The 57,671-nt window shown below is 47.2% G+C and carries 32 protein-coding genes (2 of these 32 running past the window's edge); 19 read left to right on the top strand and 13 right to left on the bottom strand.

The features are described 5' to 3' along the window. Positions 1 to 657, bottom strand: partial view of a glycoside hydrolase 43 family protein gene (locus ABDW16_RS07705; RefSeq protein ID WP_343668838.1) — the start only. 930 nt of this gene lie to the left of the window's left edge; 657 of the gene's 1,587 nt are visible here — the first part of the coding sequence; the start codon lies at positions 655 to 657; its stop codon lies off the left edge, out of view. 112 nt (positions 658 to 769) lie between these two features. Here ABDW16_RS07705 and ABDW16_RS07700 point away from each other — a divergent pair, with 112 nt between their 5' ends. After that, a complete protein-coding gene (locus ABDW16_RS07700) occupies positions 770 to 1,792 on the top strand; it encodes a LacI family DNA-binding transcriptional regulator (protein ID WP_343668837.1) in 1,023 nt (340 codons plus the stop codon). A 36-nt stretch (positions 1,793 to 1,828) separates the two neighbouring features. Here the strand turns inward: ABDW16_RS07700 and gap are convergent, their stop codons facing one another. Both gap and ABDW16_RS07690 read right to left on the bottom strand, forming a co-directional pair. Continuing rightward, a complete protein-coding gene (gene gap / locus ABDW16_RS07695) occupies positions 1,829 to 2,833 on the bottom strand; it encodes a type I glyceraldehyde-3-phosphate dehydrogenase (protein ID WP_343668836.1) in 1,005 nt (334 codons plus the stop codon). 80 nt (positions 2,834 to 2,913) lie between these two features. Continuing rightward, entirely contained in the window at positions 2,914 to 3,906 is a 993-nt protein-coding gene (locus tag ABDW16_RS07690; protein WP_343668835.1) for a GlxA family transcriptional regulator, read from the bottom strand. Between the two features lie 213 nt (positions 3,907 to 4,119). Here ABDW16_RS07690 and ABDW16_RS07685 point away from each other — a divergent pair, with 213 nt between their 5' ends. Together ABDW16_RS07685 and ABDW16_RS07680 are read left to right on the top strand one after the other, a co-directional pair. Continuing rightward, positions 4,120 to 6,477: an ABC transporter permease gene (locus tag ABDW16_RS07685; RefSeq protein WP_343668834.1), complete on the top strand. Its 2,358-nt coding sequence runs from the start codon at positions 4,120 to 4,122 to the stop codon at positions 6,475 to 6,477. Between the two features lie 3 nt (positions 6,478 to 6,480). Beyond that, entirely contained in the window at positions 6,481 to 8,784 is a 2,304-nt protein-coding gene (locus ABDW16_RS07680; protein WP_343668832.1) for an ABC transporter permease, read from the top strand. A gap of 4 nt (positions 8,785 to 8,788) precedes the next feature. Here ABDW16_RS07680 and ABDW16_RS07675 read toward each other — a convergent pair whose 3' ends face one another. Next, a complete protein-coding gene (locus tag ABDW16_RS07675) occupies positions 8,789 to 11,278 on the bottom strand; it encodes a glycoside hydrolase family 95 protein (protein ID WP_343668831.1) in 2,490 nt (829 codons plus the stop codon). A gap of 480 nt (positions 11,279 to 11,758) precedes the next feature. Between ABDW16_RS07675 and ABDW16_RS07670 the strand changes: the two genes are divergently transcribed. The 8 genes from ABDW16_RS07670 (at position 11,759) to ABDW16_RS07635 (ending at position 27,172) form a co-directional block, all read left to right on the top strand. Then, a complete protein-coding gene (locus ABDW16_RS07670) occupies positions 11,759 to 15,778 on the top strand; it encodes a two-component regulator propeller domain-containing protein (RefSeq protein ID WP_343668830.1) in 4,020 nt (1,339 codons plus the stop codon). A gap of 134 nt (positions 15,779 to 15,912) precedes the next feature. Further along, positions 15,913 to 16,491 carry a YceI family protein gene (locus tag ABDW16_RS07665; protein WP_343668829.1) on the top strand — a complete coding sequence of 193 codons (579 nt, stop codon included), beginning with the start codon at positions 15,913 to 15,915 and terminating at the stop codon, positions 16,489 to 16,491. Positions 16,492 to 16,551: 60 nt separating this feature from the next. After that, positions 16,552 to 17,952 (top strand): hypothetical protein, encoded by a 1,401-nt coding sequence (locus ABDW16_RS07660; RefSeq protein ID WP_343668828.1) that lies wholly within the window; start codon positions 16,552 to 16,554, stop codon positions 17,950 to 17,952. An 84-nt stretch (positions 17,953 to 18,036) separates the two neighbouring features. Then, entirely contained in the window at positions 18,037 to 18,630 is a 594-nt protein-coding gene (locus tag ABDW16_RS07655) for a YceI family protein (RefSeq protein ID WP_343668826.1), read from the top strand. A 152-nt stretch (positions 18,631 to 18,782) separates the two neighbouring features. Continuing rightward, on the top strand, positions 18,783 to 21,617 hold the full coding sequence (locus ABDW16_RS07650) for a TIM-barrel domain-containing protein (RefSeq protein WP_343668825.1): 2,835 nt from the start codon (positions 18,783 to 18,785) through the stop codon (positions 21,615 to 21,617). Positions 21,618 to 21,704: 87 nt separating this feature from the next. Beyond that, complete coding sequence (locus tag ABDW16_RS07645; RefSeq protein ID WP_343668824.1) at positions 21,705 to 24,803, top strand: TonB-dependent receptor; 3,099 nt, start codon at positions 21,705 to 21,707, stop codon at positions 24,801 to 24,803. Between the two features lie 20 nt (positions 24,804 to 24,823). Beyond that, positions 24,824 to 26,380: a RagB/SusD family nutrient uptake outer membrane protein gene (locus ABDW16_RS07640; protein WP_343668823.1), complete on the top strand. Its 1,557-nt coding sequence runs from the start codon at positions 24,824 to 24,826 to the stop codon at positions 26,378 to 26,380. A 27-nt stretch (positions 26,381 to 26,407) separates the two neighbouring features. Then, positions 26,408 to 27,172: a hypothetical protein gene (locus tag ABDW16_RS07635; protein WP_343668822.1), complete on the top strand. Its 765-nt coding sequence runs from the start codon at positions 26,408 to 26,410 to the stop codon at positions 27,170 to 27,172. A gap of 43 nt (positions 27,173 to 27,215) precedes the next feature. Here the strand turns inward: ABDW16_RS07635 and ABDW16_RS07630 are convergent, their stop codons facing one another. From ABDW16_RS07630 to ABDW16_RS07615, 4 genes are all read right to left on the bottom strand, one after another. After that, positions 27,216 to 28,688: a RagB/SusD family nutrient uptake outer membrane protein gene (locus tag ABDW16_RS07630; protein WP_343668821.1), complete on the bottom strand. Its 1,473-nt coding sequence runs from the start codon at positions 28,686 to 28,688 to the stop codon at positions 27,216 to 27,218. A gap of 12 nt (positions 28,689 to 28,700) precedes the next feature. Next, the gene (locus ABDW16_RS07625; RefSeq protein WP_343668820.1) at positions 28,701 to 31,820 is read right to left on the bottom strand and encodes a TonB-dependent receptor; all 3,120 of its coding nucleotides are present in this window, start codon (positions 31,818 to 31,820) and stop codon (positions 28,701 to 28,703) included. Positions 31,821 to 32,056: 236 nt separating this feature from the next. Further along, positions 32,057 to 36,331 carry a sialate O-acetylesterase gene (locus tag ABDW16_RS07620; protein ID WP_343668819.1) on the bottom strand — a complete coding sequence of 1,425 codons (4,275 nt, stop codon included), beginning with the start codon at positions 36,329 to 36,331 and terminating at the stop codon, positions 32,057 to 32,059. A 1-nt stretch (position 36,332) separates the two neighbouring features. Beyond that, on the bottom strand, positions 36,333 to 38,654 hold the full coding sequence (locus ABDW16_RS07615) for a TIM-barrel domain-containing protein (RefSeq protein ID WP_343668817.1): 2,322 nt from the start codon (positions 38,652 to 38,654) through the stop codon (positions 36,333 to 36,335). Between the two features lie 241 nt (positions 38,655 to 38,895). Here ABDW16_RS07615 and ABDW16_RS07610 point away from each other — a divergent pair, with 241 nt between their 5' ends. Continuing rightward, positions 38,896 to 43,101, top strand: coding sequence for a two-component regulator propeller domain-containing protein (locus ABDW16_RS07610; protein WP_343668816.1), 4,206 nt, complete (start codon positions 38,896 to 38,898; stop codon positions 43,099 to 43,101). 123 nt (positions 43,102 to 43,224) lie between these two features. Here ABDW16_RS07610 and ABDW16_RS07605 read toward each other — a convergent pair whose 3' ends face one another. Together ABDW16_RS07605 and ABDW16_RS07600 are read right to left on the bottom strand one after the other, a co-directional pair. Continuing rightward, positions 43,225 to 43,599 carry a hypothetical protein gene (locus tag ABDW16_RS07605; RefSeq protein WP_343668815.1) on the bottom strand — a complete coding sequence of 125 codons (375 nt, stop codon included), beginning with the start codon at positions 43,597 to 43,599 and terminating at the stop codon, positions 43,225 to 43,227. 92 nt (positions 43,600 to 43,691) lie between these two features. After that, entirely contained in the window at positions 43,692 to 45,695 is a 2,004-nt protein-coding gene (locus ABDW16_RS07600; RefSeq protein WP_343668814.1) for a glycoside hydrolase family 19 protein, read from the bottom strand. A 290-nt stretch (positions 45,696 to 45,985) separates the two neighbouring features. On the opposite strand from ABDW16_RS07600, the gene ABDW16_RS07595 reads away from it, so the two are divergent. The 7 genes from ABDW16_RS07595 (at position 45,986) to ABDW16_RS07565 (ending at position 51,644) form a co-directional block, all read left to right on the top strand. Further along, entirely contained in the window at positions 45,986 to 46,831 is an 846-nt protein-coding gene (locus ABDW16_RS07595) for an alpha/beta hydrolase (RefSeq protein ID WP_343668813.1), read from the top strand. An 87-nt stretch (positions 46,832 to 46,918) separates the two neighbouring features. After that, positions 46,919 to 48,139: a PAS domain-containing sensor histidine kinase gene (locus ABDW16_RS07590; protein WP_343668811.1), complete on the top strand. Its 1,221-nt coding sequence runs from the start codon at positions 46,919 to 46,921 to the stop codon at positions 48,137 to 48,139. 13 nt (positions 48,140 to 48,152) lie between these two features. Then, entirely contained in the window at positions 48,153 to 49,214 is a 1,062-nt protein-coding gene (locus ABDW16_RS07585; RefSeq protein ID WP_343668810.1) for a response regulator, read from the top strand. A gap of 88 nt (positions 49,215 to 49,302) precedes the next feature. Further along, positions 49,303 to 49,713, top strand: a complete 411-nt coding sequence (locus ABDW16_RS07580; protein WP_343668809.1) for a hypothetical protein — start codon at positions 49,303 to 49,305, stop codon at positions 49,711 to 49,713. Between the two features lie 88 nt (positions 49,714 to 49,801). Beyond that, positions 49,802 to 50,215 carry a MauE/DoxX family redox-associated membrane protein gene (locus ABDW16_RS07575; RefSeq protein ID WP_343668808.1) on the top strand — a complete coding sequence of 138 codons (414 nt, stop codon included), beginning with the start codon at positions 49,802 to 49,804 and terminating at the stop codon, positions 50,213 to 50,215. Positions 50,216 to 50,289: 74 nt separating this feature from the next. Then, the gene (locus tag ABDW16_RS07570; protein WP_343668807.1) at positions 50,290 to 50,505 is read left to right on the top strand and encodes a hypothetical protein; all 216 of its coding nucleotides are present in this window, start codon (positions 50,290 to 50,292) and stop codon (positions 50,503 to 50,505) included. Positions 50,506 to 50,576: 71 nt separating this feature from the next. Next, entirely contained in the window at positions 50,577 to 51,644 is a 1,068-nt protein-coding gene (locus ABDW16_RS07565) for a hypothetical protein (RefSeq protein ID WP_343668806.1), read from the top strand. Here the strand turns inward: ABDW16_RS07565 and ABDW16_RS07560 are convergent. From ABDW16_RS07560 to ABDW16_RS07550, 3 genes are all read right to left on the bottom strand, one after another. Then, positions 51,613 to 52,956 carry a RagB/SusD family nutrient uptake outer membrane protein gene (locus ABDW16_RS07560; RefSeq protein ID WP_343668805.1) on the bottom strand — a complete coding sequence of 448 codons (1,344 nt, stop codon included), beginning with the start codon at positions 52,954 to 52,956 and terminating at the stop codon, positions 51,613 to 51,615. The two genes, ABDW16_RS07565 and ABDW16_RS07560, sit on opposite strands and share 32 nt — an antisense overlap. A gap of 3 nt (positions 52,957 to 52,959) precedes the next feature. After that, positions 52,960 to 56,109 carry a SusC/RagA family TonB-linked outer membrane protein gene (locus tag ABDW16_RS07555; RefSeq protein ID WP_343668804.1) on the bottom strand — a complete coding sequence of 1,050 codons (3,150 nt, stop codon included), beginning with the start codon at positions 56,107 to 56,109 and terminating at the stop codon, positions 52,960 to 52,962. 409 nt (positions 56,110 to 56,518) lie between these two features. Next, on the bottom strand, positions 56,519 to 57,671 hold the 3' portion of the coding sequence (locus tag ABDW16_RS07550; RefSeq protein ID WP_343668802.1) for a FecR domain-containing protein. The gene runs 230 nt beyond the window's last position; only the last 1,153 of its 1,383 coding nucleotides appear in the window; its start codon lies beyond the right edge, outside the window; the stop codon is at positions 56,519 to 56,521.

Raw genomic sequence — 57,671 nt, 5'->3', positions numbered from 1 at the left:
GAAAATGTAGTAGTAGCCATTGCGCTTGTAGAGCTTTGGCCCTTCTAAAGTAGGATTGGATGGATGCCCATCCACGACCAGGATACCCGCATCTGTGACGGTGGTGCCTGCAGCATTCATGTGATTGAGCGTCAGCACACTCTTGATGCCCGCACGACTACCCGCATATGCATGAATGAGGTATGCCTGGCCATCATCGTCCCAGAAAGGACAGGGATCGATGATGCCTTTACCTTCTTTCACGAGCACAGGATCAGACCAGGGGCCTTTTGCCGACCTGGCTTTGATCATGTAAATGCCAAAGTCAGGATCCGGGTAGTAGATATAAAATTCGTTTTTGTGGTAGCGGATAGATGGTGCCCATACCCCACCCCCATGCTGCACTTTGGAAAAGTGATCATAAGGCGGCTGGCGCAGGAGCGCATGACCAATAAGGGACCAGTTGACCAGGTCAGTGGAATGCAAAACCGGCAAACCAGGGATGCAGTTAAAGCTGGAAGCTACCATGTAGAAATCTGGCCCAGCAGCACAGGCATCAGGGTCAGAATAGTCGGCGTTAATAACAGGATTACGGTACGTACCGTTCCCGAGATCCTGTGCAGTGGCGTATGTGCAGAACAGGCACAGGATGAGCGTACAAAGCGTGGATGGTGTCATTGTTTTTCAAATACGTGTGAATGTGACACACTAAAGTAGGGGAATTTTTTCTATTGAATGTGATATACGGGTTTCAGGTAATGTTAAAATAAATTATATTTACGAAGCCGTTATGAAATTCGAAGCAGCCACTATAAAAGATATCGCGAACGCACTGGGCCTTTCCACCTCCACCGTTTCACGCGCATTGCGTGACAGTCATGAGATCAGTATAGCCACCAAACAGCTGGTACTGGAATATGCTACCCGTATCAATTACCATCCAAATCCTATTGCGCTGAGCCTGAAAGAAAAGCGGAGCCGGTCTATCGGGGTGATTGTAGCAGAGATTGCTAATAGCTTCTTTTCACAGGCGATTAATGGAATTGAGTCTGTGGCCAAGGATAAGGGGTATAATGTAATTATTTCCCAGACGCATGAATCGTTTGAGAAAGAACTGATGACGTTACAGTACCTGGCTTCCAGGTCGATAGACGGGTTACTGATTTCAGTAAGTAGCGGCACACAGAACCTGGAGCACCTGAAGGCGCTGCACGACAGGGGGTTTCCGATCGTGTTTTTTGACAGGATCGTGGAGGATTTGCAGACGCATAAGGTGATGGTAGATAATTTCAGGGGAGCGTATGATGCGACTTTGCACCTGGTGAATAAGGGGTATAAACATATTGCGGTGCTGGCGGGGTCGGAGAACCTGAGTATCAGCAGGGAGCGGGTGGCAGGGTACCTGGAAGCACTGGCGCAATCGAGAATGAAGCCTTCGAAATCGATGATCAGGTATAGCCAGTTTGCGGGATTGTATATTGACGAGGTAGAGCAATCCATGAACCAGTTGTTGAAGTTAAGACCCCGGCCGGATGCGATTTTTACAGCGTCAGATAAGTTGACGACGAATTGTATGCGGGTATTGAAGGCAAAGGGGATCAGGATACCGGAGGAGATGGCGCTGGTAGGATTCTCGAATTCGGATTTGATAGAGTTGCTGCATCCGCCGTTGACCGTGGTGAGACAGCCGGCATTTGAAATGGGGCAGATAGCGACAGGTATGTTGTTACAGTTAGTGGAGAGTAAGAAGCCGGTGAAAGAGTTTGAGCGAAAGATATTAGCGACGAACCTGATTGTGCAGGCGTCTACATAAAGAAGGGTTTGCCTTACGGCAAACCCTTTTGTTTTATCAGGCGGTTTGTAAATTCATTTTTGCTAAAGCGACTGTCATTTCAGCCAGGCGATTAGAGATCCCTACCTCATTATCATACCACGCCACTACTTTTACCAGGTTACCAATACTACGGGTCAGCGTACCATCCATGATGGAGGAATGCGTATTTCCCAGGATATCGGCAGATACCAATGGTTCTTCAGTATATTCAAGAACCCCTTTGAGACTGGTATTTGCATATGATTTGAAGAGGTCATTAATTTCCTGTGCAGTGGCTGGTTTAACCACGTTGACAGAAAGCTCTGCAATGGAGCCATCTATAACAGGTACACGATAAGAGAATCCATCCAGTTTACCTTTCAATCCCGGCAGCACATCACCAATAGCCTTCGCAGCGCCGGTGGTGGTAGGAATAATAGATTGGGTAGCAGCACGTGCTCTTCTGAAGTCTTTGTGCGGGCCATCCTGGAGCATCTGGTCCATAGTGAATGCATGGATGGTACTCATAAAACCGGAGGTAATACCATATTCTTTTTCAAGAATATACAATAATGGTGCGATACAGTTGGTAGTACAGGAGGCGGTAGAAAGTATTTCATCATCTTTGTCTATGATATCGTCATTCACGCCAACGACTACTGTTTTTACACCGCCGGTAGCGGGTGCGGTGATCAGTACTTTGGAGGCACCAGCTGTGATGTGCGCCTGTGCTGCTTCTTTTTGGGTAAAGCGGCCGGTAGATTCGATGACAACATCTACCTGCAGGGCACCCCATGGTAATTGCTGCGGATCTCTTTCACTGAGAAAAAGTATCTCCTGGTCGTTTACAATAATCTTATCATCATGCTGTACGATAGTGCCGGGAAATTTTCCATGAGAGGTATCGTACTTAAGGAGATGCGCCAGTAGTTTTACATCTGTAAGGTCGTTGACAGCTACAATTTGTACGTCTTTTTTACCCTGTAATGCTCTTAAGGTCATTCTGCCTATTCTGCCGAAACCATTGATGGCTACTCTCATAACTAATTTTTTTAAGTGATAAATGTCCACCTCATCACGCTCATCGTGATGCAGCAGGTATGTTTTTATAATTTTCGTTTTTAGTCAGCGAAAGACGTGCGGAAGGTGCGCCGGTAATCGCTGGGAGTGACATTCATATGTCTCAGAAACACCCTTCTCATCGAGACCACTCCTCCCAAACCACATCTGGCAGCAATTTGTTCCATACTGTAATCGCTGTCTTCCAGGTATTTTCTGGCTATTTCCACGCGGAGTTTCTCTACGAACTTGGCAGGTGTCATACCAGTTTCGCGGGTAAAAACGCGGGTGAAATTGCGAAGGCTCATGTTCAGATGATTCGCCAGTTCTTCAACACCGAGTTCTTTGTCAAGGTGATCCAGCATCCAGGGGCGAAGTTTTCCCGCAAGGGAGTTGGCTACGCTGTGGAGTTGGAGGAGGTTGGCAAATTGAGACTGGAAGCCGGGCCGCTTGAGGTATAATACCAGTTTACGGGCGACCTGGATGGCAACTTCACGGCCATAGTCTTCCTCAACAAGGGCCAGGGAGAGGTCCACGCCGGAAGACACGCCACCAGAGGTATAAACGTTGCCATCTTTGGTATAGAATGGATTGGTGTCTACGCGAATGGTGGGGTACTTTTCCTGGAAAGCACGGCTATGCTCCCAGTGGGTAGTGGCATTTTTGCCTTCGAGGATGCCGGCTTCGGCGAGGGCGTAGGTGCCAACGCAGATGGAGGCAACGCGATGGAGGCGTGGATAGTTAATTTTGAGCCAGTTGATGAGCCTGCGGTCTCCTGCATGCAGGAGGGCCATGGGGAAACCTGCCACGATAAGCGTATCGATGGGCTGGGTGATTTCCGCCAGGGTAACAGGGCAGGTCATGGAAATGCCACTTTTGGTCTGAACGGTTTTTTCGTCTCCATAAGCGGCCAGTAGCAATTCGTAGCCGGCACCTTCCTCGCCGAGTCCCTCGTGCAGGATACTGTCGGCAGCGGAGAAAACGTCGCAGGGGCCTGCAATGTCAAGCATGTAGGTACCTGGCATAGGTACGATAACTACTAGTTTTTTTGCCATGACGTAAAGGTAAGGGGTTTTGATGGTGGCGGAAAGGTCATAAATGATACAATTCCGGCCAATAAGACCATCTGATTGAGTTCGCTTTTGAAACAAATCCTGTACTGAAAACGGACAGTTTATATATTTTAAAATATGTATATTGCTGATAAGAGGCTCGTAAAAAGGTTGGCATTTGTTTCGTGCTGCAAACCTGACCGCTAAAACAACCATATGCTCAAAGGTATCTTTACTATTGCCTGGCGCAATCTTCGCAAAGACCGCCTGTTCACGCTGCTCAACCTGGTGGGGCTTTCCACTGGTTTAGCATGTGCCCTGCTGATCTTCTTATGGATCAGGGATGAAAAACAAATCAATCATTTTAATGCAAAAGATGATCGCCTCTACCAGGTACTCGTGAACATGGATGATAATGGCCATATCTCCACGATGGACCACACGCAGGGCCTGCTGGCACAGTCCCTGAAAAACGAAGTTTCAGGTATTGAATATGCCGCTTCCGTACTGCCGGCCTCCTGGTTCAATAACTCCGGCGTATTGAGCTACGGCGAAGATCATCTCAAAGCCGGCGGTCAGTTCATCAGCAAAGATTTCTTCAACATATTTACCTGCAATATCCTTCAGGGCAGTGTCTTCGCAGACAAGCATAGTATCATGATTTCGGACAGGATGGCGAAGAAATTATTCCCTCCTCAGCAAAGTGCCATCGGTAAAACCATCCATTGGGAGCAGGGTGAATTTAGCGGTGATTATGCCATTACCGGCATATTTCAGGCTCCTCCTGCCAATGCAACGGAACAATATGACCTGTTACTCGACTTTGATCTCTTTATAGAAAAAAGACCGAACATAACAAAATGGTACAACTTTGATCCCAGCACATATATCATAGTCAGCAAGGATGTAGACATTCCTGCATTACAAAATCGCATCAAAGATTTCGTCAAAACAAAAGATAAAGAAACCGTTGCCACATTACTGCTCACAAAGTATTCCGACTTTTATCTCTATAACAAATATGAAAATGGTAAACAAAGCGGTGGCAGAATTGCCTATATAAAACTCTTTTCTATCATTGCATTGTTCATCCTCATCATTGCCTGCATCAACTTCATGAACCTCAGTACGGCCAAAGCTGCCAGCAGGGTAAAAGAAGTCGGGGTTAAAAAAGTAGTAGGCGCCAGCAGGGGATCGTTGATCTTACAATACCTGGGCGAAAGCCTGTTACTCTCCCTGCTTGCATTGCTCATCGCCATCGGATTGATCATACTCCTGTTACCTATGTTCAATCATATCACGGGCAAACAACTGCAGATCTGGCCCAGTACTTCCCTTGTTTTTTCATTTTTAGGTATTACCATACTGACCGGATTAGTAGCAGGCAGTTATCCTGCATTGTATTTATCCGGCTTCAAACCCGCGGTGGCACTGAAAGGAAAACTGCGCACCGCATTTGGCGAAGTCATGACACGCAAAGGACTGGTGATATTCCAGTTTGTACTGTCTGTGAGCTTCATCATTGCCATCCTCGTCATTTACAAACAAATGGAATATATCCAAAACAGGAACCTGGGATATAACAGATCTCACCTTGTGCATTTTGAAGTACCTACCGGCCAGGAAGAAAACATGGCCACCTTTTTAGCATTAATCCGGAACCAACCAGGGGTACAGGATGCTTCGAGCTATAATCATAACTTCACCGGCAATCATGGTGGTATCGGTGGCCTCAGCTGGCCAGGCAAAATGGATAATAAGGACCTGAACTTCAGTAACCTCGAAGTAGGTTACGGTTTTCTCGAAGTCATGGGCGTACAGCTAAAAGCAGGCAGGTATTTCTCAAGAGATAGCCGTGCTACGAATGAGATTATCTTCAATGAAACTGCGATCCGTGATATGGGTATCAAAGATCCTCTTGGCAAAACTATCCGCTTCTGGGGCATGGAAAAAGTGATCATTGGCATTGCAAAAGATTTCAATTATGAATCCCTGTACGAAACGGTGAAACCCGCTTTCTTTCAATGCTATAAAGTAATGCCCAACTTTATTGTTAAGATAGCACCGGGCAGAGATGAAGCTACGATTCAGCAACTGAAACAATTATACGAACAAGAATTCCAGGGACTCACTTTCGACTATCGTTACGTAGATGAAGACTACCAGGCATTGTATGCATCAGAAAAAAGAGTGAGCGCCTTATCCCGTTATTTTGGTGGATTGACTATCTTGATATCCTGCCTGGGATTGTTTGGCCTTGCAGCTTTTACGGCACAAAGAAGGCAGAAGGAAATTGGTATTCGTAAAGCCATAGGCGCCTCTGCCGGAAACATCGTAACACTGCTATCGGCAGACTATCTTAAACTGATCGGTATTGCTATCATCATTGCTTTTCCACTGGCAGGCTGGTTAATGTACCAGTGGTTGCAGACCTTTGCCTACCAGATACAGGTAGGAGTAGATGTGTATTGCATAGCAGGTGTGGCAACTTTACTCATTACCCTTACAACTATCAGTTATCAAAGTATAAAAGCAGCGCTGACCAACCCGGTGAAGAGCCTGCAAACTGAATAAACTATGCTTAAAATGAGCCTGCGCCGGCTGACGAAAGACCGGCAATCGACTATTCTCAACCTCATTGGCCTCTCTACCGGACTGGCCTGCGCATTGTTGATCTGGTTATGGGTCCATGATGAATTAGAGACAGACCACTTTCATAAAAACGGTGACCGCATCTACCAGGTGATGATCACCCAGCAACAGGGCAACGCCCTCCAAACCGGCAGTGGTACTTCAGGCCCTTTAGGACAAGAGCTGGCACGCACTATTCCTGCCATTGAACAAACCGTGACAATGGCACCGCAAATATGGTTTGAGCCTTTTAGTGTCAGTTACGGGAATAATACACTCAGTGCGACGGGGAACTTTGTATCGAAAAATTTCTTTGCTGTTTTCTCTTTTGATTTATTGGAAGGGAATAAAAACACGGTGCTTGCTGATAAACATTCCATGGTGATTTCTAAATCACTGGCCCTGCGGTTATTCCACTCTACCGAAAATGCAGTTGGGAAAACACTGACATGGAAACTGTTCGACTTTACCCAACCAGTCACTATCGCAGGGATCTATAATGACATGCCTGCGAATAGCACTATCCACATGGATTTTGTTTTAAACTTCGATGCATGGGTAGATGAGATGCCGGTTTCGGGAGATCTGGGAAACGGGACAGGGCCATTTGAAACGTATTTATTGTTGAAGCGCGGTACTGATCTCACACATGTGCAGACACAGTTGAGCAAGTGGCCATTTAAAACGCAGCTCTCCATCAGGAGCTTTACAGATATTTATTTGCAGGAAGGCGGCAGAATGAACTATGTACGTATGTTTAGCCTGATTGCGATCTTCATTCTGATCATTGCATGTATCAATTTCATGAACCTGAGTACGGCCAATGCCGCAGGCAGAATGAAGGAAGTAGGGATCAGGAAAGCCATCGGCGCTTCGAGAGGAACACTGATCAGGCAGTTTCTCGGAGAATCTTTGCTGCTTAGTTTTATGGCATTACTACTCGCATTTGGAATTGTATTCCTTTTATTGCCTGCTTTTAATGCGATTACGGGGAAACAACTCTTCCTGCGACTGGATTATGTGATAGTGATAATTGCGCTCGTGACGGGCCTCCTGGCAGGTAGTTACCCTGCATTCTACCTGACCGGTTTTCACCCTGTAGTTACCCTCAAAGGAAAATTCCTGCAAACGGCTGGCAATGCATGGGCCAGAAAGGGGTTGGTTATCTTTCAGTTTGTAGTATCAGTCGTATTTATTATTGCTGTATTGGTCATCTATCAGCAGGTAAAATTTATCCGGCAGAAAAACCTTGGATTCAATAAAGAGAATGTCATTTATTTCCAGGCAGATGGTCCGGCAATGGTGCATAAAGATGCACTGATAGCAGGTATTAAGCAAATACCAGGTGTGGTGAACGCGTCCAGTATGATGCGTAATATCATCATGCCATTTGGTATACCGGATTCACATATAGAATGGGATGGCAAAAACAAAGATCAGCAAATCCGGTTTACACAGATGCTTGTGAACTATGACCTGCCTGAAACACTGGGCATGACGCTGTTACGAGGCCGGTCTTTTAGCCGGGAATACAGTAGTGACAAGCAGGGTGTGGTGCTGAATGAAACTGCCGTGAAAGCAATGGGACTCACTGATCCCATTGGCAAAACTATTTATACGGAGAATGTGCCGGTACAGGTTATTGGGGTAGTAAAGGATTTCCATTTCAATTCGCTGCACGATGCGATTCAGCCATACATCTTCCGGCTCTGGCCTGAATATTCCATCATCACCATGGTACGCATTAAAGATGTAAAAACCATTGAGCGCATTGCGGCTTATTATAAGCAGTTTAATCCAGGTTATAATTTCAATTACAAATTCCTGAACGAAGCCGTGCAGGGACAATATCATTCAGAGCAGGTAATTGGGAGCCTTTCACGATACTTTGCGGGACTGGCAATATTAATTTCCTGTTTGGGATTATTTGGACTGGTCGCATATACTGCGGAGAAAAGAAGGAAGGAAATAAGTATCAGGAAGGTACTGGGGGCCTCTGTGAACCAGCTGGCAATATTGTTATCCGGCGACTTTTTGCGGCTGGTGCTGATCGCTATTGTGATTGCGTTTCCGCTTGCCGCGTGGATGATGGAAAAGTGGTTGCAGGGGTTTGCTTATCGCATTCACCTGCAACCAGGTATGTTTGTGCTGGCGGCATTGGTTACTTTACTCATTACCGTTTGCACAATTAGTTTTCAGTCATTGAAGGCAGCGTTCTCAAATCCGGTGAAGGCTTTGAGCGCTGAGTAGCAGTTTAACGAATCACCCTGTACAATGTATATGATTGACCTGCTTTTGCCTGCAGGGCATAGACAAAACCGTGATCTGCATCTTTCGGTTTTGCAGGAGCCAATTGGGCAGTACCTTCCGCTTTTATGCGCTGTGGTACCCGCAGCATACAGGTACCATCTTTGGTAGCATGAATCGTTACACTCGTCAGCATCCCTTCTTTCCAGTTCATATCTACCGTATACCCACCCTGGGCTAATAATCCTTTTACTTCGCCGGTACTCCAGTTGTCAGGAAGTGCAGGCAATAAGTGGAGCGTACCCGTCTGGCTCTGCAACAGCATTTGGGCTATGCCCGATGTACCTCCAAAATTACCATCAATCTGGAAAGGCGGATGCGCACAGAACAGGTTTGCGTAAGTGCCCCCTGCATTATGCATATCTACTGACCCGGCGCCGGTGAGGTGTAATAATTCTTTCAGGAGTTTGTGGGCATGGTTGCCATCGAGCAATCTTGCCCAGGTATTGATCTTCCATGCCTTGCTCCAACCGGTACCCCCATCGCCGCGAATTTCAAGGCTTTTTTTGCAGGCAGCTGCCAGCTCAGGTGTAGTGATGGGGGAAATCTGATTGCCCGGAAAAAGGCCAAATAAATGAGAAATATGACGATGCTGAGGGTCTTCATCCTCCCAGTCTTTATACCATTCCTGCAGGTTACCTTTTTTACCGATCTGTAACGGGTATAGTTTTGCCAAAGCCTGTTTCAATGAATCGGCAAAAGCGGCGTCTTTGCCTAAAACATCGGTAGCGGCAATCACATTGGTAAATAAATCATGAATCACAGAAAGGTCCATAGTAGATGCGATAGATACAGCGCCATGTTCTCCCTTTTCGGTGATAAAGATATTTTCAGGTGAGGTAGCAGGGGCTGTAACCAGGCGGCCTTCTTTATCAGGGACCAGCCAGCCCAGGCTAAATTGTGCAGCGGCTTTCATCACCGGGTATGCAGTATCTTTCAGAAAGGCCTTGCTGCCACTATATTCATAATGTTGCCAGAGGAACTGGCAGAGCCAGTTGCCCCCCATCATCCAGTTGGCCCAGTTAGGATCACCTTTGCCAATATCACCCACGGGATTCGAAATTGCCCATATATCTGTATTATGGTGCGCTACCCAGCCATTCAGATTGTAAAAGTTCCGGGCAGTATGCCTGCCAGTCACTGCGAGTTCCATGAGCAGGTCATACAGCGGTTGCTGCATTTCCATCAGGTTACACTCCTCCGCCGGCCAGTAGTTCATTTCTGTATTGATATTAATGGTATAGTTGGAACTCCAGGGGGCGCGCAGCTCCCTGTTCCAGATTCCCTGCAGGTTAGCCGGGGCACCTTTGGTGCGGGAACTGGAGATGAGCAGGTAACGGCCGTACTGGAAATACAATGTTTCCAGCGAAGGGTCTTCGCCACCGGCGGTATAGCGGCGCAGCCGTTCATCTGTAGGCAGGGATGCTACGGCTTCGCCACCTGCTATCGCAAAGTGTACCCTGTTGAAAAACCGGGTATAATCCTTTATGTGACGGGTACGCAAATCGCTCAGGGTGCGGGCTGCGGCCTTTGCCAGTTGTTCGGCGGCTATCTTATCCTCATTCAGTCCATCCTTATCCGGGCATTTGTCATAGCCATTAAAACTGGTCGCACCGGAAACGATTACCGTAACGTCAGTTGCATTTCTGACCGTCATGCCGGCCGTGTCAATTTTAATTGTACCATCGACATTGATGGCTCTCAGCCGGACTTCGAAGCGCATGCCCTTGCAGCTACCTGCCTGTTCATATATAATAGGTTCTTTATTATAACCGACATAACTTGGGTCTGCCTGGGAAGGTGCTTTACCTTTGAGAACCAGGTCTTTGCCATTTACAACGTTCTGATAATGCAGCTGGCTGCTGGCGCTGAGCGTGAAGTTCAGCTGTCCTTTCTTACTGGCTTTCAGGTGGTAAACGATTACCTGGTCTGCGGCAGAGATAAACATTTCACGGGTATATTGCACCCCGTTGCTGGTAAAGCGGGTGTTTGACTGCGCGTTATTCAGGTCCAGGTCACGGTAGTAATCCTTTACGGAGTTATCATCTACCTGCTGGCGGAGGTGCAGGTCTGCCATAGGAAGAAAGGACTGTGAGTATACGCCCTGCATCTTACGGAGCAGACTATCAGCCTGGTGGTAGTTCTCATTGAAGAGCGCTGCCCTTACCTGGGGAAGGTATTTGGGCGCGTCCGGGTTCACGTTGTTGTCTACCGGGCCGCCCGACCATAGGGTTGCTTCATTGAGTTGAACCAGCTCATCGCTGACTTTTCCGAATACCATTGCGCCAAGACGACCATTGCCGAGGGGCAGGGCCTGGGACCACTCGTTAGCAGGAGCGTTGTACCAGAGCTTTAATGGGTTGGCTATCTGTTGAGACCTGACTGTTCCTGCCGTCAAAAGGAGTACGGATAACAGTCCTATTTTATTTTGTTTCATAACGTTTGTAAAATAAAACTATATTGATCTAAAAGCAAGGTAAATGTAATGGAAAGAAACAGGTCGCAAACGATTGCACAAAAAAGTTTGCTAAACACTTGGTTATCACTTTAGCCCTCGTTACATTTGTTGTATAATTAAAAATAGCCACCTAAGAGATAAGTGAACAAGATGTGGGGGTGGTGATTGATGAGAGATAAATTTACCTTATTACATATAGCGATAGCTAAAAGATTTTATGGACCTGAGTACCATAACGTGGAATTTTAGCACAAAGGTCGAATTCTTTCGACCTTTCTCTTTTTTAGGACCTTGAGGAATGGCCTGCGGCAGCAAGGAAGCGGCCATTTTTTTCTGGCTGGCGCCAGTTGGGCGGGCTTGTATCCGTTCTGATTGCAGGTCTAAAATCACATATAGAATTTAAAACTGTATTCCCGACATTTAATTATATTACACCCACGTTTATGAAAAATTCTTATAGTGACCATCCGAAGATCGTTTTTATTCATCCTGCTACTATTATCATTCACTATACTTTGGGCACAAACACCACAGTCCCAATACCAATTGACTCGCCTCGACATCACCCAGGGCCTCTCTGCCAACCAGGTCAACTGTATTTATAAAGACAGCCAGGGCTTCATGTGGTTCGGCACCATGTCCGGACTCAACCGCTATGATGGCTATAACTTCAAGATCTTCAGACAGGATATCAGAGACACCACCACCATCGCCGACAACTTCGTTACCAGCATCATGGAAGGCCCCGAAGGCCTCCTCTGGATCTCACATAGAAACGGCCAGAACGTCTACAATCCGCAAAAAGGCAACTTTCAGCGTGACCCACGCCCAGCCCTCAGCAGGTTCGGTGTTCCTGTAGACAGCATCAATAATATTCTAAAAGACCTGGATGGCAACTACTGGTTCGTCACACCCAAAGATGGCCTCTATCGCTACTCTCCTGCCAATAAAAAAACACTCCACCTCCTGCCAGGCACCCAAATATCGGATATGGCACAAGCCCCATCCGGCTTCTGCTGGATCATCCATACCAACGGCCTGCTGGAAAAAATGGATCCTCATACCCAACAAATCGTTTCCCGAGACCAGCTCCCTACCCCTGCTTCCGCCCCTTATCAGCTCATGGCAGACAAAGATGGTGACTGCTGGCTCTTCAGTAACAACGATATACAAGGCATCTACTGTTTCAACCAGCGAACAAAAGCATTCACCCACTACGATCAGAACAATGGCCTGAATAACAACATCGTTCGCGGTGTAGTGCAGGACAACCAGGGACTAATCTGGGTTGGCACCGACCACGGTGGCCTCAACATTATCGACAAGAAAAATCAGCGCTTCCGCTATCTCACTAACAATAGCGAAGATCCTAAAAGCCTTAGTCAAAATAGTATTACCACCCTCTATAAAGATAACGCCGGCATCATCTGGATTGGGACCTACAAAAAAGGCCTTTGCTATTACCATGAAAACATGGTAAAGTTTCCCCTCTACCAGCACCAGGCATTTGCGTCGAACACCCTCCCCTATGATGATGTAAACCGCTTTGCCGAAGACGCCAGCGGCAATATCTGGATCGGCACCAACGGTGGTGGCCTCATTTACTTTGACAGGATCAAAAATACATACAAACAGTACCTCCATAACCCATCCAATCCCAACTCGCCCAGCGGCAATGTCATCGTCAGTCTCTGGATCGATCACGAGCAAAAACTCTGGATAGGCTCGTACTTCGGTGGCCTGGACTGCTTTGACGGGCACCGTTTCATTCACTACCGCCACGATGCCAATGATCCCAACAGTCTTAGTAACAACAGCATCTGGGAAATATTTGAAGACAGCCGGCAAAGACTCTGGATCGGCACACTGGGCGGAGGATTAAACCAACTGGTCAATAACCAGTTCATTCACTACAATGATAAAATGCGGTCGCCCTACATCTCCGCATTTCTCGAAGATAAAAAAGGTAACCTCTGGATCGGCACAGCCGAAGGCGTAGATGTGATGGATGCCGATGGTCATTTCACACACTACGACGCAGACCCAAAACAACCCGGTAGCCTCAGTCACAAAAACATCCTCTGCATATTTGAAAACAGCCAGGGACAAATATGGATCGGTACCAGCGAAGGACTGAACCTGTTCAATTCCGCTACAAAGACATTTAAAATTTTCAGAAAAGAAGACGGCCTACCCGACAATACAGTACTGAATATTTTAGAAGATAATAACCATACACTCTGGATGAGTACCGCCAATGGCTTATCCAATATGCGTGCACCACATCAGTTCAAAAACTACGATCAGTCAGATGGCTTGCAAGGCAGGGAATTCAATGAAAACGCTGCTTTAAAAACACGCAAAGGAGAACTGCTTTTTGGCGGTGGCAACGGCTTCAATTTATTCTATCCGCATAATATCGCCGTCAATTCAATCATTCCACCAGTTGTGCTCACAGACTTCCAGGTCTTCAATAAAAGCATGCAGCCCGGTGAGTCGCTGAATGGCAGAACACTCTTATCAGAAGCGATCAGTCAGACAAGACATATCACCCTAAAATATAAAGAGAATGAATTCTCCATCAGCTTTGCTGCGCTGAACTTCTTTCATCCTGAAAAGAATCAGTATGCCTATATGCTGGAAGGCTTTAACCATGAGTGGCTCACCAGTGATGGTCTGCTACGCACCGCCACGTATACCAACCTCGATCCCGGTGAATATATCTTCAAAGTAAAAGCATCTAATAACGATGGTATCTGGACACCACAACCACTGGAATTACGTATCACCATCTTACCGCCTTTCTGGCGAACACCGCTGGCATTCATCATTTACACCCTACTCATCATAGGCGCCTTAATCGTTGGCAGACGTGTAATTCTTGAAAGAGAAAGATTCCGTGCCCGCATTGCACAGGAAAGACAGGAAGCACGTCGTATGCATGAACTGGATTCTTTGAAGATTCGCTTCTTCACGAACATCAGCCATGAATTCCGCACGCCACTGAGTTTAATTATTACCCCTTTAGAAAGGTTACTCAAAAAAGATATAGAAGGCAATGTACAGCAACAGCTCGTGCTAGTACAGCGCAATGCCCGCCGCTTACTCAACTTAGTCAATCAACTCCTCGACTTCCGTAAAATGGAAGTACAGGAAATAAAACTATACGCCACCGAAGGTGATATCATTGCATTCATCAAAGAGCTCACTACTTCTTTCTCGGACCTATCTGAAAAGAAACAGATCCATCTCGACTTTCACAGCAATGTACCGTCGCTAAGCATGCTCTATGACCCTGACAAGATTGAAAAGATCCTGTTCAATCTACTCAGCAATGCATTTAAATTCACCCCTGACCAGGGTAATATTTCTGTTGACTTACAACTGCAACAAAACGGTTTTCTTGCCATCATGGTAAAAGATACCGGTATTGGTATTCCCCCCGAACAACAGGACCGTATTTTCGAACGCTTTTTCCAACACGACATACCCGGTTCCCTCGTGAACCAGGGCAGTGGAATCGGCTTAAGCATCACCAAAGAATTTGTAAAACTCCATGGCGGTTCTATCAGTGTAGACAGTGCTCCCGGCATGGGTAGCACCTTTACAGTTTTACTCCCTGTAAATGGTATTCAAACAGCAACTAAAGGTGCCACTCAAACTCACCACACCTCCATTATGGCGCCACAAATACCTGACGCACCTGCTGCCTATACCGGTAAAAAGCCCGTCATCCTCCTGATCGAAGACAATGAAGATTTCCGATTTTATCTAAAAGATAATCTTGGTCAGTATTTTCACATCATCGACGCTCCTAACGGCCTCGCCGGCTGGAATATTTTGCAGCAAACCCTGCCCACCATCGTGGTCAGCGATGTAAGTATGCCGGAAATGGACGGTTTGGAGCTCTGCCGCAAGATCCGGCAACAACCCCGTACAGCACACCTGCCCGTGATTCTCCTCACCGCCCGTGCTGCGGAAGAAGACCAGCTGGAAGCCCTTGACAATGGCGCATCGGAGTACATTACCAAGCCTTTCAATTTCGAAATGCTGCTGTCACGTATAAGGAATATCATTACCCAGCAACAATCCCTCAAAAAGACTTTCCAGCAGCACATAGAAGCTCATCCGGAGGAGATCGCCATCTCCTCGCAGGACGAACAGTTTATTCAGCAGGCCTTACAGATAGTAGAGAAGAATATTTCCAACCCCGACTTCTCTGTAGAAGAGCTAAGTCGCGAGCTTTTTATGAGCAGAGTCTCCGTCTATAAAAAGATACTTACTTTAACAGGCAAGCCCCCAATTGAATTTATCAGATCCATAAGACTCAAGCGGGCAGCCCAATTGCTCGAGAAAAGCCAGTTAACCATCGCCGAAATAGCTTACGAAGTCGGCTTCAATAACCCCAAGTATTTTTCCCGCTACTTCAAGCTGGAATACGGCGTCCTGCCCTCAGCCTACAAGGGCCGGAACGAATAAGATAACCACAGTCAGCCCCCCTCCAACTCCTATCAGGCACCGGAATGATGTCCATCATTTCCCACCAACCCACTTATCACCATCTTGCACTCAGATCGGAACGATATCCGACTAACGCTTAAATCCAATTTACCATGTATCACTCAGCAATCATCAGAAAAGGAATCGCCACATTACTGTTCGTTCATTTTATTATAGCGGCAGCATTCGCACAAACTAAAACACTGGTAAGCGGCATTACGCTCAAAGTAAACGGTACTTCCACCCTTCACGACTGGGAAATGAAAGCTACTGGCGGAACCTGCGCAGCAGACCTTACCTTCAGCCCTGCCGGCCAGCTGACCGCTATTCCTGCACTCAGCTACACCGTAGCTGCAGAAACACTTAAAAGTGAACACAGTGGCATGGATAACAATGCATACAAAGCATTAAAAACTAAAAAGAATCCAAATATCACCTTTAAACTCACTACCGCAACTGTAGCTGCAGACGGATCTATCAAAGCCCAGGGTCAACTGACCATTGCTGGTGTAACCAAAGTTGTGGATCTGACAGCCAAAAGCACTACAACAGCCGGCAAATCAGTAGTTATCAAAGGAAGCAAGGTTATTAATATGACCGACTTCAGCGTGGAACCTCCATCCTTCATGATGGGTGCCATGAAAACCGGTAACGCTGTAACCATTAGCTACGAGTTTACTCTTCACCAATAAGTTACACTTCAATCAATAACAAAACCACTAACCACTACACATTATTTTAAATCGATTGCCATGAAAACAAAAATGCGTCTGCAACACATCGTGTTGCTTTGCGTCGGCCTCTTCCCAATTACCTTGATGGCGCAAGACCGGAAAATTCCAAACTGGAGACCATACGATAAAACTGGTATCAACGTTTTCGAAGGTGCAAAGGATACCTCCTCTTACTTCGACGGTATTAAACCTAGAATTGGTGCTGGTTTCACTATGCAGTTCCAGAATCTGAAACACGAGAATCCAACTGCCCTGAACAATACCGTAGGTTCTTATTCCAGCTCCACAGGTTCTGTGGCTGGTAACAGACTGAAAGATATCACCGCAGGGTTCCAGACAGCACAGGCAAACATGTACTTCGATGTACCCCTGGCTCCTGGTATCACCATGAACTTAACCTTATACCTGTCTTCCAAACACCACAACGAAACTTGGGTAAAAGGTGGATATATCCAGATCGATAAAATGCCTTTCAAATCCGCCATCCTCGATGAGGTGATGAAATATGCAACTATCAAGGTAGGTCACATGGAAGTTGATTATGGTGATGCTCACTACCGCAGAAGCGATGGTGGCCAGACCCTCTACAATCCTTTCATGGAAGGTAATATCATGGATGCTTATGCTACTGAAATCGGCGCTGAAGTTTACCTGAAACACAATGGTCTGTTCGGTATGGTTGGTATAACCAGCGGTCTGATTAAAGGTAACATTGACTCTCTGTACTACAAGAGCAATCCTGATGGCAACCTGCACAAATCTCCTTCCCTGTTAGCTAAAGTAGGCGTAGACAAACAACTGGCTGAAAAATTCCGTCTCCGTGCAAGTCTGAGCTACTATGGTAACCAGAGCAGTGCAAGTAACACACTGTATGGTGGCGACCGTTCCGGTTCTAACTACCAGTTCGTGATGGAAGAAGCTTCTGCAAACCCAAGCAGCACCAGTGGTGCAGGTACTCCGCTCGCTTTCTCCGGCCGTTTCAATCCCGGCTTCACCAAGAAAGTAAACGCAGGTATGTTCAACGTGTTTGCTAAATACAGCGGTTTTGAAGTATTCGGTACTTACGAAAAAGCAAGTGGCCGTACTGCTGCCGAAACTAAAACAAGAGATGCCAGCCAATATGCCGTTGATGCAGTTTACCGTTTCTTCCCTAAAGAAAATGTTTTCCTGGGTGTAAGATATAACGAAGTAACTGCCCGCCCTGCAAACAGCGCAAACGGTACCGGTGCAGGTGCAATCACCTACACCCAGGATGTGAAAGTGAATCGTATTGCTGCAGCTGCTGGTTGGTTCGTAACAAACAATATCCTTGTGAAAGGTGAATATGTGGTTCAGAAATACAAAGATTTCCCTACAGCAGATTATCGCTCCGGAGGTAAATTCGACGGTTGGGTACTTGAAGCAGTGGTTGGGTTCTAATCTTTCAATGTCAGATAGTGTATCAATTTGAAAAAGACCCTCCCCAACAGGAGGGTCTTTTTTACTTCTTTCTTCCTTGTAGTAATGCGCACACTTACCTTCATATTAACAATTTGCAGCCTCCTGGCTTTCAAAGCACCTGCTCCCCGGGGAGTAAAATGGGTGGTACTCAATAATATCCTCGTTCGGGTAAGCGGTAGCACCAATGTGAACAAATTCAGCTGCGAAATCAAAAACTACCCAAACCGGGATACCCTCGTCTGCTACCAGAACAATGGTTCCGAAGTAGTACGCCTCAGTGGCAGACTGGAAATGGCCGTCTTTGACTTCGACTGCCTGGATAAAATGATGACCCACGACCTGCGGGAAACCCTCAAAGCCCATCAACACCCTGCCCTCCGCATCGCTCTCTTATCCCTTCAGAAATACCCTGCCCTCAATGGCAATCCTGAACAATTGTGCGGAAATGTAGCGATCGAACTGGCAGGAGTAACCAAAGAAATGTCCCTCTACCTAACCACCACCACCGACGATCAGAAGATGATCCATATGACCGGTTCTAAAAATATCCGCTTCTCCGATTTTGGCCTGGTACCTCCCCGGAAGTTTGGCGGCATGATCCGCGCTAAAGACGACCTGGTCGTGACCTTTCAATTCAACTTCAAAGTAATTGATTGATAATCAGCACATGTTTATCAAATTAACCCCTTCTCTTTTTCTTTTTAGTTAACATTTTGACCCCTAATTGAAAACATTCGCCTACCCTCTCTCTGATAGCAGTAGGCTACATTTGTCCGCACTCGAAAAGTGTAAAGACAAATTCCACAGATATGAAGAAAATCAGATTCCTCCCGATTGTGATTATTTCCTGTTGCTTTCAATTTTGCCAGGCTCATCGCGTCGAAAAATTGAAAGACGGCTTACTGATCAGACTAGACGGCAAAGTGAAACAGTTAAAATTGCAAGTGATCAATGACAAAATTATCAGGGTCTCTGCCTCTCCCGAAGACCAAATTTCAAATACACCCAGCCTCATATCGGTGGTTAGCACAAACCCGGATGTAAAATGGACATCTGTTGAAGCAGGAAATATCGTGACGTTGAAAACCGCTGCTTTAACAGCTACCGTAGACCTGACCTCCGGGGCAGTGCAATTTAAAGACGCCCAGGGTAACACCATCATAAATGAAGGCGGGAAGGCTTTTACCCCTGTAACTATAGACGGTAAAAAGCTTTTCCGACTTCAACAACTCTTTGATTCTCCCGCAGACGAAGCTTTTTATGGTCTGGGCCAGCCACAAACTGGGCTCATGAACTATAAGAACCAGGACGTAGACCTCACTCAGTATAATAGCCAGGTAGCTGTACCCTTTGTTTTGTCCAGCCGCCACTATGGTATTCTGTGGGATAATTACTCCATTACCCGCTTTGGAGACGATCGCCCTTATGAAGAACTGGGCACCCTGGAACTAACCGATAAAAACGGCCGAAAAGGGGCTTTAACCGCTACTTATGGCATGCGCTATCAAAAAGACAGCGTATTCCTGCAAAGGGGGGAATCTAAAATTGACTACGCTTACCTGCCCGCCCTCAAAACCATTCCTGCCGGTTACCCAATGGCCAAAGGCATCGTAACCTGGGAAGGAAAGGTAAGCCCAAAAGAAGGCGGTGACCAGAAATTTTACGTTTCGGCTTCCGGTTACATCAGAATATGGATCGACGGAGTATTGATGCTAGACAAATGGCGGGAGGGCTGGAACCCCGGTCCTTCCGTCTTTAAAAAGGCGATGCAGACGGGCGAACAGCACGACCTGAAAATCGAATGGATCCCCGAATCTGATCAGGCTTTTATTTCCCTCAAGCACCTCTCTCCCACTCCGGAACGCCTGAAAGATAAAATGGCCTTTACCTCCGAAGCCGGTGAAAAAATCGACTACTATTTCATATATGGCGCGCATGCTGACGAAGTAATCGATGGCTACCGCACCGTAACCGGCAAAGCCGCTATCCTTCCCAAATGGGCTATGGGTTTCTGGCAAAGCCGCGAAAGATACAAAACCCAGAAAGAGGTGATCTCCACCGTACAGGAATTCAGGAAAAGACAAATACCCCTGGACAATATCGTGATGGACTGGTCTTACTGGGAAGAAAATGCATGGGGTAGCCAGGATTTCGATCCTGCCCGGTTCCCGGATGCGAAAGGCATGATCGATTCGCTCCATGACCTGTATCATACCCACTTCATGATTTCAGTATGGCCTAAGTTCTACAGGGATATTCCGAACTACAAACTGATGAATGACAAAGGTTATCTCTACACCAAAAGCATCAATGATACCATCCGCGACTGGATTGGCAAAGGCTATGTATCTACCTTTTACGACGCCTTCAATCCCGATGCCCGCAAGTTGTTCTGGTCCATGTTAAACAAACACCTGTTCAGCAAAGGGGTAGATGCCTGGTGGCTGGATGCGACCGAACCGGATATCTATTCCAATACAACGATCGATTATCGCAAACAACTGATGAACCCTACTGCTCTGGGGCCATCCACACAATACTTCAATCCTTTCGCCCTCATGAATGCAAAAGGCATCTATGAAGGACAGCGGGCAACAAAACCAGATCAGCGCGTCTTTATCCTTACCCGCTCTGCGTTTGCTGGTTTACAACGTTACAGCGCCGCAACATGGAGTGGTGATATTGCCGCCCGCTTTGATGAACTGGCCCGGCAAATTCCCGCTGGCCTGAACTTCTGTATGTCTGGCTTACCCTACTGGACCACAGATATCGGGGGCTTTTATGTAGAAGATAAATATGACAAGCCAGATCCCCAGGGAGACAACTTACAGGAATGGCGGGAACTGAACACACGCTGGTATCAATACGGGGCCTTTTGTCCATTGTTCCGTGCTCACGGACAGTATCCATACCGGGAAGTGTACAATATCGCACCTGAGAACAGCCAGGAATATCAATCTATCGTTTATTACGACCGGCTGCGCTACAGGTTGATGCCTTATATTTATTCCCTTGCCGGACAGACTTATCATAACGGCTATACACTGATGCGTGGGCTGATGATGGATTTCGACCAGGATACTGCCGTTCGTCATATAGGAGACCAGTTCATGTTCGGTCCTGCCTTCCTGGTTAATCCGGTATATGCTTACAAGGCGCGCACCCGCGAACTCTACCTGCCAGCAGGCCAGGGTTGGTACAACCTGTATGATGGTCAGTATACCGAGGGTGGACAGCACATTACAGCAGCTGCGCCATTGAACCGCATTCCGCTGTATGTAAAAGCAGGCAGCATTGTACCCTTCGGTCCTGCACTGCAATACACCGGCCAGCACCCTGCCGATACCATTTCCGTATATATCTATGGTGGTAACAATGGACAATTCAGCCTCTATGAGGATGAAGGGGTGAACTATAATTATGAAAAAGGAATGTTCAGCACAATCGCATTTACCTATAACGATGCTGACAATACGCTGCAGATTGGCAAACGGGCAGGTACATTTCCCGGCATGCTGCAACAGCGTACTTTTCGTATCGTAAAAATTGACAAGGCACACCCTGCAACATTTGACCTGGCTGCCAACAAAGGCCAGCTGGTACAGTACAATGGCAATGAACAAACGATCCATATAAATCTTTAAAACACATCAACATTTAACACGTTGTGAACAATACAAAACTTGTCGCTTTCAATTCTTACATCATCCAGAAACAAACATTCTAACATTATGAAAACTGCTTACAAAATCCACGATTTTGTGGCTGCATCCTGGGGGATCAGAAGCATACTGCTCATAGCAATGCTACTGACCGGTACTATGACTATTGCACAGACCAACTCTCACCTGCTGGAAGGGAGAATATCCACAGCTGGTAAAGATGAACCACTACCCGGCGCCAGCGTGCGCGTAAAAGGTACTAACAATGGTGCCATTTCTGACATCAACGGTCGCTTTCACCTGCAGGTGAAAGATGAAGACTCCCTGGAAGTTACCCTCATGGGGTTCGACAAACAGGTGGTAGCCGTAAAGGGACAAACCAGCATCAGGATTCAGTTGACCGAAGGCACAAAAACAATTGAGGAAATCGTTGTAGTAGGTTATGGTACTGAAAAGAAAAAACTCGTAACAGGTGCTATCGACCACGTGAACACAAAACAACTGGAAGAAAACCACTCCCTGCGCGTAGACCAGGCTTTACAGGGCCAGACACCCGGAGTGCAGATCGCCACTGTATCCGCACAACCCGGCGAAGCCATGAAAGTACGTATACGCGGTACTGGTACCGTGGGCAGTGCAGACCCTATCTACATTATAGATGGTGTGCCTATACAGGACATCTCCTACCTGAACCCTTCCGACATCGCTGGTGTAGACGTGTTGAAAGATGCTGCATCCTCCGCCATCTACGGTTCCCGCGCTGCGAATGGAGTAGTACTGATCACGACCACCAAAGGGAAAAACGCCAATACCAAACTGGCTTATGACGCCTATTATGGTGTGCAGAACCCTACCCATAAAACAGCGCTGCTGAATGCACACGACTATGGTGTGATCATGAATGAAATGGCCATCAACTCCGGCAACAGTCCTTACTTTACCACCCAGCAACTAAGTGCGCTGGGCAAAGGTACCGACTGGCAGGAAGCTATGTATAACAAGAAGGCACCAATGATGAACCATAGCGTATCACTGTCTGGTGGCAACGACCGCTCTGTATATTCTTCTTCCGTATCTTATACCAAACAGGATGGTATCATTGGTTTCAAAGGCCAGTCCAGGTATGAGCGCGTAAACTTCCGCCTCAATTCTGAACACAAAGCCTACAAGGACCTGCTGGTCTTTGGTGAAAACCTCACTTACTCCCGCTCTGCTAAAAGTGGTGTAGGTGTGAGCAACATCTATGACAATTCCATGCACGGCGTACTGAATGTAAGCCCGCTCTTCCCTGTGTACGATTCCACCGGCGCTTTCGGTAAGTCTACCTGGAATGTGGGTGAAACCAACCCCGTGGCAGCGATGTACTATAAATACCAGAACAAAAATACCTACGATCGTGTCATTGGTAATACCTACCTGCAGGCTACACCAATTAAAGGTCTGAATATTCGTACTGACTTTGGTATTAACCTGATGTATACAAATACCAATAGCTATAAACCGGTATATGACCTGTCTACTACTGAATATAATATTCACTCACAGGCCAACCAGGGTATGGAACGCGATGCGGTGTGGAACTGGGATAATACCATCAACTACCAGCGCCAGTTTGGTAAACACAATATCAATGCACTGGTGGGTATGAACTCAATGGAGAGTACTACCTTCTTTGTAAATGGTTACAAACAGGACCTGACTAAAACAGGACTGGACAACGCCATCATTAACAATGGTACTACAGACAGTACGCAAAAGGTGTATGGCTCCAAAGGTTCTTCTGCACTGTTGTCCTACTTTGGCCGTATTGGATACAACTATGCGGAAAAGTATATGTTCACGGCCATCTTCCGTATCGATGGCTCTACCGCATTTGGTGCAAATAACCGCTACGGTCACTTCCCTTCTTTCTCTGCAGGCTGGGTACCTACCAATGAGCCATTCCTGAAAAAGTACTGGCTGGATTTCCTGAAGATCCGCGCCGGCTGGGGCCAGAACGGCAACCTGCCATCTGCTCAGTACCAATACCTGTCTACCCTCTCCACCCAATACCTGGGTTACTACTTCGGCAGCGGCGATGTAGCCTATGTAGGTGCAGCGCCTACCAAGACCGCCAACCCTGACCTGAAATGGGAAACATCCGAACAGACCAACTTTGGTATCGATGCGGTGATCTTCAAAGATTTCAGTATCACCGTGGACGTGTATAACAAGATGACGAAAGACTGGCTGGTAAGTGTGAACACACCTGCTATCTCTGGTGCAAACACAGCCCTGGTAAATGGTGGCGATGTACGGAACAGGGGTATTGAAGCCGCCCTGGGATGGGATCATAAGTTCCATGAACTTTCTGTAGGCGTAAATGCGAACCTGACTGTCAATCGTAACAAGGTGACCGACATTCCTAACAAGGAAAAGATCATCAATGGATCTACAGGTGTTACCTATGCCAGCATGCCTGAGTTCTACCGTGCCCAGAAGGGTTTCCCAATGGGTTACTTCTATGGTTACAAAACCGACGGCATCTTCCAGAACACGGCCGAAATAGCTGCTTACAAAGGTAAAGATGGCACGCCTATTCAGCCGAATGCACAACCCGGCGATGTACGCTTCCAGGACCTGAATGGCGATGGCGTCATCAATGCGAGCGATGAAACCATGATCGGTAATCCATTCCCTAAATTTACCTACGGCTTCAATGTAAACCTGGGTTACAAGGGTTTTGACCTGACAGTGGCCATCTATGGCAGCCAGGGTAGTAAAATCTGGGATGGTACCCACGACTTCTCCAGCCCACTCAGCAACTACTCTACCGAGATCCTGGGTCGCTGGACAGGCGAAGGTACTTCTAACAAAATTCCCCGCATTACAGATGGCGCTGAGTTGAACCAGAACTGGATCCGCTCTTCTGACCTGTATGTTAAAGACGGTTCCTTCCTCCGCATTAAGAGTGTGAACCTGGGTTATGACTTCAAGAAGTTGTTCCCGCAGATGCCTATCCAACAATTGAGATTATACGTTTCCGGTACTAACCTGTTTACGTTCACTAAGTACAAAGGCATAGATCCTGAAATTGGTTATGGTCCTTCCAGCTGGGCTTCCGGCATTGACGTAGGTACCTACCCACAGCCAAAGACACTGTTAGTGGGTCTGAACGTTAAATTTTAATCACCGGCAAAACATTCCACATGAAAAAGATATTCTTAGCAGCTATAGCAATCGCGTTCTTTGCCGCTTGTAGCAAGAGCTTCCTGGAACGCTCCCCCGTTGATGAACAGACGGAAGAATCTTTCTATAAAACGCCGGAACAGGCATTGCAGGCATTGGTAGCCGTATACAATGAACTGGAGATCGGTGACTATGATAATATCCACCTGGTATCCGAAATAGCCAGTGACGACTGTTTTGGCGGCGGTGGTACCTCTGACCTGACCTGGAAACAATGGGACCGCTTCCAGCCAGCATCCAATATAAACCTGAGCCTCTGGCAGAAATATTATACCGGTATCTACAGGGCCAATATCCTCCTGTCAAAAATAGATGGAGTGAACTGGGGCAGCGATACCACACTGAAAGTTCAGTATACTGCAGAAGCCCGTTTCCTGAGAGCTTACTTCTACTTTGACCTGGTAAGGCTGTTTGGCAATATTCCAATGACCACTTCACCCCTCACACCAAGTGAACTGGATCTGCCACAATCCGATCCGGCCGAAGTGTATGCACAGATCGCCAAAGACCTGAAGTATGCTGCTGATAACCTGGCTGCTACACCGTATGCCAGCATCTCTTCTGCCAATTATGGCAGGGTGAACAAATGGGCGGCTGCATCCCTGATAGGCCGTGTATTCTTATACTATACCGGCTATTATAGCCAGGCCGATCTGGCAGGCGTGATTACAAAAGCAGATGCCATCACTTACCTGGACAATGTGATCAATGCTGGTGGTTATGGCCTGGTAGATACCTTTGCAAACCTCTGGCAGTCATCCCTCACCCGCTTTGTAGGAGAGGATAATAAAGAAACCGTATGGTCTATTAAATTCACTTACAAAGGTCTGGGCAACTGGGATCAGCACAATGGTAACCGTATGCAGGTCGACATCGCGATCCGTAACCAGGTGCTGGATCCTTATTATAAAGGATGGGGTGCGGGTACAGTGAGCACCAGCCTTTGGAATGCATATGATAATAATGATACCCGTCGCGGCGCTTCTATTGTCTCTATTGAAAATGAAAATCTCACTGCCTACTCACTGGGCGACCAGTCACAATACACCGGTTACTTCTGGAAGAAATACACTCCTATGAATGCCGGCAATGCCGTGGAGATGGGCGGCGACTTCCAGATTGACAACTACTATGACGACGTAGTCATTCGATATTCTGATGTATTGCTGATGGCTGCTGAGCTGAACCTGGAAGGCAACCTGTCAAAAGCGCAGGATTACTATAACCAGGTACGCGACCGGGCCTACTTAAGCACCAGCTATCGCAAGACGCTCACTGCCGATGCAGCCGGTAAATCGCTGATCATGAATGAGCGCAGACTGGAACTGGCACTGGAAGGCCAACGCTACTGGGATTTGCTCCGTCAGGGTATAGATGTTGCGAAAGCGGCAATTGATAATGCAGGCACGTCTGATTTCACAGTGAGCTTCCCTGCTGCCACAAAAGGCTTGTTCAAAATTCCGGAGCAGGAGATCAGCTTGTCTAATGGCGTGTATAAACAAAACGCCGGATGGTGATTTTATAATTCCACAAAACTGTTAATAATGAAAAACTATATTATACTGTCACTCCTGTTACTGGCCTGTGCTTTTACAGCCTGTACCAAAGAAGACGAAGAGAGCATGGGCTCTCCCACCATTGCACAGTCCAGTCTGAAATTTTCTGTTACACAGAAAGATGGGTATGACAATATCATTTACCTGAATAGTCAGACGAGTGGTGGATACATTCCATTCTGGCAATATACCGGTGGATTCTCTAAGAAAATGCAGGATACGATCAATTTACCTTTTGCAGGTAACTATTGGATTAAGTATACCGTGTATACTTCCGGTGGCCCTGTAGGTGACTCTACACAGATTACTGTATCAGAGAATGATCCTCAATATTTCAGTAGTGCATTGTGGAACCTGCTGGCGAATGGTGCGGAAGGCAGAACATGGGTATGGGCTGTAGATGTGCCTACACTCTATTGCTATGGTAATGGTCCCGGTGATGCGACTACGCCTGCCTGGTGGACGAACGGAGAGAGTTACCTCGTGTCAAAGGGTGTAGCGGCTGATGAAATGACTTTTGACCTGAATGGTGCGAAGAACTTTACCTTCAATCATAATGGTACGAAAACCAAAGCCATCTTTGACCTGGATACTACGGCACATACAGTGAAGATAACAGGTAGTGATATTAGCCTGGGTACGAAAGCAACGTATACGATTGTGAAGCTGAATGAAAATGAATTGACGCTGGTGGAACAGGGAGATGGCTGGAGAAACATCTGGTTATTTAAAAGAAAAGGATATACTTATTAAGGGTGATATAGGGGCCGGCTGTTTAGCCAGCCCCCTTATGTGTTTACTCATAACCGGGATTCTGATAATACAGGCCCGGTTTTATTTGCATTTCAGATTGTGGAATAGGATATAGTTCCTGCGTCACATCTATAGATTTTGAATAGTTTGTTTGTAACCACGGGTTCATTACGTCCAGGCACCTTCCTGTTCGCACCAGGTCTCCCCAATAAATACCTTCCCAGGCCAGCTCATGTCTTCTTTCAGTTTCGATCAGCAACCTGAATTCAGATTGAGATACACCGGATATGCTTGCCAGCCCTGCTCTTGTTCTGATCCGGTTCACCAGGTTCAGTGCTTCTGCTGTAGGACCACTGGTCTCGTTTACGGCCTGTGCATACATGAGCATAACGTCTTCTGGTCTTAAGATCGGGAAGTTGATCCCCCAGTCAGAATTACTGAGAATGGAAGCGGCGGCAGAGGAGTCAAGGTACTTTTTGAAATAGTTACGCTTTGTCATCACCCCCGATTTGTTCCGGTACACAGTGTCAAGAATAACGAACTCTCTTTTATCGCCGGTTTCGAAACTTTTGATCAGGTCATCGGATGGAAAGCCTTGCATATAGTAGGAACCATAAGGCGTGATCTTTGTATCCATATCGAGTGGAATCACTTCGCCCGGAACAGGATTGCCTAATCCTTTACCACCAGATAAATATTGTACTTCGAAGAGGTAATATTTATTATCGCTGGCTGTTTTAAAGATCTCTGCATAAGTGGCAGCAAATGTCCAGCCATTATTTTCTGCATTCAATACCTGTTTGAATACATTAATAGCGTTGGTGTAATTTTCTGTTTTATTGAATGGATACCCTGCCATAAACATGTATGCGCGGCCTAATAAACCCAGGGCTGCAAGTTTGGTAGCCCGGCCTTTGTCCGTACCGCTGTAGCTGGTTGGTAACAGTGTAGCAGCTGTGGTAAGTTCGCTCACGATAAAGTTATAGATGGTATCTGCGCCTACACGGGGATAAGTGAGGGCTTCTTCTGACGAAACCGTATGATCGATTAAAGGCACTGCACCAAATGCTTTTACTAATTCAAAATAAGCTAAGGCCCGGAGGAATTTACATTCTCCTTTCATCCTGCTACGCTTCGTAGTATCTGTGAATGAAATACCATCTATTTTGTCCAGCACCTGGTTTGCTCTTTCTATTAGTTCGTAGTCATTCGTCCAGGCAGTTTGCAAAGTACCCAGGGCAGACGTGATTTCAAATGCAGAAAGGCTGAAGTAATCCCGCGCAGCATCCTGCCTGTCTACATAGTAGTTACTGGAACGTACTTCTGAAAGGTATAAATTGTTGACATCAGGAAAGGTGAGCAGTTTGTTGTACACGCCACTGACTGCCTGCACAATGTCATTTTCAGTCTTATAAAAACTGCTTTCATTCTGATTGGAGATGGGCGCTGTATCCAGGAAGTCTTTATTACAGGCCGCCAGTATGATGATGCAAATGATTGCGATAATATATTTCATGTGGCTCATTTTTTATAATCCGATATTAATACCCATGCTGTACGTGCGTGCAGTCGGATAACTGGACCAGTCGCTCAGGTAGTCGTACTGAAAGGCTTCAGGAGAATAACCGCCGGAGTAGTTGTCATGCATCCAGAGGTTGTCTACACTGAAATACAGCCTTGCATTACGGATACCTTTTACAATACCCGGGCGGAAAGTGTAGCCAAGGGTGAGGTTTTTAATTTTGTAAAATGCACCGCTGTAGAGCCAGCGGGTATCGTACAGGCTGGCAGTGGAAGCGTCGATACGGGGCGTCTTGCCATCGCCGGGTTCACTTACACTGCGAAAGCGGTTGACCCACACCTGTTTTGCATTGTAGTTGCCTAAGCCTGTGGTAGGACGGTCAATGTTACGGCCAAACATGCTGAAGATCTGGTTGCCCCATTGCCCCTGCAATAAGAAAGACAGGTCAAAGCGCTTGTAACTAAAGCGGTTGGTCATGCCCCAGGTGTAGTTGGGATCAGGATGGCCTACTTCGGTCATATCATTGGCATCGATGGTGCCGTCTTTGTTTACGTCTCTGTACACTGGGTCACCAATGATGGTACTGGTTCTTTTAGGCAGGTTTTTCAGCTGTTCTTCTGTTTGGTATACGCCTATTGCATCGTAGAGCACATAGGAGTATAATGGCCTTCCTACGGCTATTTTTACAGTGCTTTCCCAGCCGGTGTAGATGGGGGTATTGTTGTTGTTTAGTTTTACGACCTTATTTTTGTTCCAGGAGAAATTGAGAGAAGTTTCCCAGTTGAAGTTTTTAGTATTGATGTTTCTTGAGTTCAGGTTGATCTCATACCCCCAGTTTCTCACCGAGCCGATATTGGCATTTTCTTTTGTATAGCCGGTCGCCCTGGCTACAGGTACGCTGAGCAGCAGGTCTCTCGTCATTTTGTCGTAATAGTCGAAAGATACAGAGAGACGGTCTTTTAGCACACTCGCATCGAAGCCTACGTCGTTGGAGGTAGTCTTTTCCCAGCGCAGGTTAGGGTTGGTGATGCTGGTGACGGAGAAACCGGTGCTTTGTGCCTGTGTTTCACCAAATACATAGTTGGTGCTGGTCACCAGGCCAATGGCGGGGTAGTCTCCTCCTATCCTGTCATTGCCGGCAATGCCCCATGCATAGCGGAGTTTCAGGTCACTGAAGATGTGTCTTAGCCCGCTCATAAAATTTTCATCACTGATTCTCCAACCGATAGAAGCTGCTGGGAATGCCCCCCAGCGGGAGTCTTCACCGAAACGGGAACTACCATCCTGCCTGAAGCTCACTGACAACAGGTAACGGCTATTGTAGTTGTAATTGACACGACCAAAGAAAGAGGCCAGTGTTCGTTTGGATTCTGTGACACTTGATGCGGTCACTGTAGAGGAACCCTGGTCAAAGGTGTACAGGTTATCATTGGCAAATACTTTGTTGGTTTGCGCGGTGTTCGCCACATTATTGTTTTCTGTACTTGCACCGGCAATGAAGTTAAAGCCATGTTTGCCCAGCTGCTTATCGTAAGTAAGCAATGCCTGAAAGAGGTAATATTGTGTACGGGCAGTTTTGCGGGTGGCCGTACTTTGAGAACCTTCGGCAGCTGTACGCCTGGCAGAAGTAACGGAGGTAGGCTGGTAATATTTATAATCACTGCTACTGCTGTTCCAGGCACCGGTCAGGTTAAGGCGGAGGCCCTTTGCCAAAGAAGCATTGATGTACATCTGGGAGAGTAACTTCGTAAGCTCAGTTTTGTTCAGGGTCTTTTCCATCACTTCCACAGGGCTGATCTGATCTGCTACCCAGCGATAGGCATCGGTACCAATAGAGCCGGAATGCACACCTACCCCTTTTTCCTGTATAGGGGCTGTACCGGCTACTGAAGGGCCAATGCCCCCACGTCCGTCAATGCCCGCACCGTCTGTCCATGAGATGGATGGCGATAACTGCAGGCCGACTTTTACCCGCTCGCTGAGTTTCACTTCCATGTTAGAGCGGAAGGTGTAGCGTTTGTAACCGGTGTTCACTGCCATCCCATCCTGGTCCATGTATTCACCTGATAAGAGGTAGGTCACATTTTCATTGCCACCAGAGGCAGAGAGGTTGTACTTCTGCATCCAGGCGGGCTGGAAAAATTCATCCTGCCAGTTCACGTAGTCAAGGCTATCTGTACCATATGCCCAGTAAGGGTCATACATATAGGTGGTACTGGCCAGCTTATGTGTGTTGGCGGTGGTGCCTCCTAATTCGGATGCACGAAAATCCATGTTATCACTGGCCTGGTAATTTTTCCCTTTTGTTCTGCCAAGGGCTACCCAGGAGGAGTCGATAAGATCTTTCTTGAATTGGATCCATTGCGTGGGCGACATCATGTCGACTAATTTCTCAGGCGCCTGCCGGGCATAGTTAGCAGAAAAGGCAATGACGGGCTTACCACTCTGCCCTCTCTTTGTGGTGATGAGCACTACTCCATTGGAACCCCTGGCCCCGTAGATGGCAGCAGCCGATGCATCTTTGAGCACATCTACAGATTGTATGGTAGCAGGATCAATATCGCCTAAGTCTTCCACAGGTACCCCATCCACAATGTACAAAGGGTCATTGCTGCCGGATACGGAGGCGGCACCCCGCACCCTGATCTGCAGGGCTGCACCGGGGGTACCGGTGATGGATTGTACCTGTACACCCGGCATCTGGGCGGCGAGTGCCTGGTCGATGCGGGTAATGGGCCGGTCTTTGATCTGTGTTTCACCGATAGATGCGACAGCACCTACCAGGTTCTTTTTGGCCACACTGCCGTAACCGATCACTACCACTTCGTTTAATCCTTTGTTTGCTTTGGATAAACGGATAGTGACATGTGGTCCACTTACGGGAACCTCTTTTGATTCATAGCCTACGTAAGAGATGACGAGTATGGCATTGTCCGATACGTCGAGCGTAAATTGTCCCTGGGCATTGGTGGTGGTCCCTTTGTTGGTGTTTTTCACCTGAACACTCACACCGATTAATGGTGTCTGATCGGCATCGTCCACGATTTGTCCTGTGACCGGGGCGAATGCGGCATGGAGGTATTGCCCCAGCAGGAGCAATACTGCCAACAATAAAATTTGTTTCATAACGCTTTCGTTGGTTGATACTAATTGAAAAAGATGAGCCATACTACCAGCGCGGTAGCAGATATAATAAGGATGAGCAATAGTTTTTCCAGACGTTTGAGACGCGCGAGCCGTTGTTGTTGGTAATGCGATTCCATGAGGTAAAAATAGGCGGCGGCTGAGGGGAGAACAATGGAGAATCGTACTATTTCATGTAAAAACTGATGGGGGTGGCCTCCCGGCCACCCCCACCTTAATTAATTATCTGTTTTAAAAGGACTCGCAGGTAGCCCTGCTTTATTATATAAATTAGTGCTGGGATTGCCGGCCCATCCATATCCTACAATAGCAGGCTTTGAAATCTCCGGCGCTGATACGATCACCGTATTCCCATCAATGCGGGCATTTGCAAATACAAATTTCTGATCCGCCCCTGCTATCGCAAACCCCTTCAGTGTATCTCCTTTCACCATCAATCCACCATCAGTATGTTCAAAATACAACCTGATCTGTTTTCCCTGTACTTCCATCCTGGTGAATATCGGACCACTATAAGGATTACCTTTCCCGTATGTTTTCGCGCCCGCTATTAATGCCAACCGCAACCCTATCTCCTGCTTATTCTTCGGGTGTATATTCCCCGGATCCTCCGGGTTCGCATTATCTATCGCCACTGCCATTCCGCTATTAGGAATACTTAAATTTTCCAGCTGTGCCTGTCTGATCAAAACCGTTCCATTCTCTTTTACCGGCAATGAATCTGGCTTACCATAATTCGCTAACTGTACATAATAGAAAGGAAAATCGCCCTGATGCCATTCCTCTCTCCAACCCGCTACCAATGTTTCCATAAGAGAGCGGTAAATGTCTGGATTGTTTGCATTCGACTCTCCCTGGTACCAGATAGCTCCTTTGATAGTATAAGGAATCAACGGCGCCACCATCCCATTATACAATACCGCCGGGCTATGCTGATCGTGTTCCGGATTGGGATCCTTCGGACTCCTTGGTGGATCTTTATGTTCCGCTTTTGCCACAGCTGCATCAGCGTCCCATTTTTCCATCGCTGCTTTATATTTTGCACGGGCTGTAAAGCTGGTATCATACAGGGCCTTTCTCTGCGCATATGCATCTAATAAAGGCTGGAAATGATGTGCGGCCAGTTCTTTTCTGCTCACCCATGCCTCTGCTGTACTTCCACCATAGGCTGTCGTGAGCAAACCAACAGGTACCTGCAACTGCTGTTGCAGATGCCGTGCAAAGAAATAAGCCGCCGCAGAGAAATGGCCTACGGTAGCTGGTGAGCATATTTCCCACTTCCCTTTCACATCAGTCTGAATCGTATCTGTAGGTGTAAAGTCTGTATCAAACACACGAATCAAAGGATAATTAGCCGCCGCTACTTCCGCTGCCTCATTGTATACCCCACACCAGTAGCGATCTTCACGGGCTACTGTCATATCCATATTAGATTGTCCTGAACACAACCACACTTCTCCCAGGTAAATATCAGACAAGCGGATATTATTTATCGCCAGCGTATACGGACCACCTGCTTTGGCGGTAGCCAGTACCGCCTGCCAGCGGCCATCTTTACCTACCGTAGTGGCAATGGTTTTATTATCCCAGCTATTGCGGATGGTCACCTTTTCGCCAGCTATCCCCCATCCCCATATGTTCACGTCAGCATTTTGTTGCAGCACCATATGATCACCCACTACTGCAGGTAACCGTAATGTAGTCGGCTTTAATTCATCCGGACTATCTTTGGTATACAGGTTTATTTTTTTAGACGCCCCCGGTCTGAACAATTCCTGTATCACCGGCAACTTTACTTCCACAGCAGGTTTGAAGTTGGCAGACTGCATATACTTCAGTAAACTATACTTTAGCTGCCTGGTCACAATGCCTTCTTTATTCAGATCAATACTGCTGATGATCAGGCGTCCCTTCCCTACTTTCGCCTCCACTACCATTCCCAATCTTCTGTTCAGGAACCAGGTATCTATATTCTGTACCAACGGTGTCAATGTAGCGGGAAAGTTAGACAACTCCATGACCTGTGTATTATTCACCAGCTCCCACCATTGGTAGTTACTGTAATAGTCAGTAGGAAAATCTGCAAATGCAGCATGTTTAGGATTACATAAGATCCCTAATGTATGTGGCGGACGCATCTTAAACCAGGAGGTATTCCAGAATACAGGCGTGAAACTCTGCACCACTTCGCGGCCCTGCTGGATCTTTCCTGCCGCTAGTAACAATACCTTACCTCCATCCTGCAATACCTTTTGCGCAGCGGCATCTAAGGTATCGCATACATGAATCCCTTTTTCAGCAATATCCAATGTCGGTGCATATACCCACAAAGGCCAGCTGTTACTAATCTCCGTGCCATCGAGACTAATTTCCAAACTGATATTTCCAGTAAACCGTAAAGGCAGATGCAGATTACCCAAAGGAATATTATCACCTAACGGAATATCTGCCGCCGGGAATGTGCCTTGCTGTAATACCTTTCCGGCTTTATCTTTTATGCTCCATACAGGACGAACACCCCGCAACGCCTTTTCTCCAAAATTCGTCACCGTTATGGCCGCATGCAAAGTATCATTGCTGGTGTATACAAATTGCTTCATCCTTGCCAGCAGTACGGTGGGACTACAGAACCGTCTCCATTCTTTATCATTGATATAAGGCTTATCATTCCAGAAGGGATCCAATACACCTACCAGCGCTGTTCCCTGCCCCGGGTAATCATTGATGGATAATAACTGGAAACCTGCCAGCCCCGGTGTACGCAGCGCTGCTTCTATTTCTGCCTTATAACATAGCACCTGTAATTTTCCGGAAGCCATGAAGAAATCCCTTGCCTGTGCACCCATATGATGCGCTGTAAGCTGGTCCCGGAATATTTCAAAGTTCTTTGCTTTATATAACCCTGTATATTTAGGAATTTCAGTAAAATCAGGATATACACACCACTGCCCCATTTCATGACTCACATACGGTACATGAAAGTCTTTGATGCGCTCATAATAATCAAAATCACTACCCGGCAATGTAGACCACCGCAAACCACGGGCACCTGCTTTCACCATGTATTCATTATCCGGCACCAACGGCCAGCTATTGCCTACAGAAGCGCCTGTGTATACCCGCCTGCTATCTTTCGCTTTCCAATATGCAATGAACTGTGTGAGGTAATCTACCTGGTGCCCACCCTTTGGTTCATTGCCATATGCCAGCATACAGAAAGATGCATAGTTGCCATATGCTTTTGTTATGCGATTGGTTTCGTCATAAATATATTGATCTACAGGCAGGCCGTCCCCCAATGAAGTACCGTGGTTTGCCCAGCTGGGTCCTTCAGGCTGCAGGTAAAAACCAACTTTATCAGCTGCACTGAAAGCAGCTTCCGGTGGACACCAGGAATGGAAACGCATGTGATTGAGGCCGTATGATTTTGCTTTCTGAAAGATGCGTACCCAACTTGCTTCATCCATAGGCGGGTAGCCTGTTAAAGGGAATACGGCATTGTCTACTGTGCCTCTTAAAAATACAGGCCGGCCATTGACCATAAAGCGGGTATCGTAGATGTTGAATTCCCGCATGCCGAAGGTGATATTTTTCACACTCTTCTCCCCATTGGCCGGCACCATTTGCACGGTTAAATTATATAAATGAGGATGAAACTCATCCCACAGCAACACATCACTTCCCATTGGATAATCAATCACAATAGCAGTCGTATCATTATTCAACTGAAACGCAACTTCCTTAGACGCTACATTATTTGCCGCAATTAAAAACTTCCCTGATACTGCACCCTTCTCTTTTTTGCCTGCTAATAATTTAATCTTCACCAAACTATGCTTCACATCCGGGTATACCTGCACATCCTCCATCCACACCGTGCTCCCTGCATTCAATTCCAGCTTTCCTATCGTACCGTTCCAGTTCCCCTGCGTATGGTCCGTCAAACTATGTGAATCAGGCCCTACATTAATCTCTTTGATCCTATTATCAATCCGCACCAAAATCGTATGCCGCCCCGGGCTTAACAACGCAGATAAGTCATACACATGCGGTGCACTCATACTATTCTGCATCCCGGCCCGCTGCCCATCTACATACACTACTGTCTCCCAGTGCGGCCGCTCCATTGTAAATGTAATCCGCCTGCCTTTCCAGTCTGCGGGAATATCTACCACCTTTTTATACCAGGCCGGCCCTACATACGTCTTTGCCGGCGTGAGCCAGAAGGGGAATTTAATATTTCCCGGCACCCGGTATTTCGCCATTTCAGGATTGAAGTACCAGGAGCTATCATAAATGCTCCCTGTCCACCGCGTGTTTACCGACACATCCGCCCCTTTATTATTTTCCAGCATAGAGCCCGGCAATTTTATGGTGCTCCATTGTCCGGCAGAGTCCGTGGTGAACTGCCATTCCCCTTTCAGGGAAATCGTTTGTGCTTTTACAGACAGCATACAGCCAAGCAGCAGTGCTATCAATCCTGTTTGTTTCATATCAGTTAATGACTATCGTATTTTCTTTGGTAGCATCGATGCCTTCAATCATATATACCTGGTTGGTAGCATCGTAATGTCCCTTACCACTGGCAGGTGCTTTTTCTACATGCACCCTGAGGGTAAAGGTTTTGACAGGAGCGTTATATTTCCCTTCAGGTGCACTGATGTGAAGGCGGCAGGCGCCATTGTCTGTCCGCTGATCTATGTGGGTAATGGCATAGATGCCCTGCTGGTATTGCAGGCTTTTGCCATCATCGGTATACAGATCGGCACTACCTGTTCCCGGATAAATTTCCAGTATTATATTGTCGATCACGCGCTGGCCTACATACTGTACTACCTGTTGCCTGGGAATGATGCTGCCTGCTTTGATGAAGATAGGTACTTTGTCAAGCGGGCATACGGCATTCAGGTAACTCCTGCCATTATAATGCTTACCTGTCCAGTAGTCGATCCATTCTCCTTTGGGCAGGTATACAACACGTGTGGCAGCCCCCTTTTCCGTTACCGGGCATACCATGATATTTTCCCCAAGTAGATATTGATCTGTGATATTGTATACATTCACATCATCCTGATAGGTGAGCACAAGCGCCTGCATAATGGGCGTACCTGTTTTATACTGATGATAGCTGGCGCTATAAAGGTAAGGCAGCAGGCTATATCTCAGTTCGTCATATTGCTTAAAAATGTCGGTCGCTTCCTTGCCATAGCGCCAGGGTTCTTTATACCCGGGATGATCCATCCCAAATAATAAGGCCACAGGACTCAGCATCCCGAATTGCACCCAGCGAACATACAACTCCGGATCGGCAGGTTGCTCAAAGCCCCCCATACAATGCGCCCAGTAGCCAACACCGGATACGCCTATATTTAACCCTGCTTTGATTACAGGACCAAAGTACTGCCATTGACTGGGCCAGTCACCCGCAAAAATGAAAGGGAACCGCTGGATACCAGTATAGCCCTCGCGGGTCTGGTTCAAACCACGTAGCTGGTTATAGGCGGCAAACTGTTCATACGCTGCCTTTGCATATGCAATTGGGAATACATTATGTAATCGCTGGGCTTCCGGACCACCGGGGCCTGTCTTTGCACTTTCATTGGCAAGGGCGCCAAAGGCACTGCCTTCATCTGTTTTGAAGAACCGCGCACCTGCTGCCGCCACTTTCATAGCCGCATGGTTCCACCACCAGCTCACAGCTGCAGAGTCAAAGTAGTTGATAAATTCACCGGGGTTGTTGGCCTCCGGGTAGGTGTAATGTAAATCCCTGGCCGTGTCTAACAACTTGAACCGGGTGCCATTGTCTATCCTTGGCCGGATATGCAGCCCCACCATATTATAATGTAAATTATACAGCGTGTCGAACATCGCTTTCGGATTGTGGAAGGTTTCTCTCCATTCAAAAGACGTGGCCCCCTTACCTCCGTTCTTACCAAACTGCCGCCATGTAGAATCTAAGAAGAGAATATCTACCGGTATACCCATTTTTCTAAACCGGCGGGCCAGCTCTATCACATAAGCTGCAGACGTCAGTTCCTCATGCCCCCAGGTGCCGCCGCTATAAGTACCTACATGTAAGCCAAGGGCAAATTGCGGTAACAAAGGCGACCTGCCGGTCAACTGGGTATACAGATCCAGGATGCCCGTAAATTGAGGACCATATATAAAATAATATTCCAGCGGCCCCTGCGCTGCTGAAAAACTGTATGTATCTGGTTCGGTATTTCCCATATCCCAGGTAGAATTGTAGGTGGTATGGAGAAAGATGCCATATCCTTTCGTACTCATAAAGAAAGGTACCGGGCTATAATTTGCCTGCAGCACATTGTAAGCACCCACGATATGTGGTTTCTCTTTTCCCCTGCCCACTTCCAGTTGCACTTTCTTGCCCCGCTGATCCAGGAAGTCCATGCGCTCCCCAAAACCAAAGAAGTGTTCATCGGCCTGCAGGACATTTTTTACCCCGGAGGAGTCGTCACCTTTCCCGGCAGAGAGCAGCTGGCCATTGGCGGTGTAAACTTCCAGCTGCCCCCTGGCACCAATTACCAGCCGGAGACTGACTGTACTGAGCTGTAATTTCCCATCACTGTCATTGACCTGTACCTCCACACTATCCCAATCGTACTTATTGACCATTAGGTTTTCTTTGAGGGGGACTCCATAACTGATCCGGAACATGGCCGATGTACAAAATTCCAGCCGGAAAGATTGAGTAGCAGTGTGGATTTGAAATGCATTCTGTAGCCGGGTATATTGCTGTGCCCGGGCTGGCATTATCACATACAAACAAATTATTGTAACTATAGACCTGATCATACCTTCAAATCTATCTCCTATATGAATATTGTGCAATGGATAATTGTAGTAAACCCTGTAAATATGTGGTCAGCGGCATGGATAAATTGACAAAAGGATGGAAAAATGTGCGAAAAGGTGTTAATAAGACACTATAGGATAATGAGTAGGGGTTATTTTTTTATATTGGTCATACGAACTGATTTTACGCTTTATAAATTCCATCCGGCTATTACCACCAATGCCGGCAAAGAAAAACGTTATGCGACTGCAACAATACTTCCTTTTGTTATGCGGCTTACTATTGCCGTCGTTAACCGGGCTGTCTTTTCTGTCGGCCAGGGAAATCCACACCAATACAGATCCGTCCGGCAATATCAGGCTGGAACAATTAACTACGCACGACGGGCTATCTCAAAACACGGTGCGGTGCCTGCTCCAGGATAAAAAAGGGTTTATCTGGGTAGGAACGCTAAATGGGCTAAACCGGTATGATGGCAGGAAGTTTACCGTGTACCGGACCAATATGGGCGTATCTCAGCCTATCAGGGACAATCGTATCCGGTCATTGTATGAAGATAAAACCGGCATTATCTGGGTAAAGACGACCGAGGGGCATTATCATTGCTTCGATCCCCGCAAAGAGAGTTTTATTAATATAATACCTGACAGCGCAAACCTGACCTACGATCACTTGTATGAAGGCTCAAATGGCGTATGGTTATATAGCAAAAACAACGGCTGCCTGCACAATGGCCGGCGGTATGCATTAGGGTCGGTACATTTTGTATTTGAAGACCCGCAACACCAGGTATGGATTGGTACGGATAAAAATTTATTCAAGGTGGATGCCCGGGGCGATGCGATAAAAACTTACGAAGGGGATTTTATCAAAGCAATCGCTAAGGAGCAACAATTGTATTTTATTAAAAGACAGGGATTGATTGTTTATGACCTGTCTACAAAAAAATCACTGGCGAACGATATTACGCCCCTCCCGGCAGGAGCCACCTTAACGGATGCTGCCATATTAGCCAATGACAGAATATTACTAGGCACCCAGCAGCATGGCCTGCAAATAGTAAATCTAAAATCTAACCAGCTCATACCCGTCGCCCGGCTATTTGGAGAAGAAATACCCGGACATATCGATATAGAAACAGACCAGGACCACGGCATATGGGTAAATAACCATTCCGGCAATGTATGGTACTTTGACCCCGTGCAGGAATTCAGCCAGCGCATTTCCCTCATCCCTGCCAATGTCATGAAAGTCATTGATGACTGCCGGTTTGCTTTTGCAGCAGATCACAAAGGCAAGGTATGGATTACCACCTATGGCGGCGGTCTGTATTGCTTTGATAAACTCAACAGGCAGGTACAGCGGTTTGTATACGATACCGACAATCCAAATGGGTTAAGTACCAATTACCTGCTGAGTGTGATCGCAGACCGTTCCGGCCTGATCTGGGTAGGTGCCGAGCATACGGGTTTACAAAAACTCACCCCGCAATCCCTTCATGTCACACATATTTTCCCGGAGGCACAAACCCCTGAAAAGTATACTTCTAATGGTGTAAAGACCATCTTCGAAGATAGCTATAACCGCATATGGGTAAGTACCCGCAATGGCGCGTTGTATTTATACAATGACCACCTTGAAAAGACCCGCTCTTTAGAGCATCTCTTGCCCGGCCAATGTGCTAATATCTATTGCATGACGGAAGATGCAGGCGGATACCTCTGGATAGGTACCAAAGGAGATGGCGTGTACATTGTACACCGCGATTCCCTGCAACAAAAAGCGAGACATTTTCTATTACCCACAGGCGATAACCGGTTGGTGTATACCATCATGCAGGACCGCCAGCAGCGAATGTGGGTAGGTACCTTTGGCAGTGGCCTGTACCTCGCTACCTACAATGGCGGCAGTTCGCTGGAATGGAAGAGTTTCTTTCATGATGGGGTAAACCCTGTGTACATTCGTTGCCTCATGCAGGATAAACAGAACCAGCTTTGGGCAGGAACGAATAACGGTTTACTTGTGTTCAATCCCGACAACTTGCTGGCAGGTAAAAATAAAGTTACCACTTACCAGGCAGGATTAGGTAGTAACGAAATCAAGAGCCTCTGCGAAGACCATAAGGGCAGAATATGGATAGGTACTACCGGCGGCGGTTTCAGCCAGTTTGTGAGAAAGAAAAGGAAGTTTATTAATTATACCACAGAACAGGGCCTTTCGCACGATGTCGTAAATAGTATGCTCGAAGATGCACAGGGGAATCTATGGGTCAGTACAGAAAATGGCCTGACCCGGTTCAACCCTGAGAAGAGTACATTCGAAGTATTCTATTTTGCCAATAATGCACTGGGCAATTTATTTTCTGAAGGCGCCTGCTTCAAAAGAGAAAACGGCCAGTTGTTATGGGGGAGTATGAATGGTTTTTACAGCTTCTTTCCTGAACAGCTGAAAAATGGTAATGGCGATGCACCTGTATTACTGACAGGATTGAGTGTGGCAGGGAACCCTGTTACGCTGGAAGAATCTATCAGTACAGCGAAATCCATCACCCTGGAACCCGGGCAGAAAGTATTCAGTATCTCATTTGCCTCACTGGCATTCAGGAACCCACAGCAAAATAAGTATACTTATATCTTAGAGAATTATGAAGATGAATGGAATGCACCATCCAGTTATAATGTGGCCACCTATCGTAATCTTCCTCCGGGAAAATATACCTTCAAGGTACGGGGCACAAATGATGACGGTACATGGAGTAAGCAGGTAGCCCACATACAACTCATCGTACTGCCACCTTTCTGGCGTTCGAATATTGCCATCATCCTGTACCTTGGATTAATCATCTGTCTCATCATGGGGGTACGTACTGTCAACAAACGGATCCATCGGCTACAACATGCTGTGACATTGGAAAAAGAACTGACTGAATACAAACTCAATTTCTTTACAGATATCTCCCACGAGTTCAGAACCCCATTATCACTCATCGTGAGTGCGATGGAACAATTGATTCCGGGTAAGCAATCAGGCAAGCACCTGCATATTATGCAAAGACAAGTAGCACACCTCATGCGCCTCGCAGATCAGTTACTGGATTTCAGGAAAATACAGCATAATAAACTACAATTACAGGTACAGGAAACAGAGATCATCCAGTTTATACAGGACATCTGTAATGGGTTTACTGACCTCGCTGCACAAAAGCAGATTACCTTACACTTTCAGTCAAATGTAGATGCCTGTATGGCCTGGGTCGATCAGGGCAAGCTGGATAAAATGCTGTATAATTTACTCTCCAATGCACATAAATTTACACCTACGGGTGGAAAGATCGATCTGATAGTAACTGTCAACAACGACCTTTCTATCAAAGTCATTGATAATGGTATTGCTATTTCAGAAGAGAAACAACACCTCGTGTTCCAGCGGTTTACACAACTTACCTTCTCGCCTACCGGTACAGGTTTAGGTTTGTCATTGACAAAAGAACTGGTCACCCTGCACAAAGGAGAGATCAGTTTTGAGAATAATGCAGATGCAGGGGTGACATTCAAAATAAACCTTCCTATTCATAAACAGGCGTATCAGGCAGATGAAATAGCCCTGCAGGTGGTTCCAAAAGAACCCGTGATTCCTTTCATTGATGATACAGATACGGCGGCGGTACCACAACCCAGCTCCCGGTACAATGTATTGATCATTGAAGACAATGCGGATATTGCGGCATACCTGGCTACTACCCTGGGTCGTTACTTCCATGTTGATACTGCGGCAAATGGCAGGGAAGGATTAGAACAGGCCATTGCACAATCGCCGGACCTGATTGTATGCGATGTGATGCTGCCCGAAATGAGTGGATTGGATATTACACATAAGATAAGAAGTGAGTTTCAGACCTGTCATATTCCGGTAGTATTATTGACAGCCTTATCTTCGGGCGAGCACCAGCTGCAAGGCATTAATGCAGGTGCGGATGCTTATATTACCAAACCCTTTAGTACACGGTTCTTACTGACCACTATTATCCGGATTATAGAGCAAAGAGAGAAGATCAGGAAGCGGTTTGCCAACGATCCCGGTTTCTTTGCGGTACATATTTCAGAGAATGAAGCGGATCAGCAATTCTTGGAGAAAATAAATATGATTATTGAAAAGAACCTGGACAATGCGCAGTTCTCTGTAGATGATTTTGCCCTTTCGATGAAAATGGGAAGAACGTTGTTTTATAAAAAAGTAAAGGGATTGACGGGATATTCGCCGAATGAATACATTAGGTTAGTCAGGGTGAAAAAGGCGGCTGAGTTGTTGAATACGGGAGAATATACGGTGGCAGAAGTGGCTTACAAAGTGGGGATGAATGATCCGTTTTATTTCAGTAAGTGCTTTAAAACACAGTTTGGAGTGCCGCCGAGTGTACATTTAAAAAAGGTGAAAGCAGCGGGATAAAATAAAAGGAGAATGTATTAAAAATAAAATAACCTCCTGAGAATCGCTTCAATAACTACCTGTCTCCATCAGATATCCGAATAAAAAGAGGACGTATCGTACTTTGTGATACGCCCTCCTTTTTTATTTTACATCGATAGTTTCCGTGATATCATTACCGTCTTCTCCTCTGAATGTAAGGAAGGAAGTCCCGGGTTTGTTGGGTTTGAATTTATAACTGGCAGAACGCTCCGGAATATCCATGGTGCAAAAGCAGCCTTTATAAATAGCCTGCACTGTTACGATATGGGCGCCTGCAGAGTCCTTTTCTATAAATTTGTTAAACTGGCCACAGCCGTTCATGACATGGAAATATACTTTGATACTGTCATTCACGTGTTCTATACGGGACACGGGTACGATGGCATATTTGGTACAATCTCCACCGCCGTCGGGTGTGGTTTTCCTGCTACAGCTGCTGAGCAGCGCTACGGTCAGCAATAAGTAAATGGTTCGCATGGTATATAAACGCATGAGAATGACATTTGGTTACAACCCGCTTCACAAATTTCGATCTTCGCAATGCTGACCGCTGCCGCGGGACCTTACACCTAACGGATTCTGACTATCTTGGCAGTTCCCACCAAACCAGCTTTACCATTCACTTTCAGTACCCATACACCTGCCGGTACAGAGCTGATATCCAGCCGTACCGTGCCACTGGTATTAATTAATTTTTGCAGTACAGGGTTACCTGATTGTACATCCAATAAAGATACTTCCAGCTGCTCATGAGTTGTGTTATTAATATTCAGTGTTAATGTATTGCCGCTGACAGGATTCGGATAAGCAGTCAACGCTTCGGAAGCAGGAACAACCGCCTTAGCAGCTGCGGCTGACGTAGCCGCAATCTTTGCAGCACTTGCCGTACACAATCCCACATACGTCCACGGTTTACCATCACCCGTATTCAAATCAGGCCTATCCCCCTGTGTCCACCATTTCGCCTGGTAAATCTTCCCATCATACGCCACCTGGTTCCCCGCTGTATATATACCTCCCTGTGACCATCCTGCTATGCTACCACAAGTCTGCCCATTCCCCCCACCATTTCCGCCATTCCCGGAACAGGTACCTACTACCGCCCAGGTATCATTACTACCCGGCACGTCTGCACTACCTGCCCACCACTGATTCCGGTACACAATGGAATTATACAATACTATATTCCCAGCCGTCGTATAATTCTTACTGGCATCCCACGCCGGCAAATACGCACAACCTGCAAACGTCTGGCTATTCCACACGGCAAATGTTACAGACGTCACCACTGAATCCTTACCATTCCGCAGTGCCACCGCCGTAGCCGTATAAGACTTGTAAGCAGATGGCGTCCAGGACACACTGGTACCACTCAGCCGCTGACCATCTATATTAATATATACCGCCGTCACCTCACCTTTCGGATCATTCTTAGCTACTGATAAAGTAACCGGCGATAAACTGGTCACATCTAAAATACCATTTGCCGGAGCAGTAAACGTGAGCGACACTATCTGGCTACATTCCGTATTATCAATTGCAAACTGGCTCATATTTGCACACCCACAATTATTCGCATTGTTACCGCCATCCAACTCCAGGCTCACCCCTTTTAAACCGGTATAGCGTGTATAATGGCCAATCCGGCCTAATACTTTCGTATTCTCTGTGCCACCGCCACACTCTACCCCACCATTAATAATATTGACAGTAGCCCCAAATCCAGGCTTGAGTCCCGCAGCTGTTTGCGTAGCCGTAGGCACCCACTTGCCGGGGATCATCACATCATGGCAACAGGGCTTTGGATATTGCTCCGCCATCCAGAACCAGATTGCAGTTTCAAAGGCAATCGCCCCATCTTCAATCACTTTTTCAGGATTGGCCAGTAACACATTCTTATCGCCAAAGATAAACTCACTCGCCTGGCCATAGTTATAATTATAACTCAGCTGTATAGGGCCACGGCCGTGATATGACTTGCCTGCAGCGGGCGGGTACTCGGTATTGGTTTCATCCCTGTAGCCAATATTGGTCGTGCCTTCGTACCCTACTTCTTCCCTGAAATACAGCCCCCAGGCATAAGGCCCCCCCGGCGCCGTAGCCCAGCCACCAGTCGTTTCCTGCGAAATGTTCGCCAGGAACGCCATCAGCTCCCGCTTGCGCACCGTCAGGTCACCCTCATTCGCAAAGGTGCCATAATCCACCGTAGTGGTGATGATACTGTTAGGTGAACTGTTGAACCCATCCACCGTACGGATCACGATAGATGAACCGGTGGTTTTGTCTACACGGGTCAGGCGGTAAAGGTTTGTAGCACAGCGCCGTTCTACGATAATTTTGATATTGCTCATCCATGTCACGGCTTTGGCAAAATTAGCATAAGAGTAAAAATCCTTAGCAGCAGTGGTGGGCAAGGTGCCGGCCCCGGTGCGATCGTCAGGATTAAAGCGGTGCGGGAAAAAGGTATTCCATTCAGTGCTGTCAATGACAGACGATAAGGATTGAGCATGAACGGGAAACAGGTAGCAGGTGAACAGGATCACCCCTACGATGCGGGAAAACAACGTTTTCATAGATACAGTATTTGGTTATTTTGAGTCTGACGAAGATAGGGTTTTTATGCAATCCAAATAACTGACATGCTATAAGCTTTCTATAAGCTTTCTATAAGCTTTCTTCGACCGTTGTTCGACTGTTCTTCGACCGTTGTTCGACGCGTCTTCGATGCTTCTTCGACGCTTCTATAACCTAATACTGATTTTCAAACTATTACCCTCCCAAAGAACTGATTCTTCCCCAATATGACCTAAAACATTTTTTTTCTTTCCCGGAATACTTATTTTTATTCCATACATTTCCACTTATGAAAACTATCAGACTACTCGTCATAGTATTAGCTATTGGTATGCATACAATTGCCCAGGATAAAGACATCATTATTCATATATGGCCAGGCGATGTTCCCGGGGAAACTGCTCCGAAACACCCGGCTATAACTACACCTGACACATCCAACCATGTGGTTCGCCTCACCGATGTGACCGACCCTACCCTCCAGGTTTTCCGCCCGGCCAAACCAAATGGGGCAGCCGTGATCGTATGCCCTGGCGGTGGTTACCAAATACTCGCTATCAACCACGAAGGCTACGAAATTGCCCAATGGCTCAATACCCTCGGTTTCACCGCTTTCGTGCTCCAATACCGCGTACCTGGCAAAGAACAAGGCGCCTTACAGGATGCACAACGTGCCATCCGCCTGGTAAAAAGCAGGGCAGCGGAATATAAGATCAACCCTGACAAAGTAGGTATATTAGGGTTTTCTGCCGGCGGCAGCCTCAGCGCCCGCATCAGTACACTCTATGATTCAGACAGTTACACCAAAGCAGATGCGGCAGACAACCTATCTGCCAAACCGGCCTTTACTGTGCTGATCTACCCTGCTTACCTGGACAAGGGAGAAAACCGCTCCCTCACCCCTGAGCTCAGGGTAAACGCCAATACCCCGCCCATGTTCCTCTTCGCCACTGCCGACGATCCTTACGGCAATAGCGCCCTGGTCATGGCAGGCGCCCTTCGGGATGCAAAAGTGCCGGTAGAACTGCACTTTTTACCCAAAGGCGGTCACGGATATGGCCTCCGCAAAGGCAACGTGGCAGGCGAAACCTGGCCATCGCTGGCCGCAAAATGGCTTGCACCCTATGGCCGATGATGATAATCACCGGTACTACTGACACTGATCATATGCATTCACCCCACCGTAGCGGAATTTTACAGCCGTAAGGCTGATCTTGTAACTATGCTCTACGGTAACAACCTGTATAAAAAGGAATACGATAAAGAATTACAACGCTTTGAAGCGCTGTTCAATTTTGCCAGCATTGGCATACTGGTAACCAACCGGCAGGGAGAGATCGTGCTTATCAACGACTTTGCACTGGAACAATTTGGTTATCAAAGAGAAGAGCTCATTGGCAAAACCATTGAACTCCTCCTGCCCATGCGCTTCCGGCCCAAACATGAAGAATACCGCGACAACTTCAGTAGCCAACCCCAAAGCCGCCCTATGGGTATCGGCATGGATCTCTTTGCGCTCAAAAAGGATGGCACTGAATTCTCCGTGGAGGTCAGCCTCAGTCAATACCAACATGAGGAAGGTTCTTTCGTCATCTCCTATATCAATAATATCACTGAAAGGAAAAAGGCGGAAGAAAAGCTCGAAAAAATGCATAATGAGCTGGAACAGAAGATTGCGGAACGTACCCAGCAACTTACCCATGCCCTGGAACAACTGGAACTCTCCAAACAGGAAGTGATGATGGCGCTGAACAAGGAAAAAGAACTGAGTGAGCTGAAAAGCCGCTTCGTGTCTATGGCCTCCCACGAGTTCAGAACACCCCTCAGTACCATTCTTTCCTCAGCTTTCCTGGTAAACCAATATATAAATACTGAAGACCAACCTAAGAGAAGTAAACATATACAACGAATCATCTCTTCCGTGACCCTGCTCACCGAAGTATTGAATGATTTCCTGTCTGTAGGCAAAATTGAAGAAGGAGGTGTGCAGGTTCGAAGCAATACCTTTGATATACAGCAGCACACCACCGCCATTATCCAGGAAATGCAGGATCTGGTACAGGAAGGCCAGAAAATTGAGTACGAACACAAAGGCCCTTCCAAAGTAAAACTGGACCCTTCACTGATCAAACACATTATGCTCAATTTACTGGGCAATGCGATCAAATTCTCCGGAAAACATGCGGTGATCCGCGTCAATACCCTTCAGAAAGGACATATTATCAAACTCGAAGTAAGCGATTCCGGTATAGGCATCTCCGAAGAGGACCAGCAACATCTGTTTGAGCGGTTTTTCAGGGGCACCAATGTCAGCAATATACAGGGGACAGGATTGGGGCTGCACATTGTAAGTAAATATGCAGAATTGATGAATGGAAAAATCACATGTAAGAGTGAATTAAATAAAGGTACTACCTTTACAGTGACCTTTCTGCAATCTTAATTAAAATGCTCAAATGATGAAAACTATCTTACTAATAGAGGACAATGACGATATTCGCGAGAACACCGCCGAAATCCTTGAACTGGCCAACTACAAAGTACTCACCGCCGAAAACGGCAAAACCGGCGTGGAACTGGCGCTGGAACACCAACCAGACCTGGTGGTATGTGATATCATGATGCCAGTATTAGATGGATACGGGGTACTGCACCTGCTGCAAAAGAACCCCGACGTACAGGATACTCCCTTTATCTTCCTAACCGCTAAGAGTGAACGTAGCGATTTCCGTAAAGGTATGGAAATGGGCGCGGACGATTATATCACCAAGCCATTCAGTGGCACCGACCTGCTGAATGCCGTGGAAAGAAGGCTGAAGAAAGCCGCTGTTAAGAAACTGGAACTTACGTCAGATATGGAAGGATTACAACAGCTATTGACGAGTGCAACCGGCACAAACACACTACAAACCCTCATGGAAGAAGGTAATACCGACCGGTTCAAGAAAAAACAACTCATTTACCAGGAAGGCAACCGCCCTACCAGCCTGTATTACATACAAAAAGGAAGGGTAAAAACCTACAAGGTAAATAACGACGGTAAAGAACTGGCAGCTAACCTCTACAGCGCCGGTGACTTCCTGGGCTATGTAGCCCTCCTGGAAGGCAGCAACTATCACGAAAATGCAGAAGCACTGGATGATTGTGAACTGACCGCCATTCCCAGGGAAGACTTTGAGACACTCATTAACAATAACCGGGAAGTAGCCCAGCAATTTATCCGCCTGCTGGCAAAAAACATTACCGAAAAAGAACAACAACTGCTTCACATCGCTTACAGCTCCCTGCGTAAGAAAGTGGCCGAAGCCCTCCTGTTCCTGAAAAAGAAATACCATGTAGCCAAGGATCAGCCGTTCTCGATCGACATCTCCAGAGAAAATCTGGCAACTATCGCAGGTACAGCTACAGAATCCATGATCAGAACATTGGGCGATTTCAGAGACGAGAAGTTATTGGAGATCAAACAAGGGGTTATCACGATCCTGAACGAGCAAAAGCTGGCGAACCTTGTAAACTAGGCATGATAAAAATCAGTTTTCTTACTGACCCGTATCCTGTTTGGCCAAACAGGCGCTAAGTATCTTTGAACTGATAAGATTTTTAGCGATGGAAGACTTGCGCAATGCCCTTGACAGGTGCAAAAAACAACTGGCCGTACTGGAAAACCGGAATATCAACCTTAAGACCCAGTTAGCCAATATTTTACAATATCACTTTGATCGTTCCCTGTTAGAAAAACTGGAATATTTTCATACTGCTTTTCTTCAGATGGATACACGATTCGAAGCCCTGCGCAATGAGGTGGCTTTACAGCAAGCCTGGTTAGCCCCAAACGGAAACGATTCTTCTAATGAAGAACATATCAGGCGACACCAGCAGCACATGCTGGAAAAGCTGGAAAATATGGAAAGAGACGCAAGAAGATTGGGAATTGGATTTGATGAGTATGTAACAGAACATTTTCCCGTGAATCTGGTTACGCAGGCGCAGGAAGTAAGGAAACGGGATATAAGGTGAAGATTTTAATAAGGACCGCAATTGCGGTCCTTATTTTTTTATAAACAAATTAAAAATAAGCACTATATTAGCCCCCATTCCCAGCCCTATGCCAAGAAAAAGATGGATTGAACTAATATCAGCATTGCTGGTCTTCCTGTTTGTATATACCAGTATCAGTAAACTACTGGAGTATTCCGTATTCAGCAGACAACTCAGCCAATCGCCCTTCATTACCCAATATGCAGCTATCATCTCGTGGGCACTGCCCCTGGGAGAACTGATCATAGCTGGCCTGCTACTGGTCAGTAAAACCCGTTTACAGGGCCTTTACGCCTCCTTTTTTCTACTTTGCCTGTTCACACTTTACCTGTCGGCAATGCTCAGGTACAGCCCTTATATACCCTGTTCCTGCGGAGGCGTGTTGCAGCACCTCTCCTGGCAGGCACATATCATTTTTAATTCAGCGTTCGTAATCATTACTACTATCGGCATTCTCTTGCACGTAACAAAACCGCGATGAAAGACATTGCCAGGAACCGCCGAAAACCTGTAGAAAAGAGTAGGCATTTATCAGTTAAATTAATCCTTAAGACCATGAAAAAGACCCTTAGTATCACCTTGCTCGCCGCCGCCCTGGCGGCAGGTTCCGCGTTTGCCAGCCATAAACGTGTAACCAGCTGGATGCTCTGGGAAGGGACCATTAAAACAGGTCTCGCCAGTGACATCAAAATTCAGTATTGCAACGGGGGCAACGTCCGGGTTTGCGCCACGGATCTCGACAATGGGTACAACGTAATCTATCGCCCATAAGCCAACATTCCTAAAATTTTCAGGGGCTGATCTCCATTCAGCATCAGCCCCGCTTCATATAAAAAACAACCATGCGCAAAGCTATTTTAACGCTCACCCTCCTCCTCCTCAGCGCCATCGCCATCATCACTTTCCTGGTGAAGTCTGCGCCACTCCCCAACAAAGTGCTCAATGGATTTGACAGAACCATCCAGCCCGCCAGCTCCCTCACCCCACTGGGCAATATGCCCACCGGCGACAGCATCCAGCTCGTGAGCGGCGCTACCGCCACCCAGCTCTTTTTCACCACCACCGACCCCACCGTTATTCTCTGTACCGACTACCATTTTAAACACCCTAAGCGAATCAGGCTCTCCCTCTCCCAGGGCCTCCTCGATTCCCTGCAAACGTATTTCTACACCACCATAGACTCCCCCCTCGTACACATCTATGGCTATAACATGCCGGCGATCATTACCCTGTCCCTCTCCGGTGGCCCCGCACAGGTATTCAGACTCCCGCCCGGCGGTTTTTCAAAAGCAATTGCCATCGGCCCGGATCAGTTCATCCTCCGCAAACTGGACAGAACAATATCCGACCAGCAATTCCTGAAAGTCAATACCACCACCCAGGCTATTACGACCGAAAAGAACCTGTCCGCACTCCACCAGGATGGTGGCATGAGTACCGACGGCAGCCTGATTTATGATACAGCTACCCACCAGCTGATCTATACACATTTTTACTCCAACCGGTTTTTCAGCTTCGATACCTCCCTGCAAAAAACACTGGCTGGCCATACCATAGACACCTCCAGCTACTCCCATTACCAGCTGGCCGAAGCCACTGCCCGCAAGGAACACGTGTTCACCAGCCAGGGGCCTGACCCGATGATCAACAACGCCAGTTTTGTATACAAAGGAAAATTGTTCATACACTCCCTCCTGAAAGGAGATCATGAAGCTGCAGGTAAATTCACAAACAATGCTGCCATCGATAAGTATGACCTCAGTACAGGTCATTACCTGGGCAGTTTTTACCTGCCACTGAAACCGGAAAAAGTACGCCGCATTTTTATCTTTGATGATAAACTGGTCGCCCAGTGCAGGGATTACATTTATAGCTTTGCTATTGATACCCGGGATTCTGTGTTAAATTAGGATCACTGTCCCGCTCCTGCTGTGGAATAGGATAATATGCCGCCCAGTCTTTCCAGTAAGAAGGCTTCAGCGTACCCAATACCTCGTTCATGATGCCCCGGCGTTGCAGCGTGAGCCAGCGGTCTCCCCATTCGCAGAACAGCTCTGCCCTTCGCTCCTGCAACACGGCATCCATACACTGCCGCTTGTCAGCGACTATACCGAGGTCATTCAATCCTGCCCGTTCCCTGATCACATTCAGATCGGCAACCGCACCGGCAAAATTATCCTGCAGCACGCGCGCCTCTGCCCTGATCAGGTATTGCTCCGCCAACCGCATTACCATCAGGTATTCCCTGTCTTCGCCTGTGGTAGCGCCCCGTTTCTTATATTTATAAGGGTAATAGTAAGTACCTGTTCCATATGTAAATGATCGCGTCCACGCCGCCTTGCGGAGATCTCCATTCTCAAACGCCGCTACCAGGTCTGCCGACAACGGGTAATAAGATATACCGTCTTCCAGCGGGATAAATAATTGCCCGGGCAAAGTATACCCTTCACTGGTCCATATCTGTAAGATCGCCTGCGGACTATTGTACAGGAATGCACTGTCCTGCACACATAAGCGATACACACCCGCATTGATCACCTGCGTAGCATAGTACTCCGCACTTTCAGCATCCCCCTCCTGCAGCGCAATCCTTGCCAGCAAAGCTATTGCCGCCCACCTGTTGGCTCTCACTCTTTCTGTGCCGGGATAGCTGGTCTGCAACAGGTTGGTGGCACTGAGCAAATCCTGCCGCATCCACACCCGGATGCTATCTACACTTGTACGGTAAGCCAGTGCCGTTTGTGCCACATCCGTCGTTGTAATATAAGGCACATCCCCCCAGCAGTTCATGAGATAGTAATAACACAATGCCCGCATAAACTTTGCCTCTCCCGTCCATTGCTGCACCCTGGCAGGGGTCAGGTTCGTGGACTGCAACAAGCCTTCCAGCACGGCATTACAACGGTAAATGGCTCTATAATATGCCTTCCAGACCTGGTTGAGCTGTGCATCATCCGATGGAATACTATTGTTGACATAGCGCTGGTAATACGCGTCCAGCGTACCCCCTTCATCCCCTGTCATACCATTGATGGCAGACAATAAATTGCCATTGTAATACATACCCATGGTGTAGTAAATATCTGCCACCGCATTATCCGCACTGGCATCCGCACCAAATACAGTATCTGAACTCTGCTCGCTGTCCGGGGTAGAAACAGTGAGCAGTTTCCTGCACGATACCAGGCAGAGTGCCAGTAATATGATTCTTACATACGCCATGTACTATAGTGTTAACTGCACACCACCCGTCACAATTCTCATAGGTGGCAATGCCAGCTGTGTTTCGGGGTTTGCACCCTTGTAAGGTGAAATAATAAAAAGATCCTGCCCTTCTGCATATACCCTGGCACTGGTCAGGCGCGCCCGCTTGGTCCAGGTGGCAGGCAACGCATAAGAGATATTCAGACTCCTGAGCCGCAGGTAAGAAGCATCCATATAAGCCGCATTGGAAAGTGACAGGTTCGCATTCAGATCATATGCCTCATTACCCGCCGTGGCACTGGCCCTTTGCACATTGGTATGATCCCCTGCACGCTGCCAGCGATGGAGGGCGGTCACCGTTTCATTCCGCTGACTGCCCGGTGTATTGACCAGTGTTTGCCCCTGCTGTCTTACATATTGCAGAAAGCAACTCAAAGAAAAATGCCTGAAGGTAATATCGTTTGTGAGCCCTGCATAATAACGTGGATCCACATTGGCAATCGTCACAAAATCATTGTTGCTGGAAAGACTACCATCCTTATTCACATCTTCAAACAACGCAACGCCCGTCCCGGGGTTTACACCCAGGAAGTGATATCCCCTCACAATGTTCAACGACTGCCCTATCACAAATGTATTCGCATACGAAGAGGTGGCGAGCCCCTTGAATGCCTGTAATTTATTGCCAAAGAAAGTGGCGTTCAGACTACTCTTCCAGCTGAATTGTTTACGCTTTATATTGGTAGCAGTGAGTTCTATTTCCCATCCCCGGTTACGTACCACAGCAGGCAGGTTCGCCTGGTAACTGCCAAAGCCGGAGATGCCGGGTAACTGGTACCCTACCAGCTGGTTGCTGCTCCGGTTATCGTACCGTGCTATGGCAAAGAAAAGCCGGTCATGCAGGAAACCCAGTTCCAGTGCTGCTTCCAGCTTCCTGTTTTCCTCCCAGCTATAGTCGTTATTGGCAATGCGCAACGGCGATAGTGTGCTGCTGTTCTGGTAATTACCATTCACCCCATAGTTGCTCATATACTGGTAATCGGGTATCTGGTCATTGCCCGTGATCCCGGCACTCACACGAAGTTTCCCAAAACTCAGCCAGGTCAGATCGCCCATCCAGGATTCTTCTGAGAAGATCCATCCTGCACCAACTGCGCCAAAATCCCCAAACTGCCTGCCCGGACCAAAGCGGGAAGAACCATCCCTTCTGTAACTCATACTCAGCAGGTACTTGTCCTGCCAGTTATAATTCAAACGGGTAAAGAAAGAAATATACCTGTATTCCACATGCTTATCCGGCTTCCGGATAATGGTATCTGCACCGGCCAGTGAGCCTAACTGGCTTTCATCTGCATAGCCCCGGCCTTCGGCAAACTTGCCCGTGCTGCGGGTGCGTTGAAAAGTGCCCCCTACCAATGCATGCAGGCTCCCCTTTGCAATACGTAGGGTGTAATCGGCCTGTGGTTCGATAATGTAGGTTGTTCTCCTGTTGTCTGCCACTCTCGTAAAACTGGTAGGCGCATAATCCGGGTGCTGGGAAGATTGCGGATAGGAAAAGGTCTGTTGCATATCAATGCGGGCATACCCGCCACTGGCCTTCAGGTACAACCCCGGTAGCAACCGGTAGCGCAGCACGGCATTGCTGAGCAGATTGCTCGTCTTACTGTTGGCATGCTGTATTAAATAGGCTGCCGGATTATCGAAGGAAGAACCCCAGAAAAACTTTCCATTACTGTCATACATAGGATAATCAGGAGGCAGGTTCACCAGCGAAAAGAGATCGTTGGAAATGCTTTTATTATTATCCTTTGTAAATAAGGTCGTACTGTTCACTTCAAAACGCTCATTCACATCGTGATGCTGTATACTGAAATGCCCGCCACCCCGTGCATACGTCAGTGCAGCCGGCAATACGGAACCCTGCCTGTAATAGTTACCCGCCAGCCTGAAAGTAGTGCGGTCACTCCCCCCGGAATAGCTCAGTAGTGCATTGGTAACCGGTGCAGTGCCCCCCGTAAGGTATTTTGACCAGTTCGTGCTGCGGGTGGTATCCCACAACAATAAATCGGGAGCTTCTGCTTCGGTAGGGGTGACACCGTCGTTTTTAAAAGCCTCCCTTCTCAGCATCAGGTACTGGCTGGTATTCAGCATGCGCTGGGAACCTGCTGTACGCCCCGCGCCCTGGTAAACATTCAGGTCGAGCAGGGGCCTACCGGGTTTTCCTCTTTTGGTGGTCACAAGGATCACACCATTGGCTCCACGGGAGCCATAGATAGCCGTAGCATCCGCATCTTTGAGGATGTCGACACTTTCTATATCAGATGGATTGATGCTGTTAAAAGGGCTGATATACTTAATAGCGCCCTGTAGTTCATCTGTGTTATTGAGCGGGGTAATATCAAAAGGAACACCATCGATGATGAACAGGGGATTATTACCTGCGGCAATGGAATTACGCCCCCTGATGTATACTTTGATTTCGGCACCGGGCAGGCCGTTGGTATTGGTGATGAGTAATCCGGGAATCTGTCCCTGCAGTGCTGTGAGGGGGTTTACCACCGGCTGGGTAGCGATCTGCTGCCCGGAAATGCGGTTCACATTGCCCGTGAGCAGGCGGCGGCTACTGGCCCCATACCCGATTACTACGGCAGCATCCAGGCTATTCACCGCTTCTGACAGGTGAATCACATGGGTACGGAAGGGAGTCAATATCGTATCGAGTGGTGCAAAGCCCAGCGATGAAATGTGTAATACAGCATTGCGGGGCAGCTGGTTGAGTTCAAATGCACCGTCATTACCTGTGGTGATACCACGGGAAGTACCTTTGAGCATCACGGTTACACCAGGTACAGGTTGTTCGCCATCTGTTCTGATATAGCCCTTTACGGCATAGTGCAGGGTATCCTTTGCAGGAACAGGTGCTGGTATAGTGCTGGCATTCGCCGGCTTTTGTAAAAAGATCCTGTTGTTCAGCAGTGCCCAGCTGATGTTTTTACCTTGTAATACGATTTGCAATACCTGTTCCCAGGGTACTTTTCGAAAGTGGACAGTTACCTTTTCTGACTCATCCAGGATAGCATTATCGAAAACAAAATAGTAACCGGTCTGCTTAGAAATACTTTTAAAAATCGCTGATAATGGAAGGTGTTTACCCACCACCGTTATTTTCACACTGTGGTTAGCAGATTGGGCCAAGCCAGCGGACGGCAGTAAAAAAAGGTATAAAACACAAAGGGTTCCAATAGCGCTACAAACATGCTTGGCCATCCTCGAGTTTTAAGGTACGGACTTGTTGGCTTTTCTGACAAGTTTTAAACTGGTTGAGTTTACGCCACTACGTAAATGCTTTCGTCCTGATGGGACTTCCTCTTAATTGAGTTTACGTTACCACGTAAATGCTTTCGTCCTGATGGGACTTCCTCTTAATGAGTTTACGTCATAACGTAAATGCTTTTGTCCTGATGGGACTTCCTCTTAATTGAGTTTACGTCATAACGTAAATGCTTTCGTCCTGATAGGACTTCCTCTTAATTGAGTTTACGTCATAACGTAAATGCTTTCGTCCTGATGGGACTCCCTCTTAATTGTTGGTACTAAGATAAATCTTCTCTGCTGTAATGTGATATGCTATACCGGAAGTTTTTTTCAGGCCGTCGAGGAATTCGGTAACAGGATGGTCTCTTTCTATCACACCTGTGAGCATTTTATATTTGAGGGTAGTATCTGCCAGCACCAATGTTTTGCCGTACCAGTGGCGGATCACCGCATCGATGGCGCTTAATGGCTGGTTGTAATAAGTATATTCTCCTTTGCGCCAGCCCAACGTGATATTTTCATCAAATGCACGTACAATTTGTGAGTGGCCGGCTGCATACACCGTTTCCATACCGGGCTTTAGCAACACAGCTGATTCCTGGCTCCGTGTTGTACTCACACTTCCCTGTACCAGGGAGGTAACGATCAGGCTATCAGTATACGCATTCACATTAAATGCGGTACCCAGTACTTTTGTATCGATTGCACCCGTATGCACAATAAATGGATGCCGGGGATCAGGGGCAATGTTAAAATAAGCTTCTCCTTCCAGGTAGACTTCCCTTGTGCTTCCGTTGAAAGCAAATGGAAAGCGAAGCCGGGAAAAAGCATTGAGATGTACCTGTGAGCCATCGGCGAGCACCACCCTGTAATCTCTGCCTGTGGGAACTAATAAAGTGTTCCAGCCGTTAGCATTGCCGGTAGGTGTAAAGGTGAGCTGACCGGGTACAGGATGCAATTTTGCCTGCCGGGCAGCAATGTCTTCGCTATTGTTTTCCGGGAGACTGATGGTATCTCCATTATCCAGGAGCAGTTTGATCATGCCGGTGGTAGCAGTACCAGCCATCACCGCATTGGAGGGTCGTTTATTGACCGAAAGCAGGGAAAACAGTCCGATAGAAATAAGCATGAGTAAACTGGCAGCGGCCAGCCATAATTTAGATACCGGTTGTTTAACAGGTCGCAATTGTTCCAGGGGTTCTTCCGGCACGTCAGATGCAACGGAAATTACCAAAGGTTCTTTCCGTATCTCAGCTGCACTGGAATTTACTACAGGTTCTTCCCATACCTCACCTGCATCAGAATTTACTACAGGTTCTTCCAGCCCCCCTGTTACACCAGCAGTCTCCAAAGGTTCTTCCCCTGCCTCACCTGCACCCGGCCCTACCACAGGCTCCTCCTGCTTCTGCCCATCCTGC

It is taken from the genome of Chitinophaga sp. (assembly GCF_039596135.1).
Taxonomy (GTDB): Bacteria; Bacteroidota; Bacteroidia; order Chitinophagales; family Chitinophagaceae; genus Chitinophaga.
Note: the sequence above shows the minus strand (reverse complement) of the source record. Positions and strands in the feature narration are given on the sequence as shown.

What these genes read in the sequence shown, in the direction of transcription:
- ABDW16_RS07675 (WP_343668831.1), bottom strand. Translation starts at nt 11,278, where the DNA reads ATGAAACAAAATAAAATAGGACTGTTATCCGTACTCCTTTTGACGGCA.
- ABDW16_RS07565 (WP_343668806.1), top strand. Translation starts at nt 50,577, where the DNA reads ATGCGCAAAGCTATTTTAACGCTCACCCTCCTCCTCCTCAGCGCCATC.
- ABDW16_RS07570 (WP_343668807.1), top strand. Translation starts at nt 50,290, where the DNA reads ATGAAAAAGACCCTTAGTATCACCTTGCTCGCCGCCGCCCTGGCGGCA.
- ABDW16_RS07560 (WP_343668805.1), bottom strand. Translation starts at nt 52,956, where the DNA reads ATGGCGTATGTAAGAATCATATTACTGGCACTCTGCCTGGTATCGTGC.
- ABDW16_RS07625 (WP_343668820.1), bottom strand. Translation starts at nt 31,820, where the DNA reads ATGAAACAAATTTTATTGTTGGCAGTATTGCTCCTGCTGGGGCAATAC.
- ABDW16_RS07640 (WP_343668823.1), top strand. Translation starts at nt 24,824, where the DNA reads ATGAAAAAGATATTCTTAGCAGCTATAGCAATCGCGTTCTTTGCCGCT.
- ABDW16_RS07620 (WP_343668819.1), bottom strand. Translation starts at nt 36,331, where the DNA reads ATGAAACAAACAGGATTGATAGCACTGCTGCTTGGCTGTATGCTGTCT.
- ABDW16_RS07590 (WP_343668811.1), top strand. Translation starts at nt 46,919, where the DNA reads ATGCTCTACGGTAACAACCTGTATAAAAAGGAATACGATAAAGAATTA.
- ABDW16_RS07615 (WP_343668817.1), bottom strand. Translation starts at nt 38,654, where the DNA reads ATGATCAGGTCTATAGTTACAATAATTTGTTTGTATGTGATAATGCCA.
- ABDW16_RS07685 (WP_343668834.1), top strand. Translation starts at nt 4,120, where the DNA reads ATGCTCAAAGGTATCTTTACTATTGCCTGGCGCAATCTTCGCAAAGAC.
- ABDW16_RS07645 (WP_343668824.1), top strand. Translation starts at nt 21,705, where the DNA reads ATGAAAACTGCTTACAAAATCCACGATTTTGTGGCTGCATCCTGGGGG.
- ABDW16_RS07665 (WP_343668829.1), top strand. Translation starts at nt 15,913, where the DNA reads ATGTATCACTCAGCAATCATCAGAAAAGGAATCGCCACATTACTGTTC.
- ABDW16_RS07585 (WP_343668810.1), top strand. Translation starts at nt 48,153, where the DNA reads ATGATGAAAACTATCTTACTAATAGAGGACAATGACGATATTCGCGAG.
- ABDW16_RS07650 (WP_343668825.1), top strand. Translation starts at nt 18,783, where the DNA reads ATGAAGAAAATCAGATTCCTCCCGATTGTGATTATTTCCTGTTGCTTT.
- ABDW16_RS07610 (WP_343668816.1), top strand. Translation starts at nt 38,896, where the DNA reads ATGCGACTGCAACAATACTTCCTTTTGTTATGCGGCTTACTATTGCCG.
- ABDW16_RS07630 (WP_343668821.1), bottom strand. Translation starts at nt 28,688, where the DNA reads ATGAAATATATTATCGCAATCATTTGCATCATCATACTGGCGGCCTGT.
- ABDW16_RS07655 (WP_343668826.1), top strand. Translation starts at nt 18,037, where the DNA reads ATGCGCACACTTACCTTCATATTAACAATTTGCAGCCTCCTGGCTTTC.
- ABDW16_RS07700 (WP_343668837.1), top strand. Translation starts at nt 770, where the DNA reads ATGAAATTCGAAGCAGCCACTATAAAAGATATCGCGAACGCACTGGGC.
- ABDW16_RS07605 (WP_343668815.1), bottom strand. Translation starts at nt 43,599, where the DNA reads ATGCGAACCATTTACTTATTGCTGACCGTAGCGCTGCTCAGCAGCTGT.
- ABDW16_RS07660 (WP_343668828.1), top strand. Translation starts at nt 16,552, where the DNA reads ATGAAAACAAAAATGCGTCTGCAACACATCGTGTTGCTTTGCGTCGGC.
- ABDW16_RS07575 (WP_343668808.1), top strand. Translation starts at nt 49,802, where the DNA reads ATGCCAAGAAAAAGATGGATTGAACTAATATCAGCATTGCTGGTCTTC.
- ABDW16_RS07690 (WP_343668835.1), bottom strand. Translation starts at nt 3,906, where the DNA reads ATGGCAAAAAAACTAGTAGTTATCGTACCTATGCCAGGTACCTACATG.
- ABDW16_RS07600 (WP_343668814.1), bottom strand. Translation starts at nt 45,695, where the DNA reads ATGAAAACGTTGTTTTCCCGCATCGTAGGGGTGATCCTGTTCACCTGC.
- ABDW16_RS07635 (WP_343668822.1), top strand. Translation starts at nt 26,408, where the DNA reads ATGAAAAACTATATTATACTGTCACTCCTGTTACTGGCCTGTGCTTTT.
- ABDW16_RS07580 (WP_343668809.1), top strand. Translation starts at nt 49,303, where the DNA reads ATGGAAGACTTGCGCAATGCCCTTGACAGGTGCAAAAAACAACTGGCC.
- ABDW16_RS07595 (WP_343668813.1), top strand. Translation starts at nt 45,986, where the DNA reads ATGAAAACTATCAGACTACTCGTCATAGTATTAGCTATTGGTATGCAT.
- ABDW16_RS07680 (WP_343668832.1), top strand. Translation starts at nt 6,481, where the DNA reads ATGCTTAAAATGAGCCTGCGCCGGCTGACGAAAGACCGGCAATCGACT.
- gap (WP_343668836.1), bottom strand. Translation starts at nt 2,833, where the DNA reads ATGAGAGTAGCCATCAATGGTTTCGGCAGAATAGGCAGAATGACCTTA.